Genomic DNA, 57,671 nt, shown 5'->3' with positions numbered 1-57,671 from the left:
GGTCATGCGCAACGCCTGCTGTTCGGTATAAAGATTATTCAGGCTCTGCCTAGCTCTGAGATAACCCTCGGCAAAATCCAGCAGTGTCCAGGTTAACGACAGTGAACCCGTCGTTCGATTCAGCCCTTCCAGGTTCAGACTGGTTGTACTGTCGGGTGGGCTGCTGCGGTGGGTATAACGACCGTCGAGGGCAAGGTCCGGTAACAGCTGCCAGTAACTCTCTTCCAATCGGGTTTGGGCAAACATGGCCTGATAGCGACCAATCTCAACGTCCAGATTAAGGAATAACAGACGTTCCAAAGCCAGTTCCGGAGTAAGCTGCTCTGGTGCGGGCATTGCCAGAAGACGGGCAACCCGCTCCTGACGCGCTTCAATCACGGACTGTGACAAGGGATGCTCTGTCAGTGCCGTACAACCGCAAAGCAGGATAAACGACAGCAAATAGGCAACAGCTCTCATCATGGCTCCCGGAAACCTTCCGCCAAAGCCCGATGTACGGGATAAGCCAGATAACTCAGAATGGTGCGGGAACCGGTGGCAATATCCGCTTCCAGCGTCATTCCCGGCAATAACCGGAAAGCAGGCGGAGTGCTACGCAGCTCGCCACTCACAGCAATGTGAGCGGTATAACCAAATCGGTTCTGGCTGTCATTCAGGGTCACCACATCCGGACTCACCCACGACAGCGTGCCATCCAGAGTGCCAAACCGGGTAAAAGGCAGACTGTCGAGCTTAATCAGCACCGACTGGCTTGTATCAACCAGAGCAATATCTTCAGGAGAAATCTGCACTTCGGCCCGTAAAGGCTGATCAATTGCTGCCAGCTGCAGCAGTGTTTCCCCCTTTTGCACCACACTGCCTTCAGGGCGTTCGGTACTCTTGATCACCACACTGGCGAAAGGGGCTTTTAGCTCAACGATAGTGCGTGCCTGCTGGTATTTCCCCAACTGGGCAACGGCTTGCGCATATTGTCGGGAAGCCTCATGAAACGCCGTAGCAAGACTCTCCTGCCGCTCAGAAAGATATTGATTTCTGCGTACCTGGTTGTCCGCTAAATTAGCTTCACTCTGTTGAATCGCGCTGGTCATTTGTGCCAGCGCACGCTGCTGGCGCAAATAGTCGGCATGGGTCTGCAGATAATCGACCCGTCTTGGCCCCTGCTTCTGATAGCGCTCTTGCTCCTGCTTAAGCCGCTCCCCTTTTAGAGTATCGAGACCTTTGAGGGTTGCCACTTCCTGTGCCAGCAACTGTTTTTGCTGTTGCTGCTGTTCCAGTTGTGCAGTCAGACGTACCTGCTCTGCATCCAATGTATCCAGACGCGCCTGATGGGCAGCCTGCCGGGAAAGAAACAGTTGTTTGGCTAAACGATGAAAGGCTTCATCATCAGCAAAGCGTTCCGGTTCCTGCTGTTTAATTTCTGCCTCAAGCCGGCGAGCAGTAGCTTGTGAATCCCAGAGTTCCAGCTGAGCAGATTGCAGATCCGCAGCACTGACCGTGCTGTCGAGAACAAGCAAGATGTCGCCTTTTTGAACGACATCACCAGCCTGTACATTCCACACCCGTACAAGGCCATCCTGAATCGGTTGGATAACCGCCGGCGGTCGGGTAGATACCAGCTTACCGCGCACAGCAACTCTGGCATCAACTTCCGAGAAGGCTGCCCACAGCAGCATAACCACCACAAACCCAACAATACCCCAGCCCGCATACTGCAGCATGGTCCCAGGCAGACGTTGTTGCTCCAGCTCATACGTTGCCCGGTACTGCTCCCAGCCGGACAAGTGATCATCCTGTGTCTTCCAGAGCGCAGAGAGTCGTTTAAGGTTCATGGACGACCTCCCGCGTTTTGACGGGTGCCCCGGTCCAGGCCTGCCAGAGTTTCTGGTAATGGGCATTGCCAGCCAGCAACTGATGATGGGAGCCAGACGCCACAACCTTGCCGGACTCCATAACCAGCACCCGGTCCATCATGACCATGGAGGAGAGACGATGGGAGATATGAATAAGGGTTCGTCCCCGACTTATTGCCGGCAGGTTTTTCCAGAGCTGAGTTTCACTTTCCCCATCCAGTGCGCTGGTCGCCTCATCCATTACCAAAACCTGCGGATTAGCCAGTAGCGCTCTGGCCAGAACCAGACGTTGCCGCTGACCAGTGGAGAGATTCAACCCACCTTCATCCAATTGGGAGTCATAACCCTGTGGAAGCTGCTCAATAAAGGTATGCGCCCCTGTTAAACGACAGCAGGCAATCACATCCTCGCGGGAGGCTGAGGGCGCAACCATGGTCAGGTTATCCAGCACTGAGCCGGAAAACAGACGACTATCACTGAATACACCGCTGACACAACTTCTCAGCCAGTTCAGATCAAACTCTTTCAGGTTATAACCATCTAGACGAACGGTGCCGGATGTGGGTTTCAGCAGCCCCAGCAGCAGTCTTGCCAGCGTGCTCTTACCCGCGCCACTGGCGCCAACAATGCCAATCTTTTCCCCCGCCCTGATCTTCACGCTGATATCGCTCAGGTAATCAGCCTGCTCGGCATGGTAACGGAAGCTGACCTTATCCAGCTCCAGAGCGCCTTTAACCGGAATGCTCAGACCACCAGTACGCAGACGCTCCGGTTCATGATTCAGAACCTTGCCCAGCATGCGGGCAGATGTTGCGGTTTCCTGATATCGACTGGCTAAAGAGGCCAGTTGCACCAGCGGCCCACTGATGCGTCCGGCCATAATATTGAACGCGATCAACACACCGAGAGTCATCTCACCCGCAAGCACCAGCTGGGCGCCCCACCAGATAATGCTTAGCAGCATCAGCCGCTGCAGAAACTGGGTGGCCTCATTAATAACAGCGCCCATGGAACCCACTTTGCGGCGCAGCACCATCTGTCTGACGGCAGCATCCAGCCAGCGTCGAACCTGGGACTGTTCCAGTGACAGGGTTTTCAGGGTTTCAATACCGGAGACACTCTCCACCAGCCGGGCTTGACGTTCACCCTCTTCACGATTGAGCTGCTGCACGGGCTCACGACTGAGCTTCAGACCAATCCAGGAGCACAGACCAATCAAGCCGCCAAACACCAGAACCATAACGGTCATAGGTACACTGAACAGCATCAGTACCGGGATCAAAACAACAATGGCCAGTGTTTCCAGCAGAGTAAACAACAAACTGCCACTGACAAACTGTCGAACCTGATCCGCATCCTGCAATTGCTTGATAAGTTGTCCGGAACGCAGCTTTTGAAAGAAGGGCAAAGGCAGGCTGAGCAGACTATTGATGGCACGCTCGGCGAGTACAATATCCAGCCGGCCGGACGCATGGAGAATCAGCTGCTGGCGAATCAGCCCCAGCAAACCATGCAGCAGAAGAGTGATAATGGCAGCAATAAACAACAGATGCAGCGTAGCGTAGCCTTCAAAGCCCACTACCTTGTCAAACACCACCATAGTGAAGATCGGTAGAATAAACGCCAGCAGATGCATAACCAATGAATAACTGAAGACCTGTGCAACCACAGACTTCTGTTCGGTCAAACGTTGCCATAACCAGCGCAGATCGAAAGCCTTTGGCGGTTCCAGCGTCTGCAGCAGCGGCTTTACCAGAATAATGGTTTCCTGCCAGACACCACAGAATTCTTCCCGCCCCACTTCCAGTAACTCTTTGCGTTCCGAAAGCGGATCACTGATCAATGCCATTAGCTCGCCGGAACGATTCTGACGAAACCCGGACAGCACCACCGAGTTGCCATTAGCCAGGGGCACCATCACTGGCATGGCCGTGCCCAAAGCCGGCAACTGCTCCCAACTGACGGATTGCTCGGATGCCTGCAGGCCGCAATCACGGGCAATACGGAGAATCTCTGCGCTATCCCAGACGGAGCCTGAGGTATTTAATTGAGCAGGTGATAGCTGGAGATGGTGATAACGACCCAGGATCACCAGACAGTCAACAGCTGTCGGATAACCCCGGGACGATTCGGAACGACCTTCACCCATGGCGATCAGGATTCGACCGAAAGGGTGTTGTCACCAGAGAAGTTGGGAGAGTTGTTATCCTCAGCCGGTTGTTTGCGGGTAATGATATTGCGGGACTGGAGCTCCTCCACCAGCTTCTCCATGCTTTGCTGGGTACGCAGGAAACCTTCCAGCGACATAACCAGAGAACCCGCAGGCACCCGCTTGTTCACGGATGGGCTCTCGGCATCAGGAACCAGACGAAACAGCTCGAGGCGCACATTTCCACCAATCACACCGACTGTTTCTACACCGTCGAAATACAAACTCTCAGACATACCGCACCCTGTTCTCTTTATTATTGAGTGAGTTCAATGTGTTATGCGGCGGATGACTGCATACACCCGCCAGTTGTTTTTATGCTTATCAGGCAGCAGCCTCAATCAGCTGACCGCCACTTTCAGCCAGCGCATCGTAGAGCAGCTCAGAAGCTCCGGTCAGACCATTCTCGGTAACAGCTGCCAGCAGTTCATCGTCCAGTGTGACACTGCCTTCATCCATCAGAGCCAGCGCCTCGCGAACACCACCTTCCAATGCTTCCGACCAGTCAAACGCATAAGCCTCAAAGTCCAGCGGACTCTGCTCATTCCAGTAGGCTTCCAGCTCACTGAAACCAATGGAGAAATCACCTGCAACGATCTGGTCTTCTGCACCAAAGCCAGTCAGATTGACCTGCCCCAGAGACTGCCCATCTATGACAATATCCAATGTGTTGATGTCATTGGTATGACTGAGAACCAGGTTATCGACTGTCAGACTAGTATCCACCGCAAAGTTAATACCCATATCCAGACGCAGGGTATCTGTACCGGTCGAGTCGTTTATCGAGAACACGCCACTGTTCAGGTAGTAGCTGTAACTGTCGTTCCCCTCACCACCAGCTGCCGATGAAGTACCAAAGCCAGCGATAAAGGTATCGTCGCCCAGACCTCCGCTATAACTGAGCGTACCGCCAAAGTTGATCAGGTTGGCAATGCTTTCAATCTGATGTTCGCCGCTTTCCGCCAGCAACGTATTCAGACCAGACGTCAGCAGATAGAGGTCATCGGAAAGGCCAGAGTCAGCCATCAGATCCAGAGTGCCCCAGCCAAAACCGATAAAGGTATCATTGCCGCTACCACCATCGTTGGTACCGGTCAGGCCAAAGTTCAGCAGCAGGTCATCACCGGCACCACCCTGAACATCAGCGCCCAGACCAACGTTGATCAGGAAATCATTGCCACCCTCACCCTGAACACTGTTGCCTACACCCAGCGCTATACCAATATCGTCGCCTTCGCCGAGAGTGAAGATATTGGCAACACCGGCACCTACCGCCAGATCATTACCATCGCCGGCGGTCACCGTATTGCCCAGACCAACGGCATACAGACCATCATTCCCATCGCCACCATCAACGGTATTAACAGCGCCCACCGCAACGGCGACATCATTATCCGCGCCAGCCTGCAGGCTGTTGGTGCCTCCGACGGCCACCAGCCAGTCATCACCGGAGCCGCCGTTAAAGCTGTTAGTTGCACCAACACCCAGCATAATGTCGTGCCCGGCACCGCCATTCAGACTATTGCTGACACCCAATGCGATCAGCGTATCGTTACCGTCGGATTCCAGACCGCCATCCAGACGGTTGTTGTTACCTGCTGCGACAAGAACATCATTGCCTTCCTCACCGCTCAGATTGTTGCTGTTACCAATCCCGAAACCGATATCATCACCCGCACCGGCCACCAGATTATTGGTATCACCAACCGCGGCCAGAATATCGTTGCCACCATTGCCAATCAGGTAGTTGGTTTCACCGGCGGCAAAGGCCACATCATTGCCTTCACCGGTACGCAGAACATTGCTCTGCCCGATGGCGATACCGATATCATCACCGGCATCCAGCCCAATATGGTTCTCCTGACCAATAGCAATGGCACCATCATCGCCGCCACCGGTAAACACACCGTTGAAACGACCCGCAGCCAGTACCAGATCACCATTGTCCTGCAGCAGATCAAAGCTCTGGCCCAGATCCGGCAGTCGAGCTGACCAGTCAATACCGGCAATGTTCGGGATTTCGATATCAGGAAGGTCCAGTGACTGAGCCGGCAAGGCCAACTGCCCATCTGGCAGGGTATCCTGCAGATTAAAGGCCGGGGTGGAGAGATCCGGCAGGGTAAAGTCAGGAATGGTCTGCCCCAGAAGAGCCTGTCCGCTCAAAGTGTTCGCCAGATCAGACGACACACCGGACAGATCAAAGCTGTTGAGCTGGAAGGCCGGCACGCTTAACTCGGGCAGAGTAAACGACGGCAGCTCAACAATAGTCGTTGCACTCTCCGGCTTGGGAGCACTGGATTCCGTACCCGGATCAACCGGTGCTTCCGGAGCCTGGAAAATACTGTAACTGGTGGAAGGTGTAGCAAATGTCAGATCCACGCCCGTTGTATGGCTATCGGTAATACCTTCCGGAGAAAGGGTAAAGCTACCGTTCTGGAAGGCATTCAGATCCAGAGCATCCAGAATTCCGGTCAGGCCTGATGCGGCAAATGTACTGAACGAGGTGTCGCCACCCAACAAGTCGGTAAAGGCACTGCCAATATCATTAGCACCGGTTGAGCCAAAGCCAAGGCTCAGGCTGTAATCCACATCGGCAGAAATATTGTTAAAAGACAGCTGGGTATCAGTGAAGTTCGGTACAGTCAGTGATGGAACAGTGATACCTGGCAATTGCAGCTGCTCAAGCACCGAGAGATCAAGCCCGGCCAGTTCACCAAACTGATAATCGATACCAGTCACCTGATCCAGAACATCCGCATCTATAGACGGCAGATTTATAGTATCAAAACTCCAGTCTGGCATATCCGGGTTGGAGAACTCCAGCTCTGGCAGCACCGCTGCCATCTCACCATGAAGATCAACAGACAATGAACCACTGAGAGTCACACCCAACCCTTCAAGCAGCGGCTGGGCAAAACCACCCAGTCCACCGACGCTACCGGAAAGAAACTCTCCCCCAACACCACCAAGCCCCTTGATAGAACCGGAACCCGTAACAGCTCCCGTCGCTGAAACAGTGACCGAGCCTCCCGCACCGTACTGACCAAACAGAGGAAGATCGAGAGCATCAATCGTGAAGTCATTGTCGGCAAGAACAATATTATTCTCACCGACAGAGAAGATAATATCGGAGCCTGAACCGGCAGCTGTGACATTGTGCTGTCCGACAACAGCGAGATTATCGTCACCGGAGCCAGCCAGCGTCAGGTTCATCTGGCCTGCCGTCAGCAGGGTATCGTCGCCGGCTTCAGTCACCACAATATTGGCCTGACCACCGACAACAAAGGTGTCATCACCTGCACCGGTGTTAACGACATTAACTTGGCCAATCACCAGACCACTGTCGTTATCATTACCGGAGTGAACAATATTGCCCTGCCCTCCGGCGACAATATTGTCGGCACCGGCGGCGGTAGAAACGATATTGGCCTGCCCCAAAGCAACCGCAAAATCATTGCCGCTGCCTGCCAGTTGCAGATTGCCCTGTCCGACAGCAAACAGTGAATTATCACCATCGCCAGCCAGCTGCAGATTGACCATGCCACCAGCAATAAGAGTGTCATTGCCGGCACCGGCATACTGGAGGTTACCCGCTCCGGCAGCAGAGAGAGTGTTATTGCCATCGCCGGCGATCAGGGCATTAGCACCGCCCGCAGCGGCAATAAAATCATCGCCTTCACCTGTCATTACCAGGTTGGCGGCTCCGGCAGCGGCAATAAAGTTATCACCGGCACCGGCCAGAACAACATTGGCTCCACCCGCAACGGCAGCGAAATCATCACCGCTGCCCGCCACCATCAGGTTGGCACCGCCTGCGCCCAGAAAAGTGTTATCGCCGTTACCGGCAAAGAAGATATTGGCAAGACCTGCCGCATTGAGACTATCGGCACCGTTGCCTGTAGCAACAAAATTGGCACCACCGGCGGTATTGATGGTGTTATCACCATGGCCGGTCATCACTACATTGCCTGCCGCCAGTGTATTTACCGTGTTATTACCATCCCCCAACAACACGACGTTGGCCAGCCCGATCAGGCTGACATCATTGTTGCCATCACCCAGCTGAACGTTATTGCCACCGGCGGCACTTTTTACAACGTTATTTCCATATTGGTCGGTAATTTCTGCGTAACCGGCTACGGCATCAATGGTGTCATTACCACTGCCACCATCAATGCGAGCATAAAGACCACCAGCGGTTAAAACATCATCGCCGCTGCCGCCTTCGATAACCGCACGAAGGCCAAAGCCAGCCAGATCATCATTACCATCGCCGCCATAAAGCTCAGCATTGGCTCCCCAGGCCCGGCCATGGTCATTGCCATCTTCACCCCAAATGCGGGCGTCTGCTGCGTGGGCTTCCAGACGGTCATCACCGCTGCCACCCCAGACCTTGGCACCAATACCTTTGCCGATCAGCGTGTCATTGCCACCGCCGCCCCATAACTGGGCATTGGCATGATCCAGTTGTTTGTAGTCATCTCTGTCCGAACCGTGCCACTTACCTGTAAGCCACGACCAATCCATACCCGTCTCCTGTTGAAGGCCAAAAGGAAATGTCCAGGGAAAATGAGTACGGCAGGAGGACAGAAACGTCCTTATCTCTAATGCTTTCCGAGCCTGTTGTTATTTTTATTGCAGCTCATGTGTGTGACAGATTGATCAAGAGTTGATGACAGCGTTGCTGATAACAGCACTGACACATCCGCACACAAGCAGTGAATACAGTCTAAACCATATTTAGAACAATAGTACCAAGATAAAATATTTTGTGAACCGGTTCTATTTTTGCTTTGAGAAGAAGGAATAAAAAGGCTGCCAATACAATTAACAGCCTTTGTGAAGACGTGTCTTACTGAACTAATTCAGCCAGTGACGGCACCAGATAATCCGGATCAAACTGTTCGATCGGTTCACCGTGGTTGTAGCCATAAGGCACGGCCAGAGAGAGAATCCCCACCGCCTTTGCGGCATGAATATCATGGCGGGAGTCACCAACCATCAAGACCTGAGCAGGTTGTGCCTGATAGTGATCAACCACATGCAGCAGCGCGGCTGGGTCAGGCTTGCGAATGACATGCCCGAGATCATCCTTCAACGTATCCCCGCAGATCACCATGCCGAAGTAGTGTTCCAGGTTAAGACTCTGCAGAAGATCGTGGGTAAACCGTTCACTCTTGTTGGTGATAATCGCCAGCGGCACATTCAGGGCTTTCAGCCCTTCGAGGCAATCGACGACACCGTCATAGAGTTCACAATACTTGCCACAGCTTGCATCGTAGGCCTTGCTGAAAACTTCCAGCTGATCCCGATAAAACTCGCTGTCGAAATCGATATCGTGTTCTTCATAACTGGCATCACGGAGCGCACGCTGCACCAGAACCGGTACACCGTTACCAATCCAGTAGCTGGTCTTTTCCACACCGGCCAGTGGTTTGTTAAGACCGGTGAGCATTTCATCCACAGCAACGGCAATATCGGGAACGCTGTCGACCAGCGTTCCGTCCAGATCAAACATCACCAGCTGTGGCAGTTCACCATGAAAAATCTGGCGAAGCAGCATAATGGTTCCGCCTGCTTATTTGGCCAGCTCGGCACGCATCTGGCTGATCACCGCTGCGTAGTCGTCCTGATTATAAATAGCGGAACCGGCAACAAAAGTATCCACACCGGCATCGGCGATTTCACGGATATTGGCAACGCCCACACCGCCGTCGATCTCCAGGCGAATATCGTATCCACTGTCGTCAATCAGCTTACGAACCTTACGCGCTTTTTCGAGGGTGGACGGGATAAACTTCTGGCCACCAAAGCCCGGGTTCACAGACATCAGCAGGATCATATCCAGCTTGTCCATCACATACTCCAGCACATCGGTACCGGTCGCAGGGTTCAGCACCAGACCGGCTTTGGCACCACCGGCACGGATCATCTGCAGGCTGCGGTCGATATGTTCACTGGCTTCCGGGTGGAAGGTAATGTAGCTGGCACCGGCTTCCAGGAAGGCTTCGATCATGCCATCGACCGGCTTCACCATCAGATGCACATCGATATCAGCGGTGATGCCGTAGTTGCGCAGGGATTTGCAGACCATTGGGCCGAAAGTCAGGTTCGGCACATAGTGGTTGTCCATAACATCGAAATGGATCATATCGGCGCCGGCATCCAGCACGGCCTGTGCTTCTTCACCCAGACGGGCAAAATCAGCGGAAAGGATACTGGGAGCGATGCGAAAATCTTTCATGGGCTCTTTTGAGACTCTGTTGTTTAGCGCTTGCGGGATTATAAACAGATCACTCCCGTCCTGACAGGGACGAAGCTTATACCTAAGAGCCTGGATAGAGATGAATTGTCTAATTTGAACCAGCCTTCACATTCTTTGGTGTCGTAAACGTCCACTTTCTGTCCGAAACTGGCAAAGACATACTGTTTTGATCAGGCATACTAAATAGTTATGAGAAACCTAAAAAAATAATAACAAAGGCAATGACATGGTTGAGTTTGAATACAATATGGCCGCTGTCGGGATTCCTCTGCTGTTCCTGCTGATGCTGGTCGAATACCTGGCCCTGAAGCTCAAAGGCAAAAATCTCCACACTTACAGTGATTCCGTAACCAGTGCCTCTATGGGAGCCTGCCTGCTGATTTCGGAAGCCCTGCTCAAGGTCTACACCTTTGGCGTATTTATCTGGATCTGGGATAACTTTCGGCTGTTTGATTTCAGCTCCGCCAGCCTCGTAACCTGGGTCGTCTTCTTCTTTGGCACCGATCTCTGTTACTACTGGTTTCACCGGATAGCCCACGAGCGGAACATTTTGTGGGGCGCCCATGAAGGTCACCATCAGGGCGAAGAATTCAATTACGTCACGGCTATTCGCCAGAGTGCGTTCCAGTACGGATTCTCATGGGTATTCTATCTGCCACTGGCTCTGTTTGGCTGCCCACCAGAGGTGTTTCTGGGACAGTTCGTTATCCTGAAGGGCTACCAGTTCTGGATTCATACCCAGGGGATCGATCGTATTCCCTTTATAGAAGGCATTCTTTCAACACCATCCAGTCACCGTGTCCACCACGCCAAGAACCCCATCTATATCGACCGGAACTATGGCGGCACATTGGTCATCTGGGATCGTATGTTTGGCTCCTGGCAGCCAGAGCTGGCTACGGAAGCCTGCCATTACGGAACTACCAATCCCACCCATAGCCTGAGCCCGATTAAACTGAATCTGCGTCATTGGGGAACCATGTTCAGTGACGCTGTCCATACCAAGAAATGGTCCGACAAAATTGGCCTGTGGTTTAAGCCAACAGGCTGGCGGCCGGCCGACTGCGTAGAGCCCCACAACCATTTGCAAAAGGAAGGCACGGCTGACAGGGAGAAATATGATCCAAAATCAACGACGACTCAGAAAGTCTACGCCGGTGTTTCTACACTGCTGACCTTTGTTGCGGCGGTTATGTTTATCTTCCTGTCACCCCAGCTGGATGGTTTTATCAAAGGGGCTGGCGCTTTGATTCTGCTGGGCGGTGTGGTGGCAGCAACTGGCCTGCTGGAAAACAAACCTCAGTACTTCCTGCTGGAGCTGGTGCGCCTTCCTGCGATGGTCTGGTTTATTGCCACACTCTGGTTCTTTCCGGTTACCACAACCATCGTCAACACCATTGTTATCAACAAGCCTGCGGCCCAGGCTCTTAACTATGCTTCGGACGTAAGCCGCTGGCCGGAATGGCACCCGCAATCGGAAACCATTGCACCACCACGAACAGGTTCCCTGTTGACTGGGGATGCCTTTACGGAAACCGTTTCGACACCGGCAGGACAGAACGATCTGGTCTGGAAAGTCGAACAGGCTGAGCACGGTTCACTCTGGCAGGCTTCAGCAGACAACCTCACCAATGGCAGCCAGATTCTGCTGACCTACCGCACACAAAACACCGGCCCATCCGAGACCACATTTGAGCGCACGCTGGACTATACCCTGCGTAATTTTGCTTTAGTGGCTGCGAATGCCCTGCACTTCAAGAAGGTCATGGAAGAAAAATCGGAGCAGTCTCTGGAACGGTTAAAGTGTGCGATTGAACAGAACTGAGAGATCATCCTATCGAGGCTGCCGTTTCTTATAGCGGCAGCTCTTCACTCAAGCCATAAAGCGCCGGACTTCCGGTGCTGATAATACCCTGCTTCATAGCCTTTTTCGGCGTCACTCCAAACCAGCTTTTGAAGACCCGATAAAACCCACTTAATTCGGTATAACCCAGTAGGTCTGCAATCTCTTTGATTTCACAGGATTGGTGCATCGCGGCAATGGTTCTCTCTTTAAGAACATCCTCTTTGATTTTACGAAAGCTGGTTCCATAACCTTCGAGCTGTCGCTGTAGTTTTCTGGGATAGGTGCCGCAAGATTCTGCACATCCTGCAATTTCTGCCCGGGCCAGACCATGACTGAGCACATAGCGCCGAACCTGCTGAATAAGATCGCTGCCCGCTTCCTTTTCTGCCAGCAACTGGTTGGCGTACTCAAGGGACATAAGATAGAGCGTGCTGTCACAACCCGGTATCGGTTGATTCAAACTGTCCCGATCAAGGGTCACCTCAAAGCCAAAATGAATGCCCCGAGTTTCAACCCTGATCCCCATAAGCTTCTGCAGTTCAGACACAGAAAAGTCCGAAGGCACAAAGATATTTTTAATCGCCATAGAGCCTGGTGACATCATCCGAAACAGTCGAACGGAGGCAATCGTGACCGAGAGAACCTGCTGGGGAGAAGAGGACAGAGCCAGTGGCGTTTCTTCATAGGTGAAGATTATCCGGTCAGGATTCTCCCGGAGTTCATAACGAAACGCTCCATTTTCACTGATCAACGTCTGGTACTGTGCGACGTTCTGAAGCGCCACACGCAACGTGTCTGAGTGCCAGATCAGCGGAGCCAGTACACCAAAGCTTCGGTAGTTATTGCCTATACCGATTCTTGCGCCAAGCAGTGGCTCATTAGAAAGCTTGGCAGCACGATGCCAAAGGATACGGGCAGAGAGAAGATCGAGACGATCACTCTGGGAGAACTGACCCTCCTGAAACCCAGGCAGCCCTTGCGTCAGTTGTTCGGTATCCAGACCACAGGAATCAAACTCAAGCAGCAGTGCGTTGATCCAGGTGCTGGCAATACAGAGGTACTTCACAGACCGGCCATTTTATTTTTGTTATAGAGAGTCAACTCTATGCCATAGCCGGACTCACAGTAAACCAGATCCTGCAGCTGAAACTGCAGGATCTGGTTTGTCAGCACTGATCAGGCAAAGCCGCCAATATGGGCGGATATCACGATCACACTGGAGATCACAAACAGCAGCAAAACGAACTTCCAGACGAACTTCGCCCAGTCACGCCAGTCCACACGACACACACCCAGGGTGGCCATCAGAGAGGCAGAGGTCGGTACGATCAGGTTGGTGAAACCATCACCAAGCTGGAACGTCAGAACCGCAACCTGACGGGTGACACCACTGATATCCGCCAGTGGAGCCATCAGCGGCATGGTCAATGCAGCCTGACCAGAGCCAGAGGTTACGAAGAAGTTGAAGCAGGACTGGAAGACGTACATCAGCCATGCAGACAACCAGCCCGGGAAGCCACTCAGTACAGAACCAAAACCGTGCAGGATAGTGTTCAGCGTGTTCGGAGTATCCATACCACCGCCGAGCAGCAGCAGAACGCCCTTGGCAAAACCAACCAGCAGAGCCGGTGCCATCATCATGGACGCACCTTCCTTGAACGCGCTGGCAGCATCATTGGCCGTCATGCCATTCAGGCGATACACGACACCAATCAAACCAACAACAAAGCCCATGGCAAAGAACTGGGAGGCGATCTCAGACAGATACCAGCCATGCATCAGCACGCCCCAGATCACCCAGACCATGGTGGCGGCGATGGTCAGCAGTACCAGAGTATCACCCAGGCTCCACTGTGTTTCGGCGGCCTTGTCATGATCACCATCACGGAAGTAGGCATCGCTCAAATAGCTGCGGGACGCTTTCGGATTATTCTTGATGCTGCGGGCATACAGATAGGTAAAGCCAATACCCACCAGGGTAAAGCCAGCCCACATAATAATCCGGAAGGTAGAACCGGACATCACCGGCACACCGGCAAGGCCCTGAGCGATAACCACGGAGAACGGGTTCATCCAGGATGTGGCAAAGCCGACCTGGGTCGCGACATAGGTCACCATCACGGTGGTGATCGCGTCATAACCCATGCGCACCATCATCGGGGCAATAATCAGCGCGAAGGCAATCGCCTCTTCACCCATGCCGAACACGGCACCGCCCAGAGAGAAAAAGAAGAACAGGATCGGAATAAACAGACGTTCATTGCCCTGGGTTCTTTCAATCAAGCGATGAATACCGCGGTCAATAGAGCCAGTCTGGGTCACGATGCCGAAGGCACCACCGATCAGCAGCATGAACACAATTACGCTGACCGCACTGCCGGAAACCAGCCCCTGGAACGGGAAGTTCATCAGACCGAGGCCGCCGCTGGCATCAAACAGCTTTACGCTGCCGAAAATCTTATCACCGGCTTCGGTCAAGGCGTAGGTAAAGGAGTCCGGATCGATAACAGTTCGGCTTTTCTCTGCGCCGTCCACCATGTATTTGATGGTGTCAGTCTGGAAAGAACCTGACGGAATAACATATGTGAGAACTGCGGCGATCAGACCAATAAAGAAGATCAGCAGCAGGGTATCGGGCATTTCCCACTTTGATGCGGCCTTGACCATATCGTCCTGGGCAGCATCAAAAGTTGAAGAATTTGTATGCGACATTGGATAACTACCGTTGAAACCATTTTTTCTTATAACAAATGGTTACAAAGAGTTATCTGACCTCGATCATATCGGCGGACAGTTTTTACACTTTTATTACCAGAACCAGCAGCTCCCTAACTACAACTGAAAGTAATAAAAACCGCCATAACATACCAACCCGACCATCACGGTTATCATCAGGCTTTTGGTCAGTCGCGCAACAGCAAAGGCTACAAGGGCAGAAAGCAGGAAACCGGGGTTCACTTCCCACCCTGCGGAAGAAGAGCTCTTCACCATAATGGTCTGCACAATAATGACCGTCAGCACCGCAACCGGCACATACTTCAGCGCTGTTTCCATAACCTGTGGCAATTGCCAGCGCCCGGAAGTGGCGATCAGCACATAGCGAATGGAGAAGGTAATCAGGGCCATACCAATAATCAGCCACCAGGCACTCATACCTTTCTCCTTTCAGCCAGCCGCTCAGCCAGAACACCAGCCGCTACAGCAACAAGGGATGAAATCATCAAACCACTCTGATGCGGCCAGCCCCAGGTCAGTACGCCTCCCAGAACGGCAACAGCGGCGGTAATCCAGACCGGAGCAGAGGTCAGCGCCGGAGCAACAATGCCGACAAATGCTACGATCATGGCCACTTCCAACCCCCAGCCTTCCATGCCCGGCAAGGCTTCACCAAGGGAGAAACCCAAAAATGTGCACAACTGCCAGTTGCCGTACATCAGCAGGCCGGAGCCGAGGTAATACCATTGCAGCCCGGGCTTGCCTTTATTTCTGCGCAGCCAGTCGGAGACCACCGCAAAGCTTTCATCAGTAAGCCAGAAGGCGATCTTGGCTTTCATCCATCCGGACATCTGCCGCACGTGGGGAACCAAAGTAGCGGCATAGAGCATATGACGAAGGTTAACGAAAAAGGTGGTGAGCAGAATCGCAGGCCAGGCCACACCGGTAGCGATCATCGAAACAGCTATAAACTGGGCAGAACCGGCAAATACCAACAGAGACATACCCATTGTGAGCCCCAGCGACAGCCCACCCGCCTTAGCGAGTACGCCATACAGGATTCCGAAAGGTATGGCTGCAAGTATCAGAGGAAGAATATCCCTTGCGCCCTGCGCGATCAGGCGCAACTTGTCTTGCCGGGAAAGACAGACCTGCCGCACGTGTGGTGAGAAGCTCTTGTTCAATGAACTGTCCATAGCCACTACTCAACATCGTTATAATTCTGAGCGTGAGAGCCTAGCAAAACGGAGATTATCTGTCCCATCTCATAACAATAGGGCTTTGTAACCGGTTTTATGGATATCAGGGCATGTTGAGCTTCCCACTCTTGTTTCGCGTTTTTTTTCTTCTACTTTCATAGTCCTGATGAAATACGGACAACAAAAGTGAACCAGAAAACCGATATAACAACGTGGGCAAGGGATTTTTTATCTGGCTATAAACCTGAGGCCATGTTTTTAAAAGACGACATTCAATTATCAAACGGAGGAGGAGATCAAATCATAAAGGCCTATGATGGTACTGCCGCTTTAATTTCCATATCTGCGCGCTGTGCGGTCAAGCAGGCTTCCTATGTTGAACAGGATAATCTGGCGCACCTTAATTTGGCAGAGTCACTCGTGTGTACTAACCAGCTGATGTTTCTTTGTTGCTATAAAGCGATGGAACAGCGGCTAGACAAAATACTCCCAGAATTGACACCAGAATACCTTCAAAAAAATCTGCCCCTCATGTACAGGATCTGTTTTGTACTTGAGCACCAAATGAGTTGCCGCAAGAACATCAACAACGAGGATTTCTTCAGTGAAGCGGCCATTGTCAGGATCTCAGAGGGGCGCACGGCATATCATTTCAGCGCGGCTATCAATCATTGGGATGAGAGAGGGGGGCTTTATAGAGGTAACGCGCGTTACGCGGTTTTGAAAGGCTGACAACAGTTTCAGTACGCTCGAACCTCCTTAGCCACAGCATATTTATAAATAGTCGTATAACAAAAAAAGGGGTAGCCTGACGGCCACCCCAAACTTCACACGAGCTTTATATTATTTTAAGCGGATGCGGCCTCGACACCGCCACACTCCCGCTCTTCCTTTTCCCGCATCAACTCATTAAAGGCACAGCGAGCCTGCTGAGCTGCCTCAGAGGCATGCTGCTTACGATCTTTCGCAGTCATAGCCTGCTCGGTCAGAATATTCAGTCTGGCCAACAGCTCATCCGGGGCGTCCCCGAGTTCCAGACCTGAGCGACCACGCTCCAGTGCCTGCTCGCGGATTCTGCGTTTGACTTTCCAGACCCGCTCCATCGCCTTCTTCTCGGCTTTGGCGGCAACCATGGCTTCATCACGCAGCTGTTCAAACGTCGCCAGTGCCATACCTTCGCGGGACCATGGATCCACATCCGGCAGATCTTCGATATTGATCACCGGATCGGAATAGTCTTCCTGGCACATCAGATCAAGAGAAGCCGCCCGCACTGCCGAAACCATCAACATGACAGTGATCACCAGCAACGGCAGACCGCCAACAATAGCCGCCGTTTGCAAGGTAGAGAGACCGCCCATAAACATCAGCACTGCCGGCAGGAAGGACAGAGCAAAAGCCCAGAACAAACGATTCCAGCGCATTGGATCTTCAGTGACATTATTCTGTACCACAGACGCCAGAATAAAGGAGATGGAATCAAAGGTTGTCGCCGTGAAAATAATGCACAGCAGAGTAAAAACGGCGATCACCAGGTTGGACATTGGCAGCTGCTCCAGAATAGTGAAGATCGCTTTGTTAGCCCCCTCCGTGTTCAGAATACCAACAACATCAACCTGACCAGACAACTGCAGCGAAAGACCAAAGTTACCGAGGGTCATAAAAAATAGCGCACAACCCAGCGAACCAAAGAAGATGGAACCACTCACCATCTGCTTGATAGTCCGGCCACGGGAAATACGGGCAATAAATAACCCCATACTCGGCGCAAACACCAACCACCAGGCCCAGTAAAAAATGGTCCAGTCCTGTGGAAAGTGGGTATCTTCAAAGGTGCCGTAACCCCCAAACGGTTCTGCCCAGGTCGCCATATGGAAGATATTGGTCATCATCCGGCCAAGAGAGTCCAGGCCAGTTTCCAGCATAAATATGGTCGGGCCAGTCACCAGCACAAAGGCCAGCAGTCCCATGGCACCCCAGAAATTAATATTACTGAGTACCTTGATGCCCTTATCCATCCCGGCATAGGCCGAATAGGCAAAGATGCTGGTGCAGATCATCAGTACCACAACCTGGACACCTGTCGTCTTGGGAACACCAAACAGGATATTGGCACCTTCGGTAATCAATGGTGCAGCCAGCCCCAGTGTGGTGGCACCACCTCCGAGCATACCGAAAATAAACAGCACATCGACCAGCTTGCCCAGCAAACCGTTACTGCGATCCTCACCGATAACCGGCATCAGCGCAGCAGAGATCTTTAATACCGGCTTTTTGCGGACATAGTAGAAGTAGGCAATTGGCAGAGCGGGAATCAGATAGATGGCCCAGGCAATAGGCCCCCAATGGAAGATACCGTAGGTGGCAGCCCAGCGAATGGCTTCTTCGCTACCCGGCTCCAGCTGAAACGGCGGGCTTTGGTAGTAATAGGCCCACTCGATACAGCCCCAGTAGAGAATACTGGCACCAATACCACCACAAAACAGCATCGCTGCCCAGGAGGCTGTCGCATATTCCGGTTCCTCATCAGGATCACCCAGCTTGATCTGGCCGATATCACTGAAGACGATGTAGATAGCAAAAAAGATGGCTGCTAAACCAAGAGCCAGATAAAGGAAACCGAACTTGTCGGTCATGATGGTTTTGGCACCGGCAATCCAATACGCACCCTGCTCTGGCCAAATAGCCAGGGGAATAACAACCCCCAACAGCAACAGGACTGCCCCAAAAAAAGTGGTTTTATCAATTAATTTAAAATTATCAGCAGACAGCATTCTGTCCACTCCCTGATCAATAGTAACTACCGAATTCTGTATGTACGCACCACACACAAACAATCGGTTTTTACGCGCACGCCGGACATATTGACAGACAGTTGACGTAGATCACCACTAAGTAATTTATCTATAAAATAAACGCAATAAAGCAAACAGCAGATAATCGACAATCAAACACATAACGAACAAAAGCAGGCAGATTCAAAACTACACCCTTCACTGTTGCGCTCAAAAAAGAGGTATTCGGCAACTTCACCGGCACAGGTCAATAAACCTGGATGCACAGTTCACGTATGGTCTACAGGATCTGCTAAAAAGTGATCAAAAGTAGAAAGGATTAACTCGCAGGATGTGAGGAGTCTCTGTTTTCCACAGCAGCGGTGATCAACTCACTGAAAATCCTGTGGATAACATTTCCACCCCTGACGGCTCAAGGGTGGAAACCAGCTGGTTATTTTTTAACCTGATTCAAAATAACTCACAACTCTTTCAAAATAACTGAAGGCGGTTGTCGTATGATGCGACGCACACCCAGCCAGCCAGCAAAGCCGATAACCAAGGCTCCCGCAACGGGTAAAGTAATCCACAGCCACCACAATGGCTGCCATGGCAACTCAAACACCCGGGTATTTAACCAGTAGATACACAGCTCCGTTCCGGCAGTGGCAATCACACCTGAAACCGCACCGAACAGAACAAATTCACCGGCCTGCATTATTAACAGCTGACGTCGTGTACCACCCAGCGACCGGATCAACGCACCTTCTTGAAGCCGCAAATCAATACTGGACTCGATAACCGATGCCATCACCAGCAAACCAGCAAGCAGCAATGCCACCAGCATTGCTTCCACAGCGACAACGGACTGCTCCAGCATGGCTCGCACCTGACTGATCACAGAATCCAGATCCAGCAGAGTTAATGTCGGGAACTGGGTAATCAGACTGTTGAGCAATACCTTGTCCTCCGTATCCAGATAGAAACTGTTCAGCCAGGATGCCGGATAGTTATCCAGAACACCTTCCGGGAAAATGATGTAGAAGTTTGGCTGGAAGGATTCCCACTCCACCTTACGAATACTGGTCACCGTTCCTTCCAATGGGCGGCCGGTAATCATAAACGACAGCTTATCACCCATCTTTATGCCCAGATGCCCGGCCAGCTCCTCTTCAATTGAGATACCGTCCTTCTGTCCGTCCTGCCACCACTCACCTTCCAGAATGGCATTGGTCTCCGGCAGGGTATCAGACCAGGTCAGATTCAACTCACGATTCAGGGAGTTATGGCCACGTTCTTCCTTGGATACCGCTTCCCGCACATCAACATTATTAATTTTAACCAGACGACCACGGACGATTGGATAGAGACTGTCGGTAGCAATCTCCTTGCTCTCCAGGAACTGACGATAACCTTTAACTTCCGCCGGCTGGATATTCAGGGCAAAGTAGTTCGGCGTATCTTCCGGAAGATCCTGCTGCCAGCGATCCAGAAGATCGGTGCGCAGCGCCAAGACAATCGCCATGGCCATAAAGGTCAGTGAGAAGGCCAGCAGCTGCGCTGTGGAATGCCCGCTCTCCTGCACAATGCGCTGGAAGCCCAGCCGCCAGTACAACGGCATAGGTTTACTCTGCCCCTTGCGGTTCAGTTGCAGCAGTAACAACTTCACAAGCAGAGAGACTGCCACCAGAATGGCTGCACCCGCCAAAACCAGACCGACCGTCATCAACAGTTGTCCGGTGTAATACCAGAGCAGCAGAACCATCGCGGTGAGCGAGAAGCCATAAACAAGCCAGGACGAGGCTGGTGCCGGCACCAGATCACGGCGCAACACCCGCAGGGGAGTCACATGCTGAAGTCGCAGCAAAGGAGCAAGACCAAAGCCCAGCAAGGTCACTACACCTGTTGCGCCACCAACAAACAGTGGCAGCAGACCGGGCTGTGGCAGCCAGGCAGGCAGAACACCTTTCAACAAGACAACAAGGCCCGACTGCAACAACCATCCCAGCAAGACACCGGGAATAGCGACCAGCACTGCCAGCAATACCAATTCACCAATCAACAGGTTCAGCACCTGACGACGGCTGCCGCCAAAGCAACGCATAATCGCGGAGTTATCAAACCGGCGTTCGGCAAACCGCCGGCTGGCCATGGCTATAGCAATACCGGCCAGAACAATGGCCGCCATACTGCCCAGGCCAAGGAACTGTTTGAGCCTTACAACAGAGTTACGCAGATCACGACGACTGTCGTCAGCCAGAACCAGACGCTCACTGGCATCCAGCTTCTCTTTCACTGATGCCTCGAAGTCTTTTAACTGATCAGGCTCGCCGGCCAGCAACATCTTCCAGCTGACCCGACTACCCGGCTGCACCACTTGCGTGGCTTCCACATCAGCAAAGTTGAACATCAGCCGTGGAGAAAAGCTGTAGAAGTCTCCGCCCCGATCGGTCTCCAGAGTAATCGCCCGGGTCACTACCAGATCCTTGGCACCAAGAGTCACGGTATCACCGACTTTCACCCCCAGGAGCGGGAACAGCCTTGGCTCCAGCCAGGCTTCACCGGGAGCCGGTGTATCGGAGACTGCCTCATCGGCAGCAAACGGCTCGGGGGCCGTTCTAATATGCCCCCGCAGTGGATAATTGTTTTCAACGGCCTTGGCTGAAACCAGGTGCATCTCATCACCGGCCATCACCACAGAAGGGAACTCAAGCACTTCCGAGCGCCGGAGCCCTTGCACTTTAATCTCAGCAGCCACCTGTTCGGATAGTTGGCGAGGGCTGCGAATCATCATATCCGCGCCCAGCACTTCCGCCACCTGCCGCCCAAGAGCCAGCTGCAGCCGATCACTGAACAAGGCAATAGCGGTACTGACCGAGACGGCCATAAGAATGGACAGGACCAGCAGCCACAACTCTCCAGCCCGCCAGTCACGGATCATAAAACGCCAGGAGAGAGCCAAATTACGTATGGCAGACATCTGACTCATACCGCCTCTCCCAGATGCGGGCCTTTTTCTTCTGCGGTCACTTCGTCCAGTACACCACCATGGAGACGTAATATACGCTCACAGCGGCGAGCCAGATCCATATCGTGGGTCACCAACACCAGTGTCGTGTTCTTTTCACGATTCACCTGGAATAACAGTTCGATAATTTTCTCGCCGGTATTTTCATCCAGGTTACCCGTTGGTTCATCGGCAAACAGGATGCGAGGCTCACCGGCAAAAGCCCGGGCAATAGCTACCCGCTGCTGTTCACCACCGGAAAGCTGCTTGGGGTAGTGATCAAGACGCTCACCCAGCCCAACACGCTCAAGTAACTCTTTGGCCCGCTCCATGGCATTGCTGCGCCCGATCAGTTCCAGCGGCAACATTACGTTTTCCAGTGCGGTCAGGTTGGGCAGCAGTTGAAACGCCTGAAAGACAAAACCCACGGACTGGCCACGAACCCGGGCCCGGTCATCTTCATCGAGATTATCGATACGGGTGCCTGCCAGTTGAATCTCGCCCTCGGTCGGGCTGTCCAGCCCAGCCAGCAAGCCCAGCAGAGTGGACTTCCCGGAGCCGGAGGTGCCGACAATTGCTGCAGCTTCACCCTGCTTGATCTGCAGATCAAGGCCAGACAAGATAGTGAGCTCGCCACTGCGGGCTGTGACTCGTTTTGTCAGGCCCTGGGCCGCAACAGCCAGCGTGGTATCCGTACGACCAGAATCACCGGGGGTTACATTGAAGGTTTCACTGTTGGATAAATTGGAATCAGTCATACGCGGCCGTGCCCTGCTCCTGCTTATATTCACTTCTTTTTTACTTGTCAGCACTGCCAGCAGATCGTCCACCGATGAAAAAAACCTGTTGGTTTTTGGTGACAGCCTGAGTGCTGCCTACGGTCTTGAGATTGATCAGGGCTGGGTGACGCTCTTGAAGAGCAAGCTACGTGAGAACTACCCGCAATGGCAAGTATCAAATGTTAGCATTAGTGGGGAAACTTCATCAGGCGGTCTAGCACGGCTGCCAGCGGCGCTCGATCGCCACCAACCTGATCTGGTTTTGCTCGAGCTTGGTGCCAACGACGGCCTGCGCGGAACACCTTTGAAAGCCATTCGTAACAACTTTCAACAGATGTTGGCTCTACTGAAAGAACGAAAGATTCCTGTCGTACTCTTTGAAATGCAGATGCCGCCTAACTATGGCCCGGCCTATACCCAACGCTTCAATAAGATCTACCACGATCTTGCCAAAGAGTACGATGTGCAACTACTGCCGTTTTTCCTTGATGGTGTAGCCGGCATGGAAAAGCTGAACCAGCCGGATGGCATTCACCCGACAGCTGAAGCCCAACCTATGCTGTTTGCTAATATCTGGCCGGTTCTTGATAAAACACTCAAAAGCTTATAAATCACCATCATCGTCCAGAAGCCTCTTCTGGACGATTTTCAACCAACTATATCCTTCAAAAAGCACCTCCACTTATAAAGCACAACAAATCGCAAAAAACGCTTCCACTCAGCTCAATAAAGCCATCTAATACGCAGGCACCACTACAGATTTATACCTATTTTGCCGACTTTATAACCAATGCTGCCAATCCGGTTTTCAACCCGTACCCCTGAGTTCAGAGACGCCTTCGCTTCTATCCTTTGTATCTTCTGTTTAGGACTCATTTTCTCTGAGTTCGACGCCTTTGAAAGGCTTGTACTCTTCACTCGAAGTCATGAAAGTTGGGAACTGGATGAAATTATTATCTGCTTTTTGATCTCCCCGGCATTCCTTGGCTGGTACTCCTACCGACGCTGGCAGGAGAAAAGCTTTGAACTTCAGCTCCGACTCAAACACGAAGAAAGCCTGCTGAACGCTCAGCGGGATCTGGTGTATCAGGCCACTCATGATTCCCTGACCGGTCTCCCCAACCGTGCACTTCTTGAAGATCGCCTGAATCAGCTCGCCCACAATACTCCGAAGCCAGAAACCATCTGCGCTATTGCCTATATTGATCTTGACGGCTTCAAAGCCATTAATGATCAACTCGGGCATAGTGCAGGAGACAAGCTGCTGGCCATAATTGCCGACCGCTTTTCTCAAGCTGTGCGTAAAAGCGATACCATTTCTCGCATCGGTGGTGATGAATTCGTCTGTCTGCTGCCCTCTATTTCAAGCAAGAGCGATGCGTTGCGTATTCTTGATCGACTTCTGCAGGAAGCTGCACTGCCGATTGAACTTGAAAGCACCCAGGTTCGCATCTCCGCAAGTATTGGTGTGACCTTCTGCCACTGTGATGAAAAAGCGACCAATGATGAGTTAATCCGTCAAGCAGACTTTGCCTTGTATGATGCGAAAATGAAGGGCAAAAACTGCTATATGATTTATGAGCCCCGTTCCGTCTCAGCATTTCGAGAACGTCATCAGCTTCTGGAGCAGATTCAGCACGGCTTGGATAACAATGAATTTATTCTTAACTACCAACCACAGATCAGCCTGAAGTCAGATAAGGTCATTGGCGCAGAAGCTTTAATCCGCTGGAATCATCCCACGAAAGGGCTCCAATTGCCGGGAGATTTTTTACCGGCTATCGAAAACAATGTCCTCGAAGTCAAACTTGGGGAATGGGTGCTGGAAACCGCTCTATCTCAACTGCAATTATGGAATGAGCAGGCTCTGGATATCGCGATCAGCGTTAATATAAGTCCCTATCACTTGATGCATCCGTCCTTTTTCTCAAAGGTCAAAGCTCTGTCAGAGAAGTATCCATTCAAGAAATCATCTCTGGTTTTGGAGATTGTTGAGAATGGTGCACTCCAGGATATAAACCATGTTAAGGATATTATTATCCGGTGCGCAGATATTGGCATTGCCTTCTCTATGGACGACTTTGGGACAGGCTATTCCTCTTTAAGCTACCTGAGACAACTTCCTTTGTCTGAACTAAAGGTCGATCGCACCTTTATCCAAAACATTTTAACGAGCGAACAGGATGTCGAGATTCTGAAAAGCATCCATAAATTGTCTCAGGTCTTTGGATGCCGCGTAGTCATCGAAGGTGTCGAAAAAGATCAACAATACAAAATGCTCTCTCAAATGGGATTTGGTTTCGCTCAGGGATACCTTATCTCTAAACCACTCCCTGCAACAAAATTTGAAGAGTGGATTGCTGGCTACGCACATAATAAAAAATCGCAAGGCAATAAGCTCATCAAGCGTGAAGAAAGAATAACGCAAAGGCTGATTGATAAAACTTTTACACCACCACTCGTTCGCGCCTGATCATTAAATAAACAAGCTGCCCAAAATAAATTGAGCAGCTTGTTTAAATAATTTCATCAAAGACACTTCACAACACACCTATAAAGAAAGCGAAAATACATACTTCATTTCAACAAGCATGCCGTTTAATTTATAGGCTCCCCCCAAAGATCCTTTCTGTCGATTTTTTAACCAATGAATTCGCCCGCCTCCCCCAACAAATCAACCGAACTACAAGATGCTATATTTTCAACAATCTGCATTGTTTCACTCGGTGTTGCTCTAGGCTTTCTCAATTTCTTTGAAAGGCTTAATGATTATATCGCCCTCCATAACCACGTGATGGTTGATAAGGTGGTTGGTGCTCTTCTCATTTCTCCTATTTTTCTATGCTGGTTTGCTTATCGTCGCTGGCAAGAATATGCCAAGGCTACAAAAGCCTGCGCTGATAGCGCAGAACAGATTGAAGACATCAAAGCGGATCTAAAACGGCAGGTAGCCCGAGATTCATTAACCGGCCTGCCAACCCGTATTGTCCTTGAAGAGCGTTTAAAGCAGGCCATGGAAACCAATGCCTGGGCGCAGGGCTATTCAGCTGTTGTCTGTCTGGATATTGATGACTTTAGCCCCATCAACAATCAGTTTGGTTATAGTGCCGGCGATGAACTGCTGAAAACATTCTCCCAGCGCTTTTTAAGTGAACTGAGAAAAGGCGATACGCTCTCACGTATGGGGGAAGATGAATTTATCTGTCTGATTCCCCTGTTTGAACAAAAGAGTGAAGTTCTCAAGATCCTGCATCGCCTGCTGGAAGCAGCAACACAACCTATGATTATCGAGCAGGCCGTTGTTAAGCTCTCTGCAAGTATCGGGGTTGCGTTCTTTGCCCAGGGTGAAGCTATCTCCAGTGATGAACTCATACGTCGAGCCAAGTTTGCTCTCGCCGAGGCCAAAGCCAAGGGCAAGAACTGCTCACAGGTTTACGAACATCACAGCACACCCATGCAGGGTGAACAATACCTGCAGCTGGATCAGGTGCAGCGTGCACTGACGCAAAATGAGTTTGTTCTCTACTATCAGCCACAAGTGAACCTGAAGAACGAGCAGGTCATTGGTGCGGAAGCCCTTATTCGCTGGAACCACCCTGAACGCGGCCTTCTGCTCCCTGGCGAGTTCATGCCGCTGCTGGAGCAGAGCCCCATCGGGATTAAGGTCAGTGAATGGGTAATCGAGACGGCGATCAGCCAGATTCAGAAATGGTATAAGCAAGGTATCAACATGGCTGTCAGCGTTAACATTAACGCCCATCACTTGATGCACCCTTCGTTCTTTGCCACTTTGAACCGATTGGCCAACAAGTATTCCCTCAGACGCTCCACGCTAACCCTTGAAATCGTCGAGAGCTGCGCCCTGCAGGATATAGATTATGTCCGCAATATTATTCTGCAATGCTCGGAGATCGGTATCGACTTCTCCATGGATGATTTTGGCACCGGCTATTCTTCTCTGACCTACCTGCGTCAGCTGCCACTGACAGAACTGAAGATCGATCGCAGCTTTGTCAGCAATATGCTGAGCAATGATGTCGATGTTGAGATTCTCACCAGCATTCTCAAACTGGCTGAAATCTTTGGCTGCCGGGTTGTTGCGGAAGGCGTGGAATACCAGCAGCAGATTATCACGCTGCAACGCCTGGGATGTGATTTGGTGCAGGGCTTTGGCATTGCTGAACCGATGCCGACACTGAACCTGGAACGCTGGCTGGATAACTGGAACTCAGAAGATCATATGCGCGCGCTTCTTGAGCACGACGCTCCAGAAATCGTCGAGCCTTCGCCCGAAGAAGATGTTGCGATGGCTGTAGCCTGATCGCACTCAACCAGAAACAGAAACAACAAAAAGCGCTGATTGCTCACCACAATCAGCGCTTGTCTTATTCAGGCTATAAACCCTAATTCACACTTCACATGGATTCGGTGAAGGTGCGGGTAATAACGTCACGCTGCTGCTCTGGCGTCAGAGAGTTAAAGCGTACGGCATAACCGGATACACGGATAGTCAGAGATGGGTAGTTGGCCGGATTGGCCACCGCATCTTCCAGCATCTCGCGGGACATCACGTTTACGTTCAGATGCTGGCCACCTTCACGAACCGGTGTATTCTGCAGAGCGACTTCACGGTATTCAAAAGCACCCAGCTGCTCCAGTTTAACAATCTCGTCCTGAGCAAAAATCTGGTCCTTCACGCAGATGCAGCGTGCCTGCTGTGCATCTTCATCCAGCAGCCAGAAAGAGTTTTCCAGGCCGTTGTTGGCTGCGGAAGTAATTTGAATGCCTTTAATGCTCATGGTCTTGCTCCTGCTAGTCACTCTTCCAACCACGGGCTCAGCACATATTAAAGCCACCAGAGAGAAGAGAAGCGTTGTTCAACTTGAGTTGAAATTTACTCCGCAGCGTTGAGCTTAACCATTGATTCAAATCAATATTTTCAGATTTCGCGGTTAAGAATTTCTATGAGGACAATAGGCGAATCCTATAAGAGAAGGCGAGCACACAAAGTGCACTCACCTGTCCCTTAAAGACCTAGCTAACTTGCTTATCGAGGCGACCGACAAAGCGGTAAAAGCGGGGGTTTTCTTCATCAATTACGAACAGATCACCGGTCTTCTGATAACCATCTTCGCAGAACGGATGTTCGACTTCATCCTCTTCAGTAAAACGTTCACTGGCTACGTAATAATGATCAAACAGCGAAGGTCCCTTTACGAATAACTCCCCTGGCTGCCCTGGCTCAGTGATTTCCGTGTTCTGCCCGGGCACCCGCAAACGGGTGCTGACCATTCGAGACATACGGCTGTTCCAGCCATCCGTCAAACCATCGAAGCGTGGGAACAGGTATTCCTGCCAGTTGCTGCAACGATCAACAGGAGACGTCAGCAGGCTGGCCCCTTCACTGGTTCCGTAACAGTTCAGCACGGTTAAACCACTTTCCGATGAGAGCTGCTGAACAATATCCGTATCCAACTGAGCAAAGCCGGTGATCACACTTCTGACAGACGACAGATCTTCACCAGATTGCACCAGCTCGGTAAGAGCCTGTGGAGGTATACCGGCACAGGTGATCTTCTCATCTTTGATCTGTTGCAACAGGTTCTCAGGAGACAGAGTCTCCGCCATCACCAGACGTCCACCTGCCATCAACCAGTTATAAAGAAAGGCACCAATACCGGAGGCTTCCGACAATGGGAAAGCACACAGCAGGGCATCGCCATTTCTCAGACTCGCACCTTCGTAAATAAAAGAAGCCAGGGCAAACCACTGGTTATGGGTACGGGGAATAGCCGGGTGCTTATCCACATGGCGTTTCCAGGTCAGAGTGAACACCTCGTTCGGCGTGACCAGGTTGGCATCCATAATCTGCCCCAGCAGCCGAATCTGATCCGGAGAGGCAGGTTCATCAATCGACAGACTGATCACGTCACTGTCTTCATCGGGATGAAAGCTGGCAAAAGTACACGACTCAGGCAGCCAGGTTGCGGCCTGTCTGATCAGATCCCGATGCTTGTAACGACAGCCGACGTACATAAACGGATCAAGCTGCAGGGATATTTCCGCCAGGCAGGCCTGTGACTGATCAACAGCGACCGGACACAACAGCGCACCGATGCGAGCCACCGCCAGATACAGAATGACGGTCTCAACAGTATTCGGCAGTTGGGTCACAACGACATGATCTTTTTTCAAACCGGCCGCAAGCAGCTTGGCACTGACATCACGCACGGCAGAGAACAGGTCGCTGTAAGTCAGGCTGCGGGGGGGATTTTCGGTAAAGGATTCACGGTCAGGAGGGTCTATCAGAGCGAGGCGCCCGGGATGGATAGCTACGGTACGCCGGAACAGGCTCTCCAGAGATTCCTCACCCCAAAACCCACGTCGCACATAGAATTCGATCGATTCCCTGCTACTGGTCTGCATTAGTCATTTTTTCTTGGCTGGTTTTTCGCCCATGTTATAAAGCGAACGCTGCAGAGTTCAACAACTTTTATCCCCATCTTGTGATCCTCTTGCCTGCCTACTTCTATCAACCTGTATAGAGCAAGCTGCATAGAGCAAGGGAGCGACAAATTAAAATAGGGCATTGGGTTGCCAGTCAATTGAACCCTAAAACAAAAAAGAGCAGCCTGGGCTGCTCTTTTGTATATCAACTGTTTTTGCGGTGCTTCACGATCAGATCGTAAGCGGCCTGAATTTCCTGGGTTTTGCGCTTGGCCATTTCCATCATCTCTTCCGGCAAGCCTTTGGAGATCAATTTATCCGGATGATGTTCACTCATCAGCTTACGCCAGGCACGCTTCACATCCCGATCACTGGCGGTGCTTTCAACGCCCAGTGTTGCATAAGCTTCCTTGAGTTCATTCACACTGGAACGTGGCTGCCACTGACCGCCCTGGCCTCCCTGTGAGCCACCACCAAAACCACCCTGACCGGCATAATGGGAGTAAAAGGCCCGTTGTGCCTGAAAACGCTGATGCAGCATTTCAAAGGTCATCCGGTTTACACCCAGATGACTGCACACTTCGTGCAGCACATTCAGCTCGGCATTGGAGATCTGCCCATCCGCCCAGGCAGACTGCAGTTGAATCTCCAGAAACATTTGAATCAGGCTGCCACCGGCGGCCCGACGAAAACGCTCAAGCACATCACCAATAGGCACGCCATCCTTGCCTTGGTTAAACAGATGAATAGCCTGCTGACGCTGCTCAGGATTCAGGCGCATCTGATCCATCAATGCGGTGGCCAGTTGAATCTCTTCTTCATTGACTCGGCCATCGGCCTTGGCGAGACGACCAAGGGTAATAAAGGTGGCCTCAAAAAAGGCCGTCTGAGTCTGGCGCTGACGGCTGGCACTCTGGCGACCATAAACAACTCTTGGCCCCTGGTTCTTGCTATCCAGCCATGCGCCAAATACCGCCCCCATAATACCGCCAAACGGCCCGCCAAACAGGAAGCCGAGAAAAGCAAACAGAACAGTTCTTATCCACATAAAGCAAATTCGCCGACAGCTGTCATTCCAATTCTTTTATCCGGCGATTATCCGGAACTCCTATGTTATACGCTACTTTTTCAACGAGAAGCTTAACCAGAATTAACCTTGGGCTAAGAAGCTAAGCCATTCAACAGATCCTGCTCAAGCGTCTGCAGTCGCTCAGGTGTACCTACATCCAACCAGTAACCTTTATGGTGCTGACCACTGATCGCTCCTTCGGAGGCCGCATCTTTCAGTAATGGCCCCAGCGGAAAAGCGCCACCGTTCTGATCAGCCAGTAGCGCAGGTGATAAAACACTGACACCGGAAAAGGTCAGCTGTTCCCCTTCGCTGCCTTGACCGAATTCACCCCTTGAGACATTCCCACCCTGCAGAGCAAAATCACCATTGGTGTTGTGACTTGGGTTATCCACCAGTACCAAGTGAGCCAGTTTACCATCTGGCAGGGTTAATGCCGTGAAATCAAGATCAGTAAACACATCACCATTAACCACCAGAAACGGGTTATCTCCCAACAGGGGCAAAGCCTTATAAAGCCCGCCCCCGGTTTCCAGCAGTTCCGGCTCTCGGGACCAGACAATCTCAATGCCCCAGCGGTCGCCATGACCAATAGCCGCTTCCAGCTTATCCCCCAGCCAGGAGTGATTGATAACAACCCGCTGAAATCCGGCTGCTGCCAGCTTCTCAATATGCCAGACAATCAAAGGCTTGCCCGCAGCGGGCAGCAACGGCTTGGGCGTATCCAGAGTCAGGGGGCGCATGCGTGTGCCCTTGCCTGCCGCCAGTATCATAGCCACCCTTGGCCGATTCCCACTTTTCATACTTATGCTGCTCTGATGAGCCATTCCGGTCTTAGTCCTTCAGCTGGTAATCCTGCCACCAGTTCTGTTGCTGCAAACGAGGCAGAACCTCACTATCAAGCCAGCAGCGCATATCGTCCAGTTCACTATAACGGTTACAAACCCAGCGCACATAGGCATAGACCCGGGGAAGGTCTTTGAGGTAACCGGTCTTTCCATCCCGCAACCACAGCCGCACAAAAATACCCAGCACCTTGATATGGCGCTGAGCGCCCATCCAGTCAAACCACTGATAAAGCTGCTCTTTGGGAACACTCTGTAGATGAGGTGAGCGAGCAGCAAAGTGATTGAGCCACTCATACACCCGAGCCTGCGGCCAATCGATATAACAATCCCGCAGCAGTGACACCGGATCGTAGGTCACCGGCCCCATCAGGGCATCCTGAAAATCGATCAACCCAAGCCCGTCGGGCAGCATCATAATATTGCGGGAATGATAGTCCCGGTGAATCGGCACTATCGGCTGTTCTAGGGCGGATTGAGTGAAACGCTGAAAGAGGTTCTGAAGCAGGTTCTGCTCATCTTCCGCCAGCTCCATACCCAACAGCTGACGCAGACACCACTCCGGGAACAGTCCCATTTCCATATTCAAACGTTCAGCATCATAGGCCGGGAGTGGATACTCCTCAGGCACCTGGGTGCTTTGCAGTGCCAACAGAGCATCTATGGCAGTTGTGTAGAGATTCTGAACATGGGCCCGTATTTCACCCTGCTCGACCGCCTGCACTGCAATATTGTGATCGCCAAGTGCTGGCTGCTGCAGGCCGGAATAAAGAAGAGTATCGCCGAAATCTTCAAGCAGCATATAACCGCGCTCAAGATCGACCGAATGAACCGCAGGCGTGCGAACGCCCTGCTGCCGCCAGCTGTTGGCTATGGCAACAAAGGCTTTGCAGTTTTCAGAAGCCGGCGGCGCATCGACCACAATGTAACTGGCATCATTGGCTACCTCGGTACGGAAATAGCGGCGAAAGCTGGCATCACCGGACACACTCTTCAAACCCGAGTGTTGATCCCGTCCAAGAACAGTCTGCAGTGCTTCAGTGCACCAGATATCCAGTTCAGCAAAGCGGTTATCCGGATGGCCGGATCTCAAGTCCATAAATACCCGTTTCCTTTATTTAGAGCCCTCAGCTAATTAGAGCCTTCAGCGATTAATTAGCCTTTCGCACTCTCGCAACATACTTCCATTATTTTAAGCCGTGTCTAAACTGACCAGCCACATTCAGAGCTGTGAGGCAGGTCATTTCAGTCCGTTACACTGCCGTTGAAACAATCCGCCGTCACTGGCGGCATCACGCAGCCGTTTCCGTAAACTGGCCGCAAACATAGCAGTACCAACGCAGGGATTGTTTATACAACCCTGTGACAGGCATAAATATTACAGTATGATTCTCCTTTTTGACGGGTTTCGACTCAATAGCCGGTTACGAAAGACTACTTTTGCGGGAACAACTCTGACGAAGGGTTACCAGACAATAGTACGCACTTTGAATCGGGCAATGCATAGCTCTGGATCAATGGCTCACGATAGGAAGTGCTTCGGCTACGCCGGAGAAGTCCAGCTGATGTGATGGAGTCACTAACACAGACGCCGACGGGAAGGCCGGATTCATACCGATGGCAAAGAATATCTTCATCCTGAAAAACAAACTTCCTCTGGTGATTACCACGGGGCTGATGGTCAGCACCCCGGTTTTGCCAGCAATCGCCAACCAGGCCCTGAGCAATGACAGCCAGTGGCTCTGCCAGCAGGACAGCAGTGGAGGCGGCTGGCAATGTAATATTGCACCGCGCAAGCAGGGACCTATCCCTTTTGCTCAGCGTGCCGTTGTGAAGCCTGCGGTTAAGCAGAAGGCCTCCGTTCCGGTTACGATTACCGAAACCTCCAGCCAGGCCAGTGCAGCATCTGCAGCCACGGCCCAGACAGCCCCTGCCGGTGCCAATGTCAGCGTTCTGCCGGTATCAGTAACTGCGGCTACATCAGGTCCGACCACCAGCGTTTCACAAGCGTTCTCATCTCTCGACTGGCGTCGTATTGATGAACTGTCGCTGTTCAAACAGAAGCAGCGTCGCGCCATGGTCTGTGAAGGCTTCTATCAGGAACCAAACCGTCCAGGCATTGATTACAAGGGCGATCCGGCAGATGCCCCGATCTATGCAGAGTCTGATAACTCCAGTTACAACGAAAACGGTAAGGGCACCCTGTCCGGTAATGTTGTTGTCCGTCAGGGCTACCGTCAGATCGAAAGTAATACTGCACACCTGAACCGCAACTCCAGCGAAGCTGACTTTGTTGGCGATGTAGTGATTCGTGAGCCGAACCTGCTGCTGGTTGGTGACCGTGCCGACGTCAATATGGACAGCGGCTACGCCGAGATCAGCAATGCCAAATATGTCTTCCACCAGGAAGGCATTCGCGGTGAAGCTACCAATATTGTTCGCCGCGAGAGCGGTGTGATTGAGCTGAACAAAGCCACTTACACCACCTGTCCTCCAGGCGAGTGCACCTGGAAGATGAACGGCAAGCAGGTTGAACTGAACCCGAACTCTGGCTTCGGTACAGCCACCCACGCCACCGTTGATCTTTACGGCCTACCGATTTTCTATACCCCGTGGATCACCTTCCCGATTGATGATCGCAGAAAGTCAGGCCTGCTGTTCCCGACCTTTGCCTGGGGCTTTGAAGGCGACAGTAACGGCTTTGACTATACCCAGCCGATCTACTGGAATATCGCACCCAATATGGATGCGACCATCACCCCACGCATCATGACTCGTCGTGGCGGTCTGCTGGAAACCGAATTCCGTTACCTGAGCCAGCACAGCTATACCGAGCTGGGCGGTGCTTATACAACGCCTGACCGTCAGGAAAAGAAAAACCTGTATTACGATCGCAACCGCTGGCTGGTCAACATGAACCACAGGCAGCAGTTGAGCCATAACTGGAATGTTGATGCCAACTTTACCAATGTCAGCGATCGTGAATACTTCAATGACTTTGGCTCCGATCTGAAGGTTGAGTCTACTGATCCTCTGCACCAACAGGTCTATGCAACCTACCAGAGCAGCGGCAGTGATCTTTACCAGTGGGGCGTAAAAATCGGCACCCAGCATCTGAAAAATATGACCGATGATGGTGACGATCCGTACAACAAAAATATTGATCTGACCTTTGATGGTAACTGGGGTGAAGGTGTTGGCCTCGGCTTTGATTATCTGGTCAATTACACCGACTTCCTGCGGGATAAAGAGTGGAAATACCTGCGTCAGGAGCAGGTCAATGAACGTAATGAAACCTACAAGAGCATTTGGGGTGAAGGCTCCGGTATAAACAATGCTGTTGGTGGTCGTCTCTATACTGAAGCTGGCACCAAATACCGCTTTGAAAACAGCTATAGCTTTATTGAACCTGGCGTAAAGATGCGCTCGGTTCACTATCGTCTGGATCGCCTCAGCGACAGTTACATTAATGGCGTCGGTTCCCGAGATAAGGCTGAGCGTCCGGATACAACTGCACCAACCGCTTATCTGGATGGCGGCATGTTCTTTGAGCGCCCAACGGCTCTTGCCGGTCTGAAGATGACCCAGACCCTTGAACCACGTATGCGCTATGTGTACACGCCATACCGGAGCGGGCAGAGCCTTAACCCTGATCTGGACAGCAACAACTCCACCTTCAGCTATGGCAGCCTGTGGCGCGATGATCGTTTCTCCGGCTATGACCGCATTGGAGATACCAACCAGTTGTCGCTTGGTTTAACAACCCGCTTTCTGGAAGAGAACGGCTACGAGAGGTTCCGCTTCTCTATTGGTCAGATCGTTTATTTTGAAGACCGCAAGGTTTATATCGATCCAACACTCGATGAAGGGATTAACGAAGACACCAACCTGGGCGAAGAAAACCAGCGTCTGGTGGATGCCAACAAGGCCAGCCGCTCACCAATCGCGACTCAGATGGTCTGGAACATTCGTCCGGACCTGCGCCTGACTCAGGATTGGGTTTACAACACCGACAAGAGCTGGAACCAGGATTATGCCTTTGGTGTTCAGTACCTGCCTCAGCCAGGTGCTGTTGTGAACCTGCGTTACCAGTATCGCAACCAGGTTGAGCGTGCACTTAAGCACTCTAATGGTCCGGACAAGGGCAATAACGTCATTGATCCGATCACCAACAAGCCGGTTTTTGTGAATGGTGATATGGAAGAAGCCACCTTCAGTACGGTTTGGCCACTGTCCAGCCAGTGGAGCGTAATGGCTCGCTACACCTACGATATGACCAACAAACGGAAGATGGACAGAGCCTTTGGTTTTGAACAGGACTCCTGCTGTTATACCATGCGTGTCATGTACCGTAACTGGATTGATCCGGACGAAGATATTGATGTCGCCGAAAAGGACAAAGGCATCTTCTTTGAGTTTGTCCTGAAAGGGCTGGGCAATATTACCACCAGCAAAGTGACTGAATTCCTGCGTGACGTCAGCGGTTACAGCAGCCGTTAAGGATAGAAATACTGATTATGAAAAATCTGCGACACATCCTGCTGGCTGCTGCAGCCAGCATTGCCTTTACCGGAGCCATGGTGGCTCCTGTAACCGCCAAAGTTGTGCCCCTGGATCGGGTCGTCGCCATTGTTGATAACGATGTCATCATGGAAAGCGAACTGAACAACCGCCTGAAGTCTGTACGTATGCAGATCCAGGAACGCAGCACCGCTCTGCCCCCTGAGCATGTCCTGAAGCAGCAGGTGCTGGAACGTCTGATTATTGAAAACCTGCAGCTGCAGATTGCCGACCGTGCCGGTGCCCGTATTGATGACAACTCCCTGAACGATGCCATTCGCAGCATTGCTCAGCGTAATGGCATGACTCTGGATCAGTTCCGTCAGGCGCTGGAACAGGATGGCCTGTCCTATGTCGATGCCCGCGAGCAGATTCGCCGCGAAATGCTGATCAACCGTGTTCGTCAGCGTCAGGTTATGGAACGTATCCAGGTCACCGACCGGGAAGTGGATAACTTCCGCAGCTCCGCCGAAGGCCAGCAGCGTATGGCTGTTGAATACCGTCTTGGCCATATTCTGGTATCTCTGCCGGAAGGTGCGACTCCAGACCAGATTGCCCAGGCCAACAAAAAGGCTGAAGGCCTGTATGACCAGCTGAACAAAGGTGCGGACTTCTCCCAGGTGGCCGTTTCCCAATCTCAAGGCCAGAACGCCCTAGAAGGTGGTGATCTGGGCTGGCGTAAAGCCGACCAGCTGCCAAGCCTGTTTGCCAATGTCGTGACAGGTCTGAAGGAAGGCGAAGTATCCCGCCCTATCCGCAGCCCAAGTGGTTTCCATCTGATCACACTGAACGATACCCGTGGCAACGAACAGCTGCTGCAGGAGCAGGTTAAGGCTCGTCACATTCTGATCAAACCAAATGAAGTGCGCAGTGACCTGGAAGCCCAGGAACTGGCTCGTTCTATCTATGACCGCATTGAGAGTGGTGCCGAGTTTTCTGAACTGGCTAAAGCCTACTCCGATGACCCTGGTTCTGCCCTGAATGGCGGTGATCTGGGTTGGGCCAACCCGGATGATATGGTGCCGGCATTCCGTGAAAAGATGCTGACAACCAATATGAACACCCCAACAGCTCCTTTCCGCAGCCAGTTTGGCTGGCACATCCTGGAAGTGCAGGGCAAGCGCAAAGAAGATATCAGCGATAAAGTGCAAGCTGCACAGATTCGCGACATCATCGGCCAGCGTAAGTTTGAAGAAGAGCTGCAGGTTTGGCTGCGCGAACTGCGCGATCAGGCCTACGTAGAAATTAAACTGTAAGCTGTTGCAAGTCGTTTTCTGCAATGACCAAGAAGATACCAAGGCTCATCATCACCTCCGGTGAGCCTGCCGGTATCGGCCCCGACCTGTGCCTGATGCAGGCTGCCTGCCAGCGCGAAGCACAGGTTGTGGTACTGGCCGATCCTCACCTGCTGAAAGACCGTGCCCGCCAGCTGGGTATCGAAGTTCGCCTGAAGACCTTTGATCCCAGCCTGCCCCATGCCGCCTCCCAGCCCAACGAACTTCTGGTGATGCCCTGCAAGCTGGAAGAACGTACTGTTCCGGGACAACTGGATAGCCACAACGCCGGCTATGTGCTGAAAATGCTCCATCAGGCTGTGGAAGGCTGTCAGGATGGCACCTTTGATGCGATGGTCACTGCACCAGTTCATAAGGGCATTATCAATGATGCGGGCATTCCCTTCTCCGGCCACACCGAACTGCTGGCTGAGCTGACAGAGACTCCTCGCGTTGTCATGATGCTGGCGACGGAAGGCCTGCGGGTTGCGCTGGTCACCACGCATCTACCTCTGCGGGATGTGCCGGATGCCATTACCGGCGAACTGCTGGATGAAGTGATCACCATTTTGCATCGTGATCTGATCGACAAGTTCAATATTGCCGAGCCAAAGATTCTGGTATGCGGGCTGAACCCCCATGCCGGTGAAGATGGTCACCTGGGCCGTGAAGAGCTGGATATTATTAATCCTGCTCTGGACAAGCTTCGTGCACGGGGCATTCACTTAGCAGGGCCACTTCCCGCCGATACGATTTTCAATCCGGCCAAACTGGAACAGGCCGATGCCATTCTGGCCATGTACCACGATCAGGGTTTACCGGTGCTTAAGTACAAAGGCTTTGGTGAGGCAGTGAATATTACCCTTGGTTTGCCTATAATTCGCACGTCCGTTGATCACGGCACGGCTCTTGAACTTGCAGGCACAGGTCTGGCCCATAGCGGCAGTCTGAATACAGCCATCAATTACGCCCTGAACATGATCCAGTCCGGTCAGGAATCTAGAGATTAATACACTGTTTCCAGCCGGATCACGCTATCAGCCTCTGTCATCAGACTGAAGCGACTTTATTTCTCCCAATATGTGCCACGAATGAGTAAAACCAGTTTCGACTCCCAGGGTATTCCCCACAAAGCCCGTAAGCGCTTCGGCCAGAACTTTCTCCATGACCCGGCGGTTATCAACCGGATCATTCGCTCTATTGGCCCGCGCACCAGTGACCATATTGTCGAAATCGGCCCTGGCCAGGGTGCACTGACCAATCAGCTGCAGTCCTCTGTAGCGCGTATGGATGTGGTTGAACTGGACCGGGACCTGATCCCTTTCCTGCGACTGCAGTTTGGCCTGAATGAAAACTTCCATATTCACGAAGCCGATGCCCTGCGCTTCGACTTTGCCGGCCTGCGCCAGAGTGATGAGCAGCTGCGAATTGTCGGCAACCTGCCTTACAACATCTCCACACCACTGATCTTCCACCTGGTCTCTTACGCCAATATCGTTGAAGACATGCACTTTATGCTGCAGAAGGAAGTGGTTGATCGCATGGTGGCCGGCGCCGGTGATAATAATTACGGTCGCCTCAGCGTAATGACCCAGTACTACTGTAAAGTGGATCTTGTTTTCTACGTGGGTCCGGGCGCATTTAACCCGCCACCAAAGGTGGATTCTGCCATCGTTCGCCTGACGCCTTACAAGGAACTGCCTCACCCATGCCAGAACACCAAGGTGCTGGATCATGTGGTGAAGAATGCCTTTGCCATGCGCCGCAAAACCATCCGCAATGGCCTGAAAAACCTGATGACCGGCGACGAAATTGAGCAGCTGGGTATTGATCCAGGCCTGCGTCCTGAGCGTCTTCCTCTTGAGTCCTTCGTCAAAATTGCTGATTATCTGCATAACAGAGACGCATAAAGGCTTGGACATTGCTTTATCGATGCCCTATTGAAGTCACGGTGGAGACTGAGTATCTGAGTGCTCAGTCCCAACCGGATAAACAACAGTTTGCATTCGCTTACCACATTACCATTCATAACCGTGGCCAGATCGGAGCACAGCTTCTGTCGCGACACTGGTTCATCATCAATGGTGACCATCAGCAGGAAGAAGTTCAGGGTGAAGGGGTTGTCGGTCAGCAGCCTCATATTTCTCCGGGCAGCAGCTACTCTTACACCAGTGGCTGTATTCTTGCGACACCCGTCGGCTGCATGACCGGAAGTTACCGCATGGTGAACGATGAGGGGGAAGAGTTTGAAACGCCCATCCCTCTGTTTAGTCTGCAGGTACCTGGCGTCGTCAATTAAAGGCCGAGCCTTTCATTGACCATCTGGTGAATGGATCGAAACCGATTAAATAATTGCATGACAACTTACGCCGTTGGCGATATCCAGGGCTGCTACGATGCCCTGCGCAGATTGCTCGACAAGATTGACTTCGACGAAGACAAGGACAAGCTCTGGGTCGCCGGCGATCTGGTGAACCGTGGTCCAGCCTCCGCCGAAACACTCCGCTACCTGAAAGGCCTCGGCGAAAACTGTACGGCCGTTCTCGGCAACCATGATCTCCACCTGCTGGCCATCGCTGCCGGCGCCAGAAAGCCCAAACGTGGTGATACTGCAGCTGAAGTGCTCGATGCTCCGGACAGTCACGAGCTGCTGGAATGGCTGCGCTTCCGTCCTTTTGTTCATCACAGCGAGAAGCACCACTGCCTGATGGTGCATGCCGGCGTTCCGCCAATCTGGGATGAAGACAAGATCCTCAGACGGGCCGCTGAACTGGAAGCCGCAATCCAGGGTCCAGACAGTCACGACTTTTTCATGCACATGTATGGCAACCAGCCGGACCATTGGTCCAAAGATCTGACCGGTAATGATCGCCTGCGCATGATTGCCAATTACTTTACCCGTATGCGTTTCTGCAGCGCGGACGGCACCCTTGAGCTGGATTCCAAAGGCAATATACCGCCCCGGGGTTTCGCCCCCTGGTTTTTGCACAAACATAAACGCAGCAAGGATCTGACCGTACTTTTTGGACACTGGGCCGCTCTGGAAGGCCGGGTCTTTAAAAAAGGCTATGAGGCACTGGACACCGGTTGCGTCTGGGGAGGTCAGCTAACTGTGATGCGCATCAAGGACAGAAAACGCTTTTCGGTGGACGCTGACGGGTAATAGCCCTTAGAATTTAAGTAGTTATTATTACGACCACGTCATCGAAATAGCCACGGCATCGCTTCGGGTGCACAGGCCAGCGTCGGACTGGAAACGTCTGGCCGAAAACACTGACAGGACTGTTGCAGGAATGGCAGAGAAAAAGAACAAAACCAGCATCTTCACCTGGGAAGGCAAGGATAAGAACGGGCGTTCCACCAAAGGTGAGATCAGCAGTGCCAGTATGGCACTGGCCAAGGCCGAATTGCGCAAGCAGGGTATCAACCCGACCAAAGTGCGCAAGAAAGGGATTAGCCTTGGCGGTGGCGGCAAAAAGATCAAGCCGATGGATATCGCCCTGTTCACCCGTCAGCTGGCCACTATGACCAAGGCCGGTGTGCCTATGCTGCAGGCTTTCGAGATTACTGCAGATGGTACCGAAAACCCATCCATGAAGGATCTGATCACTCAGATCAAAAATGATGTGGCCGGCGGTACCAACTTTGCCGATTCTCTGCGCAAACACCCAAAATACTTTGATGACCTCTACTGTAACCTGGTGCACTCCGGTGAACAGTCCGGTGCCCTGGAAACCCTGCTTGATCGTATCGCGACTTATAAAGAGAAGACCGAGGCTCTGAAGGCCAAGATCAAAAAGGCAATGAACTACCCGATTGCGGTTGTTGCTGTAGCCGTGATCGTAACCGGTATCCTGCTGGTCAAGGTTGTGCCGCAGTTCCAGGAAGTATTTGCTGGCTTTGGTGCCGAGCTTCCCGCCTTTACCCAAATGGTTATCAACATATCTGAAGTGATGCAGGAATGGTGGTGGGTCGTTCTACTCGGCGCCATTGCTGCTGGCTTTGCTATCAGCAAACTGTTGGAAAAATCGGCCAAGGCCCGAGACCAGTTTGACCGTATGCTGCTGAAGATTCCGGTTATCGGCCAGATTCTCGACAAATCGGCTATTGCCCGTTTTGCCCGAACCCTCTCAACGACCTTTGCTGCGGGTGTTCCGTTGGTTGAGGCGTTGGACTCGGTTGCCGGTGCCGCCGGTAATGTTGTGTACCGGGAAGCCACCAACCGGATCAAGGAAGATGTCTCCACCGGTCAGCAGCTACAGTTCTCCATGCGTAACACTGGTGTATTCCCGGCCATGGCAGTACAGATGGTATCGATCGGTGAAGAGTCTGGTGCTCTGGATGAAATGCTGGGTAAAGTCGCGACCTTCTATGAAGATGAAGTGGACAACATGGTCGACGGTCTGACCAGCCTGATGGAGCCTATCATTATGGTGGTTCTCGGTACGCTGGTTGGCGGCCTGATTATCGCGATGTATCTGCCAATCTTCCAGCTGGGCTCTGTGGTTTAAAGCCAGTTGTTCAGGGGAATTAAAACTGTTTACAGATGCATTAAACTATTTTCAGACTCAAACTATGGCTTACCTTCTCTCCGAACGTCAAATTTTAGCTTGCGAGAGAAGGTTATGGAAACCAAACGCAAAGATGTTACCAAAAACGATATCCTCAAATGAAGAAAGAGAGCAGGCTTACGATAGGGCACGGAAATAAAGTGATTTTATAAAGCCTCTGGTCGTGGTCAACTGGTGCGTAAGCCCTGAGAGAAGAGGTGGGGCTAGGTTAAAATCAAAAAATGTTTGTTTAAAGTAATAAGAATAAATCCCCAAATTAACCAAGCTGTCATACCTTGTCTCATATTGATTAGCTAGGGTTGTGGCCGAGTTAATTGGGTATTTTCTTATGGCATCACAATCACCAGAAACCGCAACACTTGTAGAAAAAAAATGTTATGTTTTTTTAATGGCAAATAATGGTGGTCTTGTACCTCCAGGCACTGAGGCAAAAGCCTTTAACCGCTTGGTTTATCTTGTTTCAGAATCTGTCAAACCTCAATGGGAAGATTTAAATACGGATGTTCTGAAAGCCATCTTTGAATATCTGCCTTTGAAGGAACTGATGGCCTGTCAAAGGTTGAACAAAAGATCGGCCAGCATTATTGACGCTACCCACCTTCGTGCCCGCTGCTTTTGGAAAAACTTTCCTCTTACTCTTCCTCATACATTTTACGCAGCCTTCAAGGAATACCCTGCCTTCCATAAAGCACTGTGTTTTAGCGAACCCACTCACAAAGACTTTAAAGACCTTAACTCCATCGAAAACCATCAAAGCTATCACAAGATTCTCTTTTACGAGCTGGCAAAGCACAAGACTTTAGCCCAGTGGTCTCTGAAGGAGCGATACAGCGAGGTATTTTCCAGAGACGTTCTTTGTGCCTTCTTTTCCAGGAATGGGAAATATATGGTGTCGACGACAGTTGACGATACTGTCGGCATTTCTTCCTGTACAGAAGCCGGTGGCTGGAAAAAAGAGGCTTTACTTGAGATCCCTCCCCGGTGCGACAACTTTATTGGAGTCACGGGTGCCAGCTTTACGCCAGACTGTACACAGGTGCTTGTTCAGTCTCCTCCTGATAATTGTTTACTTAAACATCAGGATGGAGACCGCTGGCTGGTACATCAGCAGCTCGATTTAAGTGGTACTACTCACATAAGTCCTTGTGGACAAAATCTGTTCAGTATTCGTGGAGGTACCGCTAAAGTCATGGTTAAAAATCAGGGCGGCCTCTGGGAGACTGTGCAGGAAATTGAGCACACTGAGTGGAAGAAGAACAGTGGGGAGAGCATTAAGCTTGCTTTATGTCGAAATGGTCAGCAAATGGCAACGTTTACTGCGGAGAATCTGCGACTCTATAACAAAAGCGCTGATGGGTTATGGGAGTGCGTTTATCTCTATAATGCTATGACCGATGTGAACCATGCTGTTTTTTCTCCTACTGGAAAGTATTTGGCTTTAGGGGCGTTTGGGCGGGGGAGAGGACGGGGGCGAGTCACCATTTTGATAAGGTCAGGAGCCCAAAGTGATCAGCCGTGGATTGACTCCCATAGCATGCAGCATACCCGTGAGCTAAACGCTTTGTTTTTCAGCCCCGATAGCTCACATCTGATAATGTGCTCAACCCCTTGCGTTATGTATCTGGCAAGGAATAATTTCTCAGGGCAGTGCAATATCACCGCAACGGATCAGGAAGGTAATGAAGCTCCTGTTTATGCCTCTGGAGGAGCATTTAGCCCTGATGGCCTGCAACTCATCCTCATCAACTCTAATGTTGCCACCATCTTGGTGTGTAAACCTGATGGAAACTGGAGGCAGGTGTATAACCTCACTCAGAGGCAAACAATTAATTCAGTAGAGTTTGGCCCGAGCGGTATGCAAGTCATAACAGCTTCGAGGGATAAAAGTGTTCGTATTTATGATGTCGTTCTCGGTGAAAGTACAAACTCCCCATAGATAGATATTGAAGTTGTTTAGGGTGCCAAGAGAATAAAGTGAAGGGAGGCTGATGCCTCCCTTCTGCTAAGGTGAACACTTTCGTGCTCTTTTTACAGCCCCAGTTTATCTTCTAAAGCCCAAGTTTTGTTGTAGTAGAATTCAAGCTGCTTCGAGTAGTACTCACGGGGTTTTTGATGGTAAGTGCTGTGCTCATCGTCATCATATTCCCCAAGAACCATACAAAAATGGTTTATACCTTTTTTGTAAAACTCAAGGTTTTCCCGGTCTTCCTTGCTTATAATCCTGCAAGCGCCTTTAGCCACTGAGGCACGCTGATCAGGACTGGTAACAGTAATGAGTCGTCCATTCTGCAGCCCTTCAGCTGGCAAGGCCTGCTGACCATTTTCAAATCCGGCCCCATTGAAGCCTGTTGCTGTCATTCCTTGTTGAATTGCTTGCATAGTTGTGACCTCCATGTTTAAGCAAAAGCGATAATCACTTTTATTTCCAAAATATCTAAGCTCTGCGCCTGATGGTGCTTACTAATTTGCTTCGATAGACACCAGCTTACTTAGCAAGAATTTTGCGTTCTATTAGGCCTTAGTTGTATTCTTCTTGACAAAATCAGTTTTTTTTAACTCTGATATAAAATATGTAACCATCAACGATTAGTGTTCAGGACTTACGTCAGGTTACAGAAGTGAAGGGATATTTCTGGCACCCACTCCTCGAACTCTCCTTCTTGACTACCCCCATCAGCAGAAATAATCTGATCTCTTCTTTAACTTGAACAAAAGGGAGGATCTGACAGCTTATGTGTGAAATAAATTTCGCGCATTTCTTTGGTAATGCGCACTGCTCAAGCTTTTCCGGTATCGTGCTGCGATAACCTCTGCTTGAGCGAAGTCACCATTCTCTAAACCAGATAATCTTCACTCTGGCTTACCGGTTATCGTCAGCGATGAATGGCGATAGGCTTTCTTGTCTCTGAATCAGCCCAAACGGCAACAGAACAAGTGCCTGAAAAACTTGAGTAAGCAATGAGCACTTTACTATCTGCACAATCTGTATCTTACGACCAGACTTCCGGCCCACTGTTTGAAGGGATTTCGTTTACCCTGAGAAAAGGTGACCGTATCGGTCTCGTTGGTCATAACGGCTGTGGCAAAAGCACCCTGCTCAAACTGTTGAGCGGCAACCTTGTCCCACAATCCGGCTCTATTACCCAGTCCAGCCAGTGCCTGATGGAACGGGTTGAACAACACCTGCCCTCTTCCCTTGAACACCTCTCAATGTTTGAGGCTGTTGCCGCACAACTGCCTGAAAACCTGAGAATGGATGAAGGCTGGCGCATTGAGCTGTTGCTAGCTGAAATGGGCTTTGATGAACACGACTGGCAGCTTACGGCTGGAACCCTCAGCGGTGGCCAGCATACCCGCCTGCTACTGGCACGTGCATTGATCAAACAGCCTGATCTATTACTGCTCGATGAGCCCAGCAACCATCTGGACCTGCCAACCCTGCTGTGGCTGGAGAACTTCCTGAAACAGTGGAACGGCAGCTTTGTGCTCGTTTCTCACGATCAGCGTCTGCTGGATAACGTGACTAACTGCACCTGGATTATGCGGGATAAAGGTCTGCAGTTCTTCAGGTTGCCCTGCTCACAGGCTCGACAGGCCCTTGTGGAAAAGGACGAGGCTGACAAACTTCGCCATCAGGCGGAGCAGAAGGAAATTGATCGGGTTGAGAGGAGCGCCAAACGACTCGCCACCTGGGGGCATGTTTACGACAACGAAGACCTATCCCGCAAAGCCAAGAATATGGAGAGACGGGTTGAGCGCCTTAAAGATGAACAGACAACCTTGACATTAGGCACCCCCTGGAAGCTCAGTCTTAAAGGTGAAGCCCTGCCCGCCAACAGGTTGCTCAGTTTACAACACCTTGAGGTTCGTCCGGCTTCCGATGCTCCGGTACTGTTCTCTGTTTTAGAACAACAGGTCAAAAGTGGGAATCGGGTCGCGATTATCGGACGCAACGGCTGTGGCAAGTCTTCCTTGCTGCAACTGCTATGGCGTTCTTATCAGGCGATGACAGAAGCAGGCTACAACGAGGAGATCAATTTTCACGGTCGCTGTCGTCTGGGTTATTACGACCAGAGCCTGCAGCAGCTTAACGACAACGATAGTCTTTTGGATGCCTTACGCAGCTTTGCTCCCCTTTCGGATGAGCAGCGTAAAATGGCACTGATTAGCGCGGGCTTCCCGTACCTCCGGCACAACCAGAAGGTTAAGGAGCTAAGCGGAGGCGAGCGTTCTCGACTGCTGTTTATCGGTCTGACACTGGCCAACTATCACCTGCTGTTTCTTGATGAACCGACCAACCATCTGGACCTGGAAGGCAAAGAAGAGCTTGCAGAAACGCTTAACCAGTTTGCCGGTGGATTTATTCTGGTCAGCCACGATCGGGCTCTGATCGAGAAAGCCTGTAACCGCTTCTGGTTTATCGATAACGGTAAACTGGAAGAGTGGCTGGATCTTGAGCAGCTTTACACGGCCATGGGTGCCGCCCCCAAAAGCCAGACTAAAGTGGTTGTCCCTCAGCAAAAGTCTGAAGAAGCCTTGCCGGAGGCCTCCGATGAGGATGTTCTGCTTGAGCAACTTATGGCTCTGGAATCAAGACTGGAAGCTGACCTGAAACAGAAACCGAGATATCAAAAGCCGAAGCTGCAGCAACAATGGCGGGAAGCTATTAACCAAATATCTGCTCAGTTGGGTCTCAATTAACGGACATTTATGAGTAGGAAGAAATAAAGAATCGGGGCAGAGATATTATCTCTGCCCCGATTCTTTTTGGAGTTCTGACAACGTTACCAATTAAAACCCAGAGTCAGCATCTGAAAATCCAGCCCTTCATTCAACGGGTGGAGATTGGCATTGGAGTAGTGATACCAGCCATAGGAAATCTCGTAATTCTTTTTCGCCCCGAACTGCAGGCCCACCATGGTGCGGATCTCAAACTGGGTATGCCCACCCATATTAATAGGGGACTTCAGTTTCTTCTCAAGATCCTTCTCTGACTGATAACTCACCCCAACCCCAAAATCAAAAAACGGCTTTACGGTGCTATTCGTCTCAGAGGTCAGACGAAATACAGGGGAGAAACCCACCTGCCAAGCTTTGTTGGCGCCATTCGGGCTCGGCTGATCCTTGGCCGATAGGTGGCTGCGCCATCTGCTATACCCAAGATCAAAATAGCCATCCAGCCGCCAGTTTGGGCTGCTGAGGAAATCACGATTCCAGTCCCAGCGCATCGCAATACGGGTGTTACTCAAATCAGCCTTGCTATGCAGATATTTACCGCCAGTGACGCTGATACCATCGGGAACCAGATCCATACCTGCGGCCGGCAGGGTAAACAGCCCCAAGATCACAGCCAATACCCAGGCATAGCCTTTCTGAAAGTGATTCTGCTGATTTTGCAGATTGTGCATAGCCCCGCTCCGACGTTTTTCCTTGGTTCACAAGACGTATCGTCCGGCAGCGGTTTTACATAAGGATCCTGCAAACATTCAGGTAAAGGCTACAAAAAACTTCACCAAAGCCTGATACCATGATCATTCGACATCCAGTTTTAAGAACAATAAGCAGGATAAGAAGAATAATGAGCGACTTTAGCCATCAGGCCAGTAACTTCAAAAAGAAGAACCTCGCCTACCTCTCACGCTTTGCCAATCTGGCCTACGAAGACGAAAGCACCGTAAGAACAGCCCTGGATAACCTTGATCTGGATACCAGCAATAACAGCTTCTTCTTTAAAGAAGGTGATACGGAAGCAGTTGTCGCCGGTGATCGAAAGAAGATTATTGTCGCTTTCCGGGGGACTGAAGCCACTTTGGGCGAATGGATGAATAATGCCCAGATCGCCAAGGATACCTGGACCGAAGACAATCCCTTGGGCATGGTGCACAGCGGCTTTTATGAAGCCTTTAACAGCGTCTGGAATCAGGTTCTCGCCGAGATTCAACGACTAAGAACCCATAATCAGACGATCTGGTTAACCGGCCACAGTCTGGGTGGTGCACTGGCAACCATTGCTGCTGCCACACTGGAACTGCAACAGCCCGATATCCGGGTAAATGGCGTTTACACCTTCGGCCAGCCGCGCACAGCTAACCACCTGTTTGCCAAAAATTATAATAACCGTCTGAAGGAAAGAACCTTCCGCTGTGTAAACAACAATGATGTGATAACGCGCATACCGCCGCAGATCTTTGGTTACAGCCATATTGGCACGCTGATGTATTTCGACACGGACGGCACCATCCACACTGATGGCAAACTGTCATGGTGGGCCAGATTCTGGGATCGGCTTGAAGGCCGTTATGATGATATCTGGAACCTTGCCCCTGATGGTGTAGAAGACCACCGGATGGATAACTATCAGGCGCTATCAGAGAACCTCGCCTAAGACTTCACCAGCCGTTCTTCAATGGCATAGCGCACCAGCCCGGCAGAGGTTTTGATATTCAGTTTCTTGCGAATATTCTGCCGGTGCGCCTCGGCTGTGCGCACCGAGATATTCAACCGATCGGCAATCTCTTTATTACACAGCCCATCAGCCAGTAGACCCAAAACATCTTCTTCCCGCTGGGTCAGGTGCACCTGTGGTTTGTCGTCGGTATTGTTGAACTGGGCAAACAGATGCTGTGAAGCCCCCGAACTAAAGAAGGTTCCCCCCCGAAACACCGTCTGAATGGCCAGAATAATTTCCTCGGCATCAACATTCTTGAGCACATAGCCAGACACACCCAACTGCACCATCTTGAGGATATATTCCCGGTCTTCATGCATGGTCAGCGCCAGTACTTTGATATCAGGCAGCCTGGCGGCAAAAGCCTCCGCAGCTTCCATGCCGCCCATCACTGGCATGGAAATATCCAGCAGAACCACATCGGGCTTGAGCTCTTCAGCCAACTCCAAAGCTTTAGCACCATTCTCGGCAGCAGCCACAACAGTGATGCCACCTTCACCATCCAGGCTCGCTTTCAGCCCTTCCCTGACCATGGGATGATCATCAGCCAGCAAGACACGGATTTCATGATTCATGTTCAACGTCCCTGCTGCTTTGATAAACAGCTTCCAGATAAAACACAGCACTGATAATGGTGCCAGACGTCAGCTGACTTCTGGAAATATCAGGCACCCGCGGATAACTGTTAATACGGAATGAGCCACCAAGAATCTCGGTCCGCTCCCGCATATTCTTGAGACCAAGGCCACCTCTGCGAACGTTGTAAAAGCCTTTGCCATTGTCTTCTATCCGCAGGCTGACCACATTGCCCTGCTCCAGTAGAGACAGCTTTATCTCTGTGGCACCGGAGTGTTTTTCAATATTGGTCAGAGCTTCCTGCACGATACGGTAGATATTGGTGACAACGATATCCGGCAGCGCCTGGTCCAGATGTATACGTGTACTGACCTTAATCTCACTACGCTCGGCAATACCTTTCAGCATTTGCCGCAGAGCCGCTTCCAGACCCAGATCATCAAGTACGATAGGCCGCAGATCATGGGAAACCCGACGCACTTCCTGAATAGCCTGATCAAGCATGTCCGTCGCTTTTTTAAGATGCGCTCGCCCTGCGTCCTGCTGCCACTTTTTATCCACCAGATTCATCCACATCCGGGTTGATACAAGAATCTGGTTAATGCCGTCGTGCAGCTCCCGGGCAAAGGTACGACGCTGGTTAACCTGAAGCTTGAGAGAGTTCTGGGCCAGTTCCTGCAAACGCTGATTGGCTAACTGTGATTCCCGGATATTAATAATCAGGCCCACCAGAATAATCAGAATAACAGTGATGGAAATAATCCCGATCACAGTCACGAAGGTACTCTCGATATTGGTCTGCACATCTTCACGAATGGCTGCTACTTCGGCAGTTATATCATCGAGGTAGAGGCCGGTTCCCATCATCCAGCCCAGTCGGGGAATTTCTACGACATAAGCCAGCTTGTCTTCCTGCCCCCCTTCCGATGGCTTACGCCACTTATAGCGTTCAAAACCACCACCTTCGCTGGCACGCTTAAGCAGATTTTGGATCAGATATTTGCCATCACTGTCCTGAATATCAATCAGGTTCTGACCAATCAGGTACGGCTGAACACGGTGAACAATATTCACACCTTCACGGGAGTAAGCAAAGAAGTAGCCATCTGCGCCAAAAGAGAGCGCCGTCAGCTTGCGCTTAACCTCTTCTTCAACCCACTCACGGGATTTGCCCTGATCCAGCATCGACAGCGGACCGGTTGTCGTGGCCAATGCCAACTCAACATAATGGCGTAACTCTTCCTTCTTGGAAGCCAGAAGGTTGCGTTCAAAGGTGGCAATTTCCTGCTCGGAAAGCTCCCGAATCTGACGCTGGTGAACAGTAGTAATCGCGACAGAGATAATAATCAGCGGAAGAAGAGCCAGAAGCAGAATTTTTATTTTTAGAGTCAAAGGCTTATACGTTCCAACACTCTGATTTTTATAGTAAAGCCAAACTATCCCAGCTGCCTTTAGAAAGCAATCGGGCCGCAAAGCGGCCCGATTATTCACTCACACACATGCCTATTTTCCGGTTTTTTACACCAGACCATAGAACTCGGGGAACACCAGAATGGAGATCACCACAGCGACCTGCATCAGGATAAACGGCACAACACCTTTATAGATATCGACCGTCTGTATAGACGACGGCGCCACACCTTTCAGATAGAACAGACTGAAGCCAAATGGTGGTGTCAGGAACGAAGTCTGCAGGTTCATGGCAATCAGGATCGCGAACCAGACCGGCGCAATACCCAATGCATCAGCAACCGGCGCCAGAATCGGCACGATAATGAAGCTGATTTCGACAAAGTCGATAAAGAAGCCAAGAATCAGAATGGCCAGCATCGACAGCAGCAGGAAGCCTGTGGCACCACCCGGCAAGTTGGAGAGCACTTCTTCCACAATGTAGTCACCACCGGTATAGGTGAAGGCCATAGAGAAGGCTGTCGCACCTAGCAGAATGGCAAAGACCATCGCGGTAACCTTGACGGTTTCTTTGGAAGATTCGTACACCATCTTCCAGCTGAACTGCTTGTAAACCACAGCCAGGAACAGAGCACCGACACAACCCAGAGCCGCTGACTCGGTAGGTGTAGCAATACCGGCAAAGATAGAGCCCAGTACGATCAGAATCAGCGCCAGCGGTGGAATGATGGCCTTGATCGCCTTTACATATTGCTCACGGCGGCTAGCGACATCATCATCCAGCGGCAAAGCTGGAGCCTGTTCAGGACGCATCCAGGCATAAATCACGATGTAGACGATATAGACGCCAATCAGCATAAAGCCCGGGCCAACCGCAGCTTTGAACAGATCACCCACTGGGATGCCCATCACATCACCAAGAATAATCAGGATAATGGAAGGCGGGATAATCTGCCCCAAAGTACCGGAGGCACAGATGGTGCCGCAGGCCAGTGACTTGTCATAGTTGTACTTGAGCATCACCGGCAGAGAGATTAGTCCCATCGCCACCACAGATGCACCCACCACACCGGTAGACGCCGCCAGCAGCGCACCAACCAGAACGGTAGAAATCGCCAGACCACCACGGATACCGCCAAACAGCTTGCCCATAGATTCCAGCAGCTGTTCGGCCAGCCTGGTCTTCTGCAGCACGATACCCATAAAGACGAACAGGGGCACGGCCATCAAAACCACGTTCTGCATAATGCTCTGGATACGGAACGGCATGAACGCGAACATATCCATGCCTTCGGCCCAGACACCGAAAATCAGAGCGACACCGCCGAAGGTAAAGGCAACCGGGAAGCCGACCAGCAGCATCAGCAGCGCCACGAAAAACATTACTATTCCAATCATGTTTACGTCCCCGGCTTATTAATGTTGTGGTGGGGTGTAGTTGCCATCGGACCGTTTCCCGGTCAGAACATTGATACTGTGCAGCATCATGGCCAGTCCACTGACAGCAATGGAGAAGAAGGTAAACGGAATCACCGCCTTGATAATCCAGCGATGGGGAAGACCACCAGGGTCGCCTGATGTTTCACCCAGCTCGTAAGCTTCCTGGGCAAAACCGATACCGTAATAGCCCACCAGCAGGGCAAAGGGCAGCAACAGGATCAGAGCACCAAGCAAATCAATCAGGGCGCGTTTTTTGATGGACAGGCGTTCGTAAATCAGGTCAACCCGAACATGGCCATTGGCGCGCAGGGTATAAGGCACACCCAGCATAAAAACGGCTGCAAACAGGTGCCACTCCAGCTCCTGCAGGCCGATAGAGACGTCGTTGAACACATAACGGGCAACCACGTCGTAGAAAACATTGAATATCAACAGGATAAACAGCACTGCCGCCACTTTTCCCAGAAGATCGGAGAACCGGTTGAGCAGGTCTTCAAGCTGCACCAGCATAGTTTTTCTCCTCTCGTGAAAACAGATAAAGCGGGAGTCACTTATACGACTCCCGCAGCAGGACTTATTCAGCGTTGAAGTTATTCAGGTAGGCTTTGTCGGAAACATCCGTCCAGTGACGGGCTTTCTTCATGTACTCAGCCTGAGAGTCGAGGATCTCCTTGGCCAGTGGATCAGCAGCAGCCTTTTCTGCCAGCAGCTTGCTGTTGGCATCCTGCATAGCCTTGATCACGTCGGCAGGGAAGTCTTTAACCTGTACGTTAGGGTACTCGGTCAGCATCTTCTCCAGGTTCTCGGCAGACGCATGGTAAGACTGGATGTACATGTCGTAAGCCGCTGTACGCATAGCGACGCGCAGGATTTCCTGCAGATCTTCTGGCAGACGATCCCAGGTGCGCTTGTTCACGAGGAACTGCAGCTCGGTACCAGGCTCATGCCAGCCGGTGTAGTAGTAAGGAGCGATCTGGTGGAAGCCCATACGCAGATCAAGGGAAGGACCAACCCATTCCAGAGCGTCGATGGTACGACGTTCCAGCGCGGTGTACAGCTCACCCGGAGCGATGTTGGTTGGCTTGGCGCCCAGTTCGGCGAGAACCTCACCGGCGAAGCCAGGAATACGCATCTTCAGGCCTTTCAGGTCTTCCAGAGAGTTGATCTCTTTCTGGAACCAGCCACCCATCTGGTTACCGGTGTTACCACCAGGGAAGCTCATCAAGTTGAACTTGTTGTAGACCTTGTCCATCAGTTCCTGACCGCCGCCATGATAGAACCAGGCATACTGTTCAGGAGCAGTCATACCGAATGGCATGGTGGTGAAGTACAGGGTGTTCGGCACCTTGCCCTTCCAGTAGTAAGACGCGGAGTGGCCCATGTCGTACTGGCCGGAACGCACCATATCAAATACGCCGAATGCCGCCTTGTGCTTGTTGGCGGAATCGATGGTGATCTTCAGACGACCATTGGACATCTTCTCAGCCATCGCCGCCATGTTACGCGGCGTGTCACCGAAGATCGGGAAGTTGGACTGCCAGGTTTCTGCCATCTTCAGGCGGTAAACCTTTTCTGCCGCCTGGGCAGAACCGGCAAAAGCAGCCACGCACAGAGCGGCAGCCATGACTTTTTTCGGGAAAGAGAATTTCATTGTTTTTGTAGTCCTCTCTGTTTGAGATTTCTTCTGAAAATTTATTATTAGAATTTCAGTCGAGGACAGTGTGTGGGAAAAACACGAGGGTCACTATTCGCAATGCCGCTAAGCCCGTCTACGTAATACTACGTAGATGGCTTATATTTGATTAAATTTCTGACGGATCCAGAGCACAGCGATCCAGAAGATAGGCGACAGAATGGTAAGGCACACCACTGTGGGTGCTGAGCCCTATCTCGCAGGTGCGGTTGGTGGAAACACCTTCACGACAGCCATTCGGTACCTGCTCCGATAAAGGCGACAGCGCACTGGCATTCAGTTCAGGTGTATTAAAGCCCTTGTCACCAGCAAAGCCACAGCAGGTGATATCACTAGGAATCACCATATGCGTGGTACAGGCGCTAACCACCTTTTGAAGTGCCGCCTGTCCACCCAGCTTCTGCAGGCTGCAGGGAATATGCACCATGATCGGCTCACTGGTTTTCCGTAAAGTCAGCCGATCCAGAAGATGCTCACTGATAAACTCTACAAGATCATAAATCTGCAGTGTATCTGGATGCTCACTACGTTGCTGATTGCTGCAACTACTTGTGTCGGAAACAATCGGCCAACGGCCGTTCTCGCTGGCCTTTAGCAGGGCATAGCGAAGTTCATCCCCCTTCTCGCTGGCAACTTCTGGTTGCCCTTTGGACTGGAAGGGTTGGCCACAGCAAAGACCAGACAGGTTCTCCGGATAAATCACCCGATAACCGGCCTTATGGAGCAAACGAACAACCACATCGCTCAGTGGCTCTTTCTCAAAATCCATACGTGCCGGAGCCATATTGCGGCTGGCACAGCTGGGGAAATAAACAACCGCTGGCTTATCACTCTCTGCAGCATCAGGATGCGCAAAAGCCTTCTGGCTGGCGGCCTTTGGCATCCCTTTGCTCCAGAGTGGAATCCGATCACCGGAGAGTTTACGCACGGTTTGACTGATACCACTCATGGCATCAGTGCCGATAACCGAGTGCACGACATCTGCTGCCTTCAAGCCGCCTCTGACAGCTGCCGTTAATCCTGAGAAATGATCACCAGCCCATTGCGCTGTTTTTTGATAGCTTTGATTCTGTTCCGCACGCAGCTTTAAGGTCAACTCACCGGTATTAATCTCCACCGGGCAGCGCAAAGAACACAGTCCACAGGCTGCACAGGTATCAATACCCTGCCAGGTGTATTCCTCTTCCAGCGTTTCCAGACGTTGCTTCTCAGCACCAGTCTTTGCAGTACGTCGTAGATGGCTGATCTCCCGCCACAGCACAATGCGCTTGCGAGGCGTTAATGTCAGTGCCCGTGAAGGACAGGCAGGCTCGCAGAAACCACACTCAATACACTTATCCACCAAAGGATCAGCCGCTGGCATGGGTTTCAGGTTGGAGATATGCACCTGCTCATCGTCATTGAGGATAACGCCGGGGTTCAGCAGGTTTTCAGGATCAAACAGATTCTTGATCGCCTTCATCAGCGCATAGGCATCACTGCCCCACTCCAGCTCTACATAAGGCGCCATATTGCGACCAGTGCCATGTTCCGCTTTCAGTGAACCGCCAAATTCTACGGCTACCAATTGGGAGACATCATCCATAAACAGCCGATAACGCTCGATTTCTTCCGCTGTATCAAACGCCTGGGTAAAGACAAAGTGCAGATTCCCTTCCAGCGCATGCCCAAAGATCAACGCTTCGCTGTACTGGTATTTATCAAACAGTTCCTGCAAACGCAGCACACCGGAGGTCAGCTGCTCTACCGGGAAAGCCACATCTTCAATAATCACCGTGGTACCGGTCTGACGTACCGCACCAACAGCCGGGAACAGTCCTTTGCGGATGGCCCAAAGGGCAGCGTATTCGGCTTCAATGGTGGTAAAGTCCACCTGCTCCAATACCTGGAAGTCTGCGATGGTCTTTTGAATTGCAGCAATCTGTGCTGCCAGAGCATCAGCATCTTCGCCCCGCGTCTCAATCAGCAGCGCACAGGCATCAGCAGAGAGATCATCATTAATAAACGGCGGCAGACCGGGCTTACCAGTCACCGAGGCCATAGCCCGACGGTCCATCAATTCAACAGCAGACACCGGTGCTTTACTCAGTGCTGTTACCGCCTGACAGCAGGTCGCTACATCCGGAAACACCACCAGTGCTGAAGCCTTATTGGCATAGTCAGGCACCGTATGAAATGTGACTGAAGAGAGGAAGCCCAGCGTGCCTTCCGAGCCCACCAGAAGATGGGTGAGAATATCAATGGGATCTTCAAAATCCACCAGCGCATTGATGCTGTAACCAGTGGTATTTTTCAGGCGAAACTTGTGATGGATACGCTTAGCCAAAGGCTTATTGGCCTTAACCTGTGTGGCCAGCTCGTCCAGACCATCCAACAGATGTTTATGGGAAAAGCGGAAAGCTTCAATACTGGTCGGGTTACTGGTATCCAGCAAGGTACCATCCGCCAGAAACAGACGAAGACTGTCCATTGTGTGATAAGTGTTCTGGGCAACGCCGCAGCACATACCGCTGGAGTTATTGGCCGCGATACCACCAATACGACAGGTGTTTATTGAAGCAGGGTCCGGCCCGATCTTTCTACCCAGCGGTGCCAGAATGGCATTTGCCTCCGAGCCTATCACACCTACCTGCAAAGCGATCTTCTCGCCATAATCATGCAGTTCATGGCCAGTCCAGCCTTTGCTGGCAATGATCAGTACAGAATCGGTTATTGCCTGACCAGACAGACTGGTTCCCGCTGCACGGAAGGTAATGGGTACCTTCAACTCAGCCGACAGCTGTAGAATCCGCTGCACTTCGGTTTCCGATTCTGCCAGCACAACGAGCTGTGGAATCAACCGATAGAAAGACGCATCGGTACCAAAGGCCAATAGGCGAGCAGGATCAGTTAATAACCGATCCTTAGGAATAAGGCTTCCCAGCTTTTTATAAAACGATGTGACTGTACTGCTCATCTTTTCAGCCATGTCTACTGACCTTCTTGTTCTTGTACCAGCATAACCACCAGCTCTCTGGGGCCATGGGCGCCATAAGCCAGAATCCGGGCAATATCTGCGGTTTTGGACGGCCCGGATATCAACAACGCATTCGTTGGCATCTGGCCGGCCCACTCTTCGACACGAATAATATCTGCCAAAGTGTTAGCAATATCCTGCTCTTTCAGCAGCACACAATGCACCGGCGGGACCAGTGACATGGCGCGTGGTTCATCATGGTCAGGCCAGAGAACCAGGGTGCCGGTTTCCGCAATTCCACAACGGCAGGTTGTCAGGGATGCCGGGATCGATGAAAACAGATCGTCTTTCAGAGAAAGAGGGTTATCGGGAACATCAATCAGCTCTAGCTCATCCTCTATCTCAGTCAGCCTTTTCCCGGTTTCCTTGCGGGATGAAACCAGCAGCGAAGTAATGCCTTTTGCCGTGAGAGTATCCGTAAGCAGCTGAGGCCATTGCTCATCTGTCGCTAGATGAACCTCTGTCTTTACCGCCCTCATCAGCTCTACAAGACGACTGACTTTTTCTGCCCGGCTACGCTCAGGTAACTGTGCCGAGCCAATATCATCCGCCACTGTGAGCGGTGACGTCTGCGCACTGCGAAGACGAGAAAGGATATTAGAACGCGCCTGAATACTGGTACTCATACCTTGCCCTCCTCTTTGCGATGCTGCTTGATCAAGGTGTGCAAGCTTTGCCTGGCGGGTTTCGGAGCTGTTCGATAATCCGTCCAGCCTTTCATCTTTGATGGGCTTAACCCCCTTAGCAAAGTCGCAGACAGGGCAAAGGTTCGATACAGAGCTGGAGAGCTGTATAACTTGCTCCAGCTGAGCCAGCTGACCTTCTCGGTATGGGTGTACTTGGCACCATGGCCGCGGATAACGGGCGCTTCGCCTTTATGAAGCTTTCTTACGCCTTCATGGCGTAACCGCCGCAATAGGTCAGGGATCGGAATACGAACCGGGCAAACTTCTCCACAGGCGCCACACAAGGAGGAGGCACTGGGCAGGTCTTTAGTATCTTCCAGACCCAAAAGATGCGGAGAAAGAATCGAGCCGATCGGTCCAGGGTAGGTTGTGCCATAAGCATGACCGCCAAGGCGGGTGTATACCGGACAATGGTTCATACAGGCCGCGCAGCGAATACACTGCAAAGTCTGGCGCATCTCCTCATCGGCATAGGGAATGGTGCGGCCATTATCGAGCAGCACCAGATGCACCTCTTCCGGCCCATCTTCCCCCTCCTTGCGTGGAGAAGAGATCATATTCACATAGGTGGTAATGGGTTGGCCGGTGGCTGAGTTGGTAAGCAGTGTCAGCAGCGGAGGCAGATCATCAAGCCGTTCGATCACCTTCTCGATACCGGTCATGGCGATATGCACTTTCGGCACAGTCGTAGCCATACGACCATTCCCTTCATTTTCCACCAGCACCAGTGTGCCGGTTTCAGCCACCATAAAATTTACGCCGGTCAGGCCAATATCGGCATCATGGAAACGCTTGCGCAGCTCCTTACGAGCCGCCTGAATCAGTTCATCGACATCTTCCGTGTAGTCACAGTCAGGGACTTCTTCAGCAAACAGACGGGCAATGTCTTCTTTGGTTTTATGAATGGCCGGCATCACGATATGAGAAGGCTTTTCATGAGCCAGCTGCAGAATATACTCGCCCATATCCGCTTCAACAGCGGTAATACCTGC

General features: G+C 51.6%; 44 protein-coding genes (2 of these 44 cut by a window edge). 15 read left to right on the top strand and 29 right to left on the bottom strand.

Annotation, left to right across the window (positions count from 1 at the left end; genetic code table 11):
- The 7 genes from EHSB41UT_RS02730 to rpe all read right to left on the bottom strand — a co-directional run.
- Positions 1-462 carry the 5' portion of a TolC family protein gene (locus tag EHSB41UT_RS02730; RefSeq protein ID WP_087106626.1) on the bottom strand. Its footprint begins 987 nt before the window's first position, so the window shows 462 of its 1,449 coding nt (coding positions 1-462); its start codon is at positions 460-462; its stop codon lies off the left edge, out of view.
- The gene (locus EHSB41UT_RS02725; protein WP_165767126.1) at positions 459-1,829 is read right to left on the bottom strand and encodes an HlyD family type I secretion periplasmic adaptor subunit; all 1,371 of its coding nucleotides are present in this window, start codon (positions 1,827-1,829) and stop codon (positions 459-461) included. The genes EHSB41UT_RS02730 and EHSB41UT_RS02725 overlap by 4 nt, the downstream gene beginning before the upstream one ends.
- Complete coding sequence (locus EHSB41UT_RS02720; RefSeq protein WP_087106622.1) at positions 1,819-3,999, bottom strand: peptidase domain-containing ABC transporter; 2,181 nt, start codon at positions 3,997-3,999, stop codon at positions 1,819-1,821. The genes EHSB41UT_RS02725 and EHSB41UT_RS02720 overlap by 11 nt, the downstream gene beginning before the upstream one ends.
- Before the next feature lie 5 nt (positions 4,000-4,004).
- Positions 4,005-4,295 carry a hypothetical protein gene (locus EHSB41UT_RS02715; RefSeq protein ID WP_087106621.1) on the bottom strand — a complete coding sequence of 97 codons (291 nt, stop codon included), beginning with the start codon at positions 4,293-4,295 and terminating at the stop codon, positions 4,005-4,007.
- A gap of 88 nt (positions 4,296-4,383) precedes the next feature.
- Entirely contained in the window at positions 4,384-8,586 is a 4,203-nt protein-coding gene (locus EHSB41UT_RS02710) for a beta strand repeat-containing protein (protein ID WP_087106619.1), read from the bottom strand.
- 325 nt (positions 8,587-8,911) lie between these two features.
- Positions 8,912-9,622: a phosphoglycolate phosphatase gene (locus EHSB41UT_RS02705; protein WP_207626545.1), complete on the bottom strand. Its 711-nt coding sequence runs from the start codon at positions 9,620-9,622 to the stop codon at positions 8,912-8,914.
- A 15-nt stretch (positions 9,623-9,637) separates the two neighbouring features.
- Entirely contained in the window at positions 9,638-10,303 is a 666-nt protein-coding gene (rpe, locus tag EHSB41UT_RS02700) for a ribulose-phosphate 3-epimerase (protein WP_087106616.1), read from the bottom strand.
- A gap of 247 nt (positions 10,304-10,550) precedes the next feature.
- Here rpe and EHSB41UT_RS02695 point away from each other — a divergent pair, with 247 nt between their 5' ends.
- Positions 10,551-12,149 carry a sterol desaturase family protein gene (locus EHSB41UT_RS02695; protein ID WP_087106614.1) on the top strand — a complete coding sequence of 533 codons (1,599 nt, stop codon included), beginning with the start codon at positions 10,551-10,553 and terminating at the stop codon, positions 12,147-12,149.
- Between the two features lie 28 nt (positions 12,150-12,177).
- Here EHSB41UT_RS02695 and EHSB41UT_RS02690 read toward each other — a convergent pair whose 3' ends face one another.
- From EHSB41UT_RS02690 to EHSB41UT_RS02675, 4 genes are all read right to left on the bottom strand, one after another.
- Positions 12,178-13,236 (bottom strand): AraC family transcriptional regulator, encoded by a 1,059-nt coding sequence (locus EHSB41UT_RS02690; protein WP_087106612.1) that lies wholly within the window; start codon positions 13,234-13,236, stop codon positions 12,178-12,180.
- Positions 13,237-13,346: 110 nt separating this feature from the next.
- Complete coding sequence (yfcC, locus tag EHSB41UT_RS02685) at positions 13,347-14,882, bottom strand: putative basic amino acid antiporter YfcC (protein ID WP_087106610.1); 1,536 nt, start codon at positions 14,880-14,882, stop codon at positions 13,347-13,349.
- Between the two features lie 120 nt (positions 14,883-15,002).
- Entirely contained in the window at positions 15,003-15,323 is a 321-nt protein-coding gene (locus EHSB41UT_RS02680; protein WP_087106608.1) for an AzlD domain-containing protein, read from the bottom strand.
- The gene (locus EHSB41UT_RS02675) at positions 15,320-16,081 is read right to left on the bottom strand and encodes an AzlC family ABC transporter permease (RefSeq protein ID WP_087106606.1); all 762 of its coding nucleotides are present in this window, start codon (positions 16,079-16,081) and stop codon (positions 15,320-15,322) included. The genes EHSB41UT_RS02680 and EHSB41UT_RS02675 overlap by 4 nt, the downstream gene beginning before the upstream one ends.
- A 189-nt stretch (positions 16,082-16,270) precedes the next feature.
- Here EHSB41UT_RS02675 and EHSB41UT_RS02670 point away from each other — a divergent pair, with 189 nt between their 5' ends.
- Positions 16,271-16,816 (top strand): FcoT family thioesterase, encoded by a 546-nt coding sequence (locus EHSB41UT_RS02670; protein ID WP_087106604.1) that lies wholly within the window; start codon positions 16,271-16,273, stop codon positions 16,814-16,816.
- A gap of 116 nt (positions 16,817-16,932) precedes the next feature.
- On the opposite strand, the gene EHSB41UT_RS02665 is transcribed toward EHSB41UT_RS02670, so the two are convergent.
- The 3 genes from EHSB41UT_RS02665 to EHSB41UT_RS02655 all read right to left on the bottom strand — a co-directional run bounded on the left by EHSB41UT_RS02665 (position 16,933) and on the right by EHSB41UT_RS02655 (position 22,623).
- Positions 16,933-18,858: a BCCT family transporter gene (locus tag EHSB41UT_RS02665; protein ID WP_087106602.1), complete on the bottom strand. Its 1,926-nt coding sequence runs from the start codon at positions 18,856-18,858 to the stop codon at positions 16,933-16,935.
- Between the two features lie 481 nt (positions 18,859-19,339).
- Positions 19,340-21,847 carry an ABC transporter permease gene (locus tag EHSB41UT_RS02660; protein WP_087106600.1) on the bottom strand — a complete coding sequence of 836 codons (2,508 nt, stop codon included), beginning with the start codon at positions 21,845-21,847 and terminating at the stop codon, positions 19,340-19,342.
- Positions 21,844-22,623: an ABC transporter ATP-binding protein gene (locus tag EHSB41UT_RS02655; protein WP_087106599.1), complete on the bottom strand. Its 780-nt coding sequence runs from the start codon at positions 22,621-22,623 to the stop codon at positions 21,844-21,846. Before EHSB41UT_RS02655 ends, EHSB41UT_RS02660 begins: the two co-directional genes overlap by 4 nt.
- On the opposite strand from EHSB41UT_RS02655, the gene EHSB41UT_RS02650 reads away from it, so the two are divergent.
- The 3 genes from EHSB41UT_RS02650 to EHSB41UT_RS02640 all read left to right on the top strand — a co-directional run bounded on the left by EHSB41UT_RS02650 (position 22,601) and on the right by EHSB41UT_RS02640 (position 26,965).
- Positions 22,601-23,254 (top strand): arylesterase, encoded by a 654-nt coding sequence (locus EHSB41UT_RS02650; RefSeq protein WP_207626544.1) that lies wholly within the window; start codon positions 22,601-22,603, stop codon positions 23,252-23,254. The genes EHSB41UT_RS02655 and EHSB41UT_RS02650 overlap by 23 nt on opposite strands.
- Positions 23,255-23,434: 180 nt before the next feature.
- On the top strand, positions 23,435-25,117 hold the full coding sequence (locus EHSB41UT_RS02645; RefSeq protein WP_087106597.1) for a putative bifunctional diguanylate cyclase/phosphodiesterase: 1,683 nt from the start codon (positions 23,435-23,437) through the stop codon (positions 25,115-25,117).
- 321 nt (positions 25,118-25,438) lie between these two features.
- Positions 25,439-26,965, top strand: a complete 1,527-nt coding sequence (locus tag EHSB41UT_RS02640; RefSeq protein WP_165767125.1) for a putative bifunctional diguanylate cyclase/phosphodiesterase — start codon at positions 25,439-25,441, stop codon at positions 26,963-26,965.
- A 94-nt stretch (positions 26,966-27,059) separates the two neighbouring features.
- Here EHSB41UT_RS02640 and grcA read toward each other — a convergent pair whose 3' ends face one another.
- The 5 genes from grcA to EHSB41UT_RS02615 form a co-directional block, all read right to left on the bottom strand.
- Positions 27,060-27,443, bottom strand: coding sequence for an autonomous glycyl radical cofactor GrcA (gene grcA, locus EHSB41UT_RS02635; protein ID WP_087106594.1), 384 nt, complete (start codon positions 27,441-27,443; stop codon positions 27,060-27,062).
- 235 nt (positions 27,444-27,678) lie between these two features.
- Positions 27,679-29,070: a class I adenylate-forming enzyme family protein gene (locus EHSB41UT_RS02630; protein WP_087106593.1), complete on the bottom strand. Its 1,392-nt coding sequence runs from the start codon at positions 29,068-29,070 to the stop codon at positions 27,679-27,681.
- A 226-nt stretch (positions 29,071-29,296) separates the two neighbouring features.
- Positions 29,297-30,139 carry a co-chaperone DjlA gene (djlA, locus tag EHSB41UT_RS02625; protein WP_087106591.1) on the bottom strand — a complete coding sequence of 281 codons (843 nt, stop codon included), beginning with the start codon at positions 30,137-30,139 and terminating at the stop codon, positions 29,297-29,299.
- 113 nt (positions 30,140-30,252) lie between these two features.
- Positions 30,253-30,933 (bottom strand): N-acetylmuramate alpha-1-phosphate uridylyltransferase MurU, encoded by a 681-nt coding sequence (gene murU / locus EHSB41UT_RS02620; protein ID WP_207626543.1) that lies wholly within the window; start codon positions 30,931-30,933, stop codon positions 30,253-30,255.
- A gap of 61 nt (positions 30,934-30,994) precedes the next feature.
- Positions 30,995-32,104 (bottom strand): aminoglycoside phosphotransferase family protein, encoded by a 1,110-nt coding sequence (locus EHSB41UT_RS02615; RefSeq protein WP_087106588.1) that lies wholly within the window; start codon positions 32,102-32,104, stop codon positions 30,995-30,997.
- A gap of 518 nt (positions 32,105-32,622) precedes the next feature.
- On the opposite strand from EHSB41UT_RS02615, the gene EHSB41UT_RS02610 reads away from it, so the two are divergent.
- The 8 genes from EHSB41UT_RS02610 to EHSB41UT_RS02575 all read left to right on the top strand — a co-directional run bounded on the left by EHSB41UT_RS02610 (position 32,623) and on the right by EHSB41UT_RS02575 (position 43,346).
- On the top strand, positions 32,623-35,505 hold the full coding sequence (locus EHSB41UT_RS02610; protein ID WP_087106586.1) for an LPS-assembly protein LptD: 2,883 nt from the start codon (positions 32,623-32,625) through the stop codon (positions 35,503-35,505).
- A gap of 17 nt (positions 35,506-35,522) precedes the next feature.
- A complete protein-coding gene (surA, locus tag EHSB41UT_RS02605) occupies positions 35,523-36,821 on the top strand; it encodes a peptidylprolyl isomerase SurA (protein ID WP_087106584.1) in 1,299 nt (432 codons plus the stop codon).
- A 23-nt stretch (positions 36,822-36,844) separates the two neighbouring features.
- A complete protein-coding gene (pdxA, locus tag EHSB41UT_RS02600) occupies positions 36,845-37,849 on the top strand; it encodes a 4-hydroxythreonine-4-phosphate dehydrogenase PdxA (protein ID WP_087106582.1) in 1,005 nt (334 codons plus the stop codon).
- 81 nt (positions 37,850-37,930) lie between these two features.
- Positions 37,931-38,749, top strand: coding sequence for a 16S rRNA (adenine(1518)-N(6)/adenine(1519)-N(6))-dimethyltransferase RsmA (gene rsmA / locus EHSB41UT_RS02595; protein ID WP_087106580.1), 819 nt, complete (start codon positions 37,931-37,933; stop codon positions 38,747-38,749).
- An 11-nt stretch (positions 38,750-38,760) separates the two neighbouring features.
- Entirely contained in the window at positions 38,761-39,138 is a 378-nt protein-coding gene (apaG, locus tag EHSB41UT_RS02590) for a Co2+/Mg2+ efflux protein ApaG (protein WP_087106578.1), read from the top strand.
- A gap of 57 nt (positions 39,139-39,195) precedes the next feature.
- Complete coding sequence (locus EHSB41UT_RS02585) at positions 39,196-40,002, top strand: symmetrical bis(5'-nucleosyl)-tetraphosphatase (RefSeq protein ID WP_087106576.1); 807 nt, start codon at positions 39,196-39,198, stop codon at positions 40,000-40,002.
- 130 nt (positions 40,003-40,132) lie between these two features.
- Positions 40,133-41,350, top strand: a complete 1,218-nt coding sequence (locus EHSB41UT_RS02580; protein WP_087106574.1) for a type II secretion system F family protein — start codon at positions 40,133-40,135, stop codon at positions 41,348-41,350.
- Between the two features lie 388 nt (positions 41,351-41,738).
- Positions 41,739-43,346: an F-box/WD repeat-containing protein gene (locus tag EHSB41UT_RS02575; protein ID WP_087106572.1), complete on the top strand. Its 1,608-nt coding sequence runs from the start codon at positions 41,739-41,741 to the stop codon at positions 43,344-43,346.
- Between the two features lie 92 nt (positions 43,347-43,438).
- Here the strand turns inward: EHSB41UT_RS02575 and EHSB41UT_RS02570 are convergent, their stop codons facing one another.
- Positions 43,439-43,789 (bottom strand): hypothetical protein, encoded by a 351-nt coding sequence (locus tag EHSB41UT_RS02570; RefSeq protein WP_133060366.1) that lies wholly within the window; start codon positions 43,787-43,789, stop codon positions 43,439-43,441.
- A gap of 579 nt (positions 43,790-44,368) precedes the next feature.
- Between EHSB41UT_RS02570 and EHSB41UT_RS02565 the strand changes: the two genes are divergently transcribed.
- Complete coding sequence (locus EHSB41UT_RS02565) at positions 44,369-46,111, top strand: ABC-F family ATP-binding cassette domain-containing protein (protein WP_087106569.1); 1,743 nt, start codon at positions 44,369-44,371, stop codon at positions 46,109-46,111.
- Positions 46,112-46,194: 83 nt separating this feature from the next.
- On the opposite strand, the gene EHSB41UT_RS02560 is transcribed toward EHSB41UT_RS02565, so the two are convergent.
- On the bottom strand, positions 46,195-46,818 hold the full coding sequence (locus EHSB41UT_RS02560) for an acyloxyacyl hydrolase (RefSeq protein ID WP_087106567.1): 624 nt from the start codon (positions 46,816-46,818) through the stop codon (positions 46,195-46,197).
- Between the two features lie 170 nt (positions 46,819-46,988).
- Here EHSB41UT_RS02560 and EHSB41UT_RS02555 point away from each other — a divergent pair, with 170 nt between their 5' ends.
- Positions 46,989-47,795, top strand: coding sequence for a lipase family protein (locus EHSB41UT_RS02555; protein ID WP_087106563.1), 807 nt, complete (start codon positions 46,989-46,991; stop codon positions 47,793-47,795).
- On the opposite strand, the gene EHSB41UT_RS02550 is transcribed toward EHSB41UT_RS02555, so the two are convergent.
- The 8 genes from EHSB41UT_RS02550 to EHSB41UT_RS02515 form a co-directional block, all read right to left on the bottom strand.
- Positions 47,792-48,433 (bottom strand): response regulator transcription factor, encoded by a 642-nt coding sequence (locus EHSB41UT_RS02550; protein ID WP_087106561.1) that lies wholly within the window; start codon positions 48,431-48,433, stop codon positions 47,792-47,794. The two genes, EHSB41UT_RS02555 and EHSB41UT_RS02550, sit on opposite strands and share 4 nt — an antisense overlap.
- A complete protein-coding gene (locus EHSB41UT_RS02545; protein ID WP_242667218.1) occupies positions 48,423-49,826 on the bottom strand; it encodes a cache domain-containing protein in 1,404 nt (467 codons plus the stop codon). The genes EHSB41UT_RS02550 and EHSB41UT_RS02545 overlap by 11 nt, the downstream gene beginning before the upstream one ends.
- A 126-nt stretch (positions 49,827-49,952) precedes the next feature.
- A complete protein-coding gene (locus tag EHSB41UT_RS02540) occupies positions 49,953-51,242 on the bottom strand; it encodes a TRAP transporter large permease (RefSeq protein ID WP_087106558.1) in 1,290 nt (429 codons plus the stop codon).
- A gap of 18 nt (positions 51,243-51,260) precedes the next feature.
- The gene (locus EHSB41UT_RS02535) at positions 51,261-51,794 is read right to left on the bottom strand and encodes a TRAP transporter small permease subunit (RefSeq protein WP_087106556.1); all 534 of its coding nucleotides are present in this window, start codon (positions 51,792-51,794) and stop codon (positions 51,261-51,263) included.
- A gap of 64 nt (positions 51,795-51,858) precedes the next feature.
- Positions 51,859-52,908, bottom strand: a complete 1,050-nt coding sequence (locus EHSB41UT_RS02530; protein ID WP_242667228.1) for a TRAP transporter substrate-binding protein — start codon at positions 52,906-52,908, stop codon at positions 51,859-51,861.
- A gap of 178 nt (positions 52,909-53,086) precedes the next feature.
- Entirely contained in the window at positions 53,087-55,945 is a 2,859-nt protein-coding gene (locus tag EHSB41UT_RS02525) for an FAD-binding and (Fe-S)-binding domain-containing protein (RefSeq protein ID WP_242667217.1), read from the bottom strand.
- Between the two features lie 2 nt (positions 55,946-55,947).
- On the bottom strand, positions 55,948-56,619 hold the full coding sequence (locus EHSB41UT_RS02520) for a LutC/YkgG family protein (protein WP_087106552.1): 672 nt from the start codon (positions 56,617-56,619) through the stop codon (positions 55,948-55,950).
- Positions 56,616-57,671: the 3' portion of a LutB/LldF family L-lactate oxidation iron-sulfur protein gene (locus EHSB41UT_RS02515; RefSeq protein WP_087106550.1), read on the bottom strand. 390 nt of this gene lie beyond the right edge of the window; the window shows 1,056 of its 1,446 coding nt (coding positions 391-1,446); the start codon falls outside the window, past its right edge — the gene reads right to left on this strand; it ends in the stop codon at positions 56,616-56,618. Before EHSB41UT_RS02515 ends, EHSB41UT_RS02520 begins: the two co-directional genes overlap by 4 nt.

Origin of the sequence: Parendozoicomonas haliclonae, assembly GCF_900174585.1 — a bacterium.
In the GTDB taxonomy this organism is placed as follows: Bacteria; Pseudomonadota; Gammaproteobacteria; order Pseudomonadales; family Endozoicomonadaceae; genus Sansalvadorimonas; species Sansalvadorimonas haliclonae.
This window is presented reverse-complemented; position numbering and strand designations above follow the sequence as displayed.

Bases quoted from the DNA above. Each gene is read 5' to 3' on its own strand.
- EHSB41UT_RS02725 (WP_165767126.1), bottom strand. From the start codon at position 1,829: ATGAACCTTAAACGACTCTCTGCGCTCTGGAAGACACAGGATGATCAC.
- EHSB41UT_RS02720 (WP_087106622.1), bottom strand. From the start codon at position 3,999: ATGGGTGAAGGTCGTTCCGAATCGTCCCGGGGTTATCCGACAGCTGTT.
- EHSB41UT_RS02715 (WP_087106621.1), bottom strand. From the start codon at position 4,295: ATGTCTGAGAGTTTGTATTTCGACGGTGTAGAAACAGTCGGTGTGATT.
- EHSB41UT_RS02710 (WP_087106619.1), bottom strand. From the start codon at position 8,586: ATGGATTGGTCGTGGCTTACAGGTAAGTGGCACGGTTCGGACAGAGAT.
- EHSB41UT_RS02705 (WP_207626545.1), bottom strand. From the start codon at position 9,622: ATGCTGCTTCGCCAGATTTTTCATGGTGAACTGCCACAGCTGGTGATG.
- rpe (WP_087106616.1), bottom strand. From the start codon at position 10,303: ATGAAAGATTTTCGCATCGCTCCCAGTATCCTTTCCGCTGATTTTGCC.
- EHSB41UT_RS02695 (WP_087106614.1), top strand. From the start codon at position 10,551: ATGGTTGAGTTTGAATACAATATGGCCGCTGTCGGGATTCCTCTGCTG.
- yfcC (WP_087106610.1), bottom strand. From the start codon at position 14,882: ATGTCGCATACAAATTCTTCAACTTTTGATGCTGCCCAGGACGATATG.
- EHSB41UT_RS02680 (WP_087106608.1), bottom strand. From the start codon at position 15,323: ATGAGTGCCTGGTGGCTGATTATTGGTATGGCCCTGATTACCTTCTCC.
- EHSB41UT_RS02675 (WP_087106606.1), bottom strand. From the start codon at position 16,081: ATGGACAGTTCATTGAACAAGAGCTTCTCACCACACGTGCGGCAGGTC.
- EHSB41UT_RS02665 (WP_087106602.1), bottom strand. From the start codon at position 18,858: ATGCTGTCTGCTGATAATTTTAAATTAATTGATAAAACCACTTTTTTT.
- EHSB41UT_RS02660 (WP_087106600.1), bottom strand. From the start codon at position 21,847: ATGAGTCAGATGTCTGCCATACGTAATTTGGCTCTCTCCTGGCGTTTT.
- EHSB41UT_RS02655 (WP_087106599.1), bottom strand. From the start codon at position 22,623: ATGACTGATTCCAATTTATCCAACAGTGAAACCTTCAATGTAACCCCC.
- EHSB41UT_RS02645 (WP_087106597.1), top strand. From the start codon at position 23,435: ATGCTGCCAATCCGGTTTTCAACCCGTACCCCTGAGTTCAGAGACGCC.
- EHSB41UT_RS02640 (WP_165767125.1), top strand. From the start codon at position 25,439: ATGGTTGATAAGGTGGTTGGTGCTCTTCTCATTTCTCCTATTTTTCTA.
- grcA (WP_087106594.1), bottom strand. From the start codon at position 27,443: ATGAGCATTAAAGGCATTCAAATTACTTCCGCAGCCAACAACGGCCTG.
- EHSB41UT_RS02630 (WP_087106593.1), bottom strand. From the start codon at position 29,070: ATGCAGACCAGTAGCAGGGAATCGATCGAATTCTATGTGCGACGTGGG.
- djlA (WP_087106591.1), bottom strand. From the start codon at position 30,139: ATGTGGATAAGAACTGTTCTGTTTGCTTTTCTCGGCTTCCTGTTTGGC.
- murU (WP_207626543.1), bottom strand. From the start codon at position 30,933: ATGATACTGGCGGCAGGCAAGGGCACACGCATGCGCCCCCTGACTCTG.
- EHSB41UT_RS02615 (WP_087106588.1), bottom strand. From the start codon at position 32,104: ATGGACTTGAGATCCGGCCATCCGGATAACCGCTTTGCTGAACTGGAT.
- EHSB41UT_RS02610 (WP_087106586.1), top strand. From the start codon at position 32,623: ATGGCAAAGAATATCTTCATCCTGAAAAACAAACTTCCTCTGGTGATT.
- surA (WP_087106584.1), top strand. From the start codon at position 35,523: ATGAAAAATCTGCGACACATCCTGCTGGCTGCTGCAGCCAGCATTGCC.
- pdxA (WP_087106582.1), top strand. From the start codon at position 36,845: ATGACCAAGAAGATACCAAGGCTCATCATCACCTCCGGTGAGCCTGCC.
- rsmA (WP_087106580.1), top strand. From the start codon at position 37,931: ATGAGTAAAACCAGTTTCGACTCCCAGGGTATTCCCCACAAAGCCCGT.
- EHSB41UT_RS02585 (WP_087106576.1), top strand. From the start codon at position 39,196: ATGACAACTTACGCCGTTGGCGATATCCAGGGCTGCTACGATGCCCTG.
- EHSB41UT_RS02580 (WP_087106574.1), top strand. From the start codon at position 40,133: ATGGCAGAGAAAAAGAACAAAACCAGCATCTTCACCTGGGAAGGCAAG.
- EHSB41UT_RS02575 (WP_087106572.1), top strand. From the start codon at position 41,739: ATGGCATCACAATCACCAGAAACCGCAACACTTGTAGAAAAAAAATGT.
- EHSB41UT_RS02570 (WP_133060366.1), bottom strand. From the start codon at position 43,789: ATGCAAGCAATTCAACAAGGAATGACAGCAACAGGCTTCAATGGGGCC.
- EHSB41UT_RS02565 (WP_087106569.1), top strand. From the start codon at position 44,369: ATGAGCACTTTACTATCTGCACAATCTGTATCTTACGACCAGACTTCC.
- EHSB41UT_RS02560 (WP_087106567.1), bottom strand. From the start codon at position 46,818: ATGCACAATCTGCAAAATCAGCAGAATCACTTTCAGAAAGGCTATGCC.
- EHSB41UT_RS02555 (WP_087106563.1), top strand. From the start codon at position 46,989: ATGAGCGACTTTAGCCATCAGGCCAGTAACTTCAAAAAGAAGAACCTC.
- EHSB41UT_RS02550 (WP_087106561.1), bottom strand. From the start codon at position 48,433: ATGAATCATGAAATCCGTGTCTTGCTGGCTGATGATCATCCCATGGTC.
- EHSB41UT_RS02540 (WP_087106558.1), bottom strand. From the start codon at position 51,242: ATGATTGGAATAGTAATGTTTTTCGTGGCGCTGCTGATGCTGCTGGTC.
- EHSB41UT_RS02535 (WP_087106556.1), bottom strand. From the start codon at position 51,794: ATGCTGGTGCAGCTTGAAGACCTGCTCAACCGGTTCTCCGATCTTCTG.
- EHSB41UT_RS02530 (WP_242667228.1), bottom strand. From the start codon at position 52,908: ATGGCTGCCGCTCTGTGCGTGGCTGCTTTTGCCGGTTCTGCCCAGGCG.
- EHSB41UT_RS02525 (WP_242667217.1), bottom strand. From the start codon at position 55,945: ATGGCTGAAAAGATGAGCAGTACAGTCACATCGTTTTATAAAAAGCTG.
- EHSB41UT_RS02520 (WP_087106552.1), bottom strand. From the start codon at position 56,619: ATGAGTACCAGTATTCAGGCGCGTTCTAATATCCTTTCTCGTCTTCGC.